The organism is Natronomonas sp., from assembly GCF_046483325.1.
Taxonomy (GTDB): Archaea; Halobacteriota; Halobacteria; order Halobacteriales; family Haloarculaceae; genus Natronomonas.
Genome location: NZ_JAWODL010000038.1, coordinates 57,672 through 112,202 on the forward strand (window position 1 = coordinate 57,672; position 54,531 = coordinate 112,202).

Sequence of the window (54,531 nt, forward strand, 5' to 3'; positions counted from 1 at the left end):
TCCCGAACCGTGCCGGAGTCGTCCGGCGTGAAATTGTGAAAGTCGCGTTCGCCGGATAGCCGCCGGCAGGCGTCCCGCGCCAGTTCGTCGTCGGCCGTCGACGCGTGGAGGAAGTACCGATAGCGTCGCTCCGTGGCGTCGTGCGTTGCGTGAAACGCCCCGATCACGTCGGCGGCGGCCCACGCGCGGATCGACGCCGGGAGCTCGCTGTTGAACGCGCGCGCCGAGAGCCACGCCGGCGCGTCGAAGGCGACCGTCTGGGCGCGCGCCGACACGCCGGCGTCGGTCCGACCGGCGGCCGCGTAGTCGACCGGGGCGCCGCCGTCGAACTCGATGCCGAGCGCGCGGAGCCCCGCGAAGATCGCGTTCTCGACCGTCTCGCCGTGCGGCTGGCGCTGGAAGCCGCTATAGTCGGAGCCGTCGTAGGCCACTCGGAAAGCGCGCATACTCTCGCGGTGTCGGTCGGGGCGGTTATATATGCTGTTCGCGCGCGTTCGCACCAACCAGCCGCCGCAATCCGGCTTCGAGATCGACGTCCGGTTCGTAGTTCAGTACCCGCCGTGCCCGGGAGATGTCGGCCCGGCTGTGATCGATATCGCCCTCGCGCGGATCCGTGTTGACGATCTCGGAGTCGCTGTCGAGCGCCGAGCGGATCAGTTCGGCCAGCTCGCGGATCGTCACCGACTCGCCCGTGCCGACGTTAAACGCGCGACCGAACGCCTCCGAGTCAGCCGTTGCGGCCGCGAGGTTCGCGGCGACGACGTCGTCGACGTGGACGAAATCCCGCGTCTGGGTGCCGTCGCCGTGGACCGTGATCGGCTCGCGTTCGCGTGCCTGCCGGCGGAACACGTCGATGACGCCCGCGTAATCGCCGGTCGTTCCGCCCGGCCCGTAGACGTTGAAGTATCGCAGAGCGACCGTCTCCAGCCCGTAGAGGTCGGCGTACAGTCGGGTGTAGTGGTCGGCGGTCAGTTTGTCGACGCCGTACGGCGAGGTCGGTTCGAGCGGATGCCCCTCGTCGATCGGCGTCCGTTCGGGCCGGCCGTAGATCGCCGCACTGGAGGCCACAACGACTCGAACGTCGTGCGTTCGGGCGGCGTCGAGGACGTTCACCGTTCCCGTCGCGGTCGTCTCGTGGCTCACGGTCGGCCGTTCGACCGACTCGGCGACGCTGACGAGCGCGGCCTCGTGAAAGACGACGTCGCGTCCTTCGACGGCTGCCGCGACGGCGTCCGAGTCGCGGACATCGCCTTCGATCACCTCGCAGTCGGGGTGTGGCGCCTCCGGAACGATATCGAAGATCGCCACGTCGTTGTCGTCGACGAGCGTTCGTGCGATGTGGCCGCCGATAAATCCCGCCCCGCCAGTGACGAGCACCGAAGCGTTCTGCATTGTGTGTTCTCCGGGGGGGGAGATCGTGATAAGTATTCGGAGCCTACCGCTCGAAATACGCGGTTAACCGATCAGCGGCCTCCTCCGCTCGTGGCGTCACGATCACGAACCGGAACCACTGAGCGCGCGAGTCGCCGAAGACGTCCCCGGGCATGCCGGCGACCCCGGCCTCGTCGATCAACCGCTCCGTATTTTCGAGTGTTCCTGGATACCCGTCGAAGCGCGCCATCACGTAGAAGCCGCCTTTCGGGCGCGCTGTACTCGGCGCCCGCGCGATCAAGGGCCGCACAGAACGTCCCGATCCGCTCGTCAAGCAACCGTCGATTTCGCTCGTAGTACGACTCGGGTGTCTCCCGAAGCGCGTCGAGGGCCGCCCGCTGGGCAGGCCGCGAACCGGCGACGTTGACGAGCATGTGTCTCGTCCGGACGACGTCAGTCAGTGTCGCGGGATATATGCCGTAGCCGACCCGAAACCCGGTGATCGCCATCGATTTCGAGAACGCGTTGGTGACGACGAGGTTCTCGGAGTCCAACGAGAGGGCCGTCTCGAACGCTCCCTCGTCGTAAACGAACCGATTGTACACCTCGTCGGAGACGAGCAACGCATCGGACGCCTCCGCGATCGCGGCGAGTTCGCGTTTCCTTTCCCGACCGTAGACGCCGCCGGTCGGGTTGTTCGGCGAGTTGATCACGATCGCCGCGGTGTCCTCGTCCACCGCGTCCCGGATGGCAACGGGATCGAGCGTCCCGTCCGGGTCGCTCGACACGAACGTCGGCGTCGCGTCGAGCATCTCCGTGCGCTTGTGGTAGTAGGGATAGACTGGATCGGCCATGGCGATCTCGTCGGGCGATCTCCTCTCTGAGGGCCACCAGACCGTCGCTCGGCGGAGACTGGAACTCGTCGGGCGTCCCGTCCGCGTACGCTTTCAGTCCGGTCCGAAGCGCATCGGGCGGCTCCCAGTCGGGGTTACCCGACACCATATCGACCACGTCCCGCTCGGCCTCGGCCGCGTACTTCATCAGGTGGAAAAACAGCGGCCGTTCGTAGTCGTCCATGCCGGCGCCTGGCGCGGTCCGTACCTCGGTCTATCGCTTTTGCATCGGTGACAATGTTGGGTCTACAGTCGCGCGGTTTCAAGTCCGCGGCGACCGTCCACCGCACATGGCAATCGAAGAATCGGTCGGCGACGCCCTCCGCGAATGCGGGGAGTTCGTCGCGACCGCCGAATCCTGTACGGGCGGGCTCATCGGATCGCTGCTCACGGACGTGGCGGGGTCGAGCGACTACTTCGACCGATCGGTCGTCACCTACAGCTACGACGCCAAACTCCAGTCGCTCGCCGTCCCCCGGGAGTTGCTCGACGGGGAGGGCGCGGTCAGCGAACCGGTCGCAGAGGCGATGGCTCGCGGTGTCCGAGATACGGCCGACGTGACCTGGGGCGTCGCGACGACGGGGATCGCTGGACCGACCGGCGGAACCGCCGAGAAACCGGTCGGGACGGCCTACATCGGCGTCGCGTACGCCGACGGGTGGGGAACCGGCGGATCGTGGTGTCGGGTCGAGCGGTACGGCTTCGACGGGAGTCGAAGGGAGATCAAACGCAAGATCGCCGAGCAGGCGCTCTCAGATCTACTCGCCGCGGTCGAGTCGGTCTGACGCCACCGCGTAGCGAATACCCTTTTATCACGGCGGGTATTCGGCCGGTATGAACAAGGAGGGACACGTTCTCAACGCCGCGCTCTTGGGGATCGGCCTCGGTTTCGTTCTCGAACCGTCCGGGACGGTCGAGACGCTTCGGACCGTCGTCGCCGTGACGATTCCGGTCACGCTCGGCGCGCTGTTTCCGGACGTCGATACCGCCTTCGGCAAGCACCGCAAGACGCTGCACAACCTCCCGGTACTCGCGATATTCGCGGCGTTTCCGCTCGTGTTCGAAAACCTCAGCTACGTCTGGATCGGCGTGCTCACCCACTACGTCCTCGATTATCTCGGCAGTCGGCGCGGAATCGCGCTGTTTTATCCGCTGTCGAGCCAGGAGTACGGGTTCCCTTCGGGCGTGACGACGTCGAGTCGGTTCGCGAACGTGGTCACGTTGGTCGTCACGGGCGTCGAGTTGGCTGCCGCGTTCGCGATCGTTCACGTCCTCCCCGAGTACGTCGACCTAAGTGGCGTCGCGGCTCCGCTCCCGATCTAGTCCGTATCCATATACACGCTCACGGCGTCGAAACGCCCCCCGTAGGCGATGTGCTCCGGATGCGTCGGCTCCGTTCCGGACAGAAAGAGCCGGTCGACCTTTCCCCAGCTGTTTTCATAAAAGAGGTGGGCGAACTCCGCGACGCACCGCACCCGGTGTCGCGGACCCGACCGATGGTACACCGAACGCGACACGCCGTCACGAAGCGCCGCAACGACCTCGGAGACGGTCTCGAATGACCCATCGAAGGCCGTCCACACCTCGCCGACGGTGTTCGGGAGATGGGCGTACGACGAACCGAACGCCGGGAGATCGAACGTTGCGGCGAGTTCGCGGGCGCGTTCGGCGTGCCCTGCAAGGTATTTCGGATTGTACACCTCGATGCCGTGAATTCGGTCGCGATGGGCGCGGATGTCATGTGCTTCGAGGCTAACAGTGGCGAACTCCGGATGCGGCACGAGGACGGTCGCACCCTGCCGTTTGAACTCGGCCATCGCCCCTTCGAGCGTGATGAAATCCGGAACCGGCTCGGAGAGGCCAAGTGCCAGCACGTGTTTTCGGTTCCGCCAATCGCCGGTGAACACCTCACGACCGGGCACGATCAAAAGCTCGTCGTCGGTGAATCGCTCGGCGCGAGCGCGGATCTCCGGCAGGCGGACGAAGTGCGGCGCGTAGACGATGGCGTCCAACCCACGCGCTTTCGCCCGCTCGACCACCTCCTCGCCGAGTACCTTCACGTGTGCGTCGAGACGAAACCGATACATATCCGCAACGGCGGGCGCAGGGGCGTTATCGGTTGCGATTCTGTACGAAAGGTTTTATGTCAAGACCACGACGGGCCGCGTATGTGGGAGTGTGCCATCGGCGACTGCGATTACGCGACTGATAACGCCGAGGATCTGCTCGTTCATCAGGCAAACGAACACGAACGACACCGGTGTGCCGTCTGCGGAACGACCGTCCCGGACGGCTACTTCGCGATCCGACACGCCTTTTCGGAGCACTCGCGGGCCGAGTATCTCCGCAGTTACGAGGCCGATACAGACGACATTCGGCTTCGCGAGACGGCGATCACGGAGGTCGAAGCCGAAGCCGACATCGAAGCGGTAGTGCGACGACTCGGCGGCGACAAACGGGAAACAGCCACCGAAGCCTGAGAAACAGCGAACCGATCCTACCGTTCGTCGGAGTCGAGAACGCGTATCTGGTCGCCGCGAACGGTGACCGGAATCGGGACCGTCGCCTCGTACAGTTCGACGGTGACCTGGTCCTTTCCTTCGTCGATCCGCTGGACGCGCGCCTTCTCGCCTTTGAACGGACCGGCGATCAGTTCGACGATGTCACCCTCCGCGATGCCCTCGACGTCCGGTTTCGGACTGAGGAAGTGTTCGATCTCGCTGAACGGCGAAGGGCGATCGGAAACCAGCGTTCTGGCGTGCGGTATGTCCTCGAGCGCCCGTTCGATGACCCCCGTGTCGTCGGCTTCGACCATCACGTAACTCGTGAGCGCGTCCGGCGCGAGCGCGGCGTGGATCGACGACTCCTCGCGGTTGATGAGCATGTCCGCGACGGTGCGCTCTTGGCTCGCCGTCGTCTTGATCGCGTAGATCGACATCACGGACCACCCGGGACGAAGGTCATGATCGCGAAGATGACGAAGCCGATGAAGCCGACGAGCAGGATGCCGAGCCCCGAGATCGTCGAGATCTTCGAGAACTCGTCCCACGAGGGCGTGCTCGCGAGTTTCAACACGCGAACGTACGATGTGAGGTCAGTGGGCGTATTCATACTGACCCGTTCCGTCTCCGGGGTTTTCTACCTGTTGATCCGTACAGGAGTCGTTTCCGAACGGGAGTTCGCACCGAGCGGCGATCACTCGACGAAGTCGATGTCGTCGCCGCCCGCGGTGACCGCGCGCTCCTGTTCGGCCTCGCTCTTGCCGTATATTTGGGGGCTCTCGACGCCCGTGACGACGATCATCGTCTCCATCTTGCCGTCGAACTCGGGGTTGACCGAGGCGCCCCAGATGATGCGCGCGTCGGGGTCGATGCGGTCGTAGATCTCCTCGACGACGCCCTCGGCTTCCTCGATCGACATGTCGGGGCCGCCGACGACGTTGACGAGCGCGCTCTGTGCGCCGTCGAACTCGACGTCGAGAAGCGGTGAGCGAAGCGCAGAGCGGATCGAATCCTGCGCTTTGTTCTCCGAATCGGATTCGCCCAGCCCGATCATGGCGACGCCGCCGTTCTCCATGATCGTCTTCACGTCGGCGAAATCGACGTTGACGAGGCCGGGCTTCGTGATGAGTTCGGTCATCCCCTTCACCGAGCGCATGAGAACGCGATCGCAGATCTTGAACGCGTCCTGCAGCGGCATGTTGGGCGCGTAATCGAGCAGTCTGTCGTTGGGGATCACGATGACCGTGTCGGCGACGGCTCGGAGTCGCTCCAGACCGGCGTCGGCGTTCGCTCGCCGACGTTCGCCCTCCGCGGTGAACGGAATCGTCACGATGGCGATGGTGAGCGCGCCCTGATCCTGGGCGGCCTGTGCGACGACGGGGGCCGAACCGGTGCCGGTTCCGCCGCCGAGTCCGGCGGTGATAAAGACCATATCGGAACCGTCGATGGAGTTGTTGATGTCCTCTAAGTTCTCTTGGGCGGCCTCCTCGCCGATCTTCGGGACCGAACCCGCGCCGCGGCCGCCGGTTCGCTGTCGGCCGATGAGGATTTTCTCGTCGGCGTCGACCTCCGTGGCGAGGTGTTGGGCGTCGGTGTTCGCCGCGACCAGTTTCGCGCCGTGAATGCCGGCGTCGGCCATCCGAGTGACGGTGTTACCGCCGGCCCCGCCGCAGCCGACGACAGTGATCTTCGTTTCGAGGTCCTTGACGACCTCCGCGAGTTCCTCGTCGGTCATCGTTCCGGAGCCTTTCACGTCGGAAGTCGTTTCCGCCGTGGCGGACGTGGCCTCCCCGGCGGGGGCCTCCCCATCCTCCTCGGCCTCTTCGATAGCGTCCTCGATAATCGAGTCCATTGTCGCCGTTGTAGCGTACGCGCATAAAGTATCTTTCCCTGGCCGTCAGACGGCGGTCAGACGTTCGCCCGGCCACCGGGGTGCGCGCCACAATATAAACCAAATAATGAGATATCAATTCAGAGTCGGCGACGGTTCGTCGGTGACGAGGTGTCGATCGGACGTCGAGACGCTGGGCGGGAGTAGGCCTATCAGTCTACGAACTGAACACGACGCCTATGCCCGATCCGCCGCACAGACTGGAGTCAGAGCGCGTTCTCGAGGATCTCGGCTCACAGCCGGACGGGTTATCGAGTGCCGAAGCTCGGCGACGACTCGAGACGCACGGGGAGAACGATCTCGTCCACGACGGCGGGCGGTCACCGCTCGAGATCGTTCTCGAACAGTTCGACAGCGTTCTGATCTGGGTTCTCGTGGCCGCCGTCGGGCTCTCGATCTGGGTTGGCCACGCGATCGATGCGGTCCTGATCGCGATCATCGTGGCAGCGAACGGAGTATTCGGGTTCTTACAGGACTATCGGGCCGAGCGGAGTCTCCAGTCGCTCCGCGACATGGCCGCGCCGACCGCCGCGGTCAGACGGGACGGCGACCTCCGTGACATCGACGCGTCCGACCTCGTCCCCGGAGACGTGATCGTTTTGAGCAGCGGCGACGTCGTTCCGGCCGATAGCCGGTTGCTCGACGCGACCGATCTCGAGACCGACGAGGCGGCGCTGACCGGCGAGAGCGTTCCGGTCTCGAAATCGACGGCCCCGGTCGAACCGAAGACGCCGCTGGCGGAGCGGAGGAGCATGATTTATAAAGGAACGAACGTCAGCCGCGGCAAGGGCGTCGCCGTCGTCACCGAGACAGGGATGGAGACGGAAGTCGGCGAAATCGCCCAACGGCTCGCGACGACGCAGAAGAGGAAAACGCCGCTTCAAAGCGAACTGGACGAGTTGGGTCGCAAACTCGGAATCGGCGTGCTCATCCTCTCGGCGTTTGTCGCACCGCTTTTGTTCCTTCGTGGAACGTCGCCGGTGCAGGCCGCACTTACCGCGGTATCGCTCGCCGTCGCCGCGGTTCCGGAAGGTTTGCCGGCGGTCGTCACGCTCACGCTTGCACTCGGCGTCCGGATGATGTCCGACGAGCGAGCGCTCGTCCGTCGGCTTCCGGCCGTCGAAGCGCTCGGTTCCGTCGACGTCATCTGTACGGACAAAACGGGGACGCTCACGAAGGGGCAGATGACGGTCGACAAACTCTGGATGGACGAGGCGGTCGTCGACGTGACCGACGCCCCGGATCCTCCCTCGAAACGGGAGGAACTGCTCTTGAAGATCGGTGTGCTCTGTAACGATTCGACCCTCGAAGACGGCGATCCGACCGAGCAGGCACTCCTGGAGGTGGCCGACCGGCGAGGGATAGACATCGGAGACCTAAAAAAAGAACACCCGAGAACTGACGAAGTGCCCTTTTCCTCCGAGCGAAAGTGGATGGGGACGCTCCACGGCGACGTCGGATACGTCAAAGGCGCACCAGAGGTCGTCGTTGAGAACTGCGACCGAATACTGACCGCCGAGGGCCCTGTCGACCTGACTAACGACGTTCGCGACGGGATCGAAACGACCGTTCGGGAGTTCGGCGACGACGCGCTTCGCGTTCTGGCGATGGCGTACCGCGAGGAACCGACGAACGTCGAGGATCTCGCGGAGGGACTGACCTTCGTAGGGCTGTCCGGGATGATCGACCCACCGCGTGAGGAGGTCGCCGACGCCATCGCCGCGACGACGCACGCCGGTATCGCCGTGAAGATGGTGACCGGCGACAATGTGCGGACCGCCCGCGCGATCGCGGACGCGCTCGGGATCGGCACCGAAGTGTTGGAAGGCAGTGAGATCGAACGGATGGACGAAGGGACGCTCCGGGATCACGTCGAATCCGTCGACGTGTTCGCTCGGACGTCGCCGGAACACAAAGTTCGCATTCTCCGTGCGCTGCAGGACCTCGGCCACGAAGTCGCGATGACCGGCGACGGCGTCAACGACGCACCGGCGTTGAAAGGCGCCGACGTCGGCGTCGCGATGGGGATTCGTGGCACCGACGTCGCGAGACAGGCGGCGGACATCGTCCTCTTGGACGACAACTACGAGACGATCGAACGCGCCGTCGAACGCGGGAGAGCGATCTTCGACAACATCTGGAAGTTCGTCGCATACCTACTCAGCGCGAACGTCGCTGAGGTCGCGCTCGTGTTTATTGCTTCGCTGTACGGCTACCTCATTCTGCCGGCCGTCCAGTTGCTCTGGATCAACCTGTTGACCGACGGACTGCCGGCGCTGGCGCTCGGTGCCGATCCGAAAAGCGAAGGCGTGATGAACCGACCGCCGCGCGACCCCGAGCGGGGGATCATCGGCCGTCGAATGTTCGGGGTGATCGGCGCTACCGGGGGCGTCACGACCGTCTTGATGCTCGCGCTCATGGTTTTCACCCTCGACGGGGCAGACGTCGTCACGCCGTACGCGATGACGATGGTCTTCACCGGCTTCGTCTTCCTCGAGTTCGAGAAGCTCTACGTCATCCGCTGGCTGCGCGAGACGCCGACGCTGTCGAACCCGTGGCTCGTGGTCGCGGTCGCCGGATCGATCGGCCTCCAGTTCGCCGTACTGTATACGCCCCTCAACCGATATTTCGGAACGGTCCCGCTCGATCCGACGGACTGGGGTATCATCGCCGTCGTGCTCGTCGTTTGCCTCCCGGTCTATCTCGCGATCGCCGCGCTCATCAGGCGGAGCACTCGGAAAGACCCGTCCCGTCACCGCCCGCCCGCCCATCGATGACACGACGGACTCGAAACTAAGGACGCGGGGATCGATGTTCGCCTTACGAGCCCGGATACACGGCATCTCGTCTTCGAGTGAGAGACCGATCGAGCGAATCAAACCGCCCCAGAATCGCTGAACAGTGACTCGATTGGCCTGCTCGAAGCTGTGCTCGTCGGCGTCGGTATCGGGATCGCCGTGTTGTTGCTCTTCGGCGCGTACCTCGGCTCGGTCTCGAAACAAAACGTGATCGTGGCCGGCGTCCGGATGGGTCTTACGGGCATCGTCGTCGCGGTCCTCAACCTGTTGGTAGCTGGATAAACACCCCAGGACACCGGCCTCGGAGAACGATCGACGATCACGCCGAGTAGGTTCAGATCTCGAAGCACCGCTCGCGCGTCGTTCGGACGTCGTCGGGCGCGATTTGTGATCCATCGACCTCGACCGGTTCGCCGGCCGAAAGCCGCCCGAATGCGGGGCCATCCTCGACGCCGGCCGCCCGGGCGAGTTCCGGATCGAACGCCTCCCGTCGGACGAACACGTCGGAATCTCGCACATCGACGACGTCGTATTTGTCCTCGAGGATGGCTGCGAGTTCGTGGATCGCCGTGCGGTACTCGTCGGCGTCCGAAAGGGCGACCGGACCAGCGACGAGCGATCCGCCCTCGGAGGTCCCGTAGGCGATCACCGTCGACTCGACCGCTTCCCTCACGGCACCTCGATCGATCCCGTTGACCTCCTCGAGCAGTTTCGCGGGAAGGGCCCGAGTGAGGACGTCACCGTCGTACGTCTCCAAGCGCGCTCCGAAGCGGACCCCGTCGTCGATCGAACCGATCGCTCGCTCGATTCGCCCGACGAGATCGAGCGGAACGCCGGTGGTCTCCCGGAGGAACGTCTCCGAGAGGCATTCGAACCCAAGATCCTCGATGGTGGATTCGAGATCGGGGTGGGAACCGTCGAGGAGCGCGAACTCGGTCCCACTCATCTGAAACGCCTTGGCGACGACCGCGCGCGCTTCGTGAGGATCGCCCATCTCGTCGAGCGCCCAGTCGGCCGCGATGTGACCGACGCCCCAGTCCGTCTCTGTAAGCACGCGATCGAATCGTGGGGCGTAGTGGCCGCCACCGAAGCCGACGACCGTCCGTTCGCGGTGGGACGCGACGCCGCGCAAGTCCAAGATTGCGCGCGCAACGGCCCGAGCGGCCGCCGAGTCGCGCCACTGCGGTTCGTCGCTACCCACTTCGACGAACAGCGACGGACAACCCACGGTGCTCGGGCCGTGGTGGGTACACTCCACGCCGACGCCGTATCCCGACGGCACGTGTGTTTCGAGCGCGCTACGAACGGCCGAGAGCGCGTTCGGGGCAGCGCGAGCGAGCGATCCGTCGCGACCTCCGTATTCGGCCGGGCCGAAGTTTCCGGTGGCGTGGGCGGTGAGCAACGGCCCGGTGTTTCCGGCGTGTCGGGAGGCGAAGACCAACAGATCGGGATCGCCGAAGGTGGCGGCGACGCCGTCGAGGTGAATGTGGAGGTCATCGAACGTCCGGAGTTCGACGCCCTCGGACCGGTAGTACCGGCCACCGCCGTTGGTGTCCGATCTGCGTTCGTCCTCGAGTTCCTCCCACTCGGCGAGTTCGAGGAGGTGTTCGCCGATGTGTTCGGACGCTTCGTCCGCGCGCGAAACGACGACAGCGAGCATACCGTCACTCCGAGGGCGATGGACAAAGGGCGTGTGATCCGACGCCAACCGGATTCTATATCCCAACATGGGGTGTATCAAAGTGTGCTTTTAAAAACGGACGCCGCCGACCGTCGGAATCGCTACTGAGCGAGTAGGATGGACGAGCGCACGAATCGTGCCGTTCCGTTGCTCGAGCGCGGATCGGCGGCGACATCTGGGTCGGCGAACCGCTCATTCATCCTGGCAGAATTCTCAGCGGACCACCTAGACGGACGAAGACGATCGCGACGAGAGCCGAATCGCGGAATCCTTTTGCTCGCTCGCTGGGTCACTCGCGTATGCAAGTCTTCGGCCTCATCGGCAATCCGGTCGGACACTCGGTGTCGCCACCCATGCACGAGGCGGCCTACGAGGAGTACGGGATGGACGCTCGCTACGTGACGTTCGAGCCCGACCAGGGGTCGATCGCTCGCGCCATCGACGGCGCTGACGCGCTCGGGATCACCGGGTTGAACGTGACCATCCCGTTCAAACGGGACGTCGCGGAGGTCGTCGACCCCGATCCGCTCGCCGAACGCATCGGCGCGGTCAACACCGTCGCGTTCGGCGGCGAGCCGACGGGATATAACACCGACGCCGCCGGCGTCGTCCGATCGTTCGAACATCACGATGTGACGCTTTCCGGACGAGCGGTCGTCGTCGGGGCGGGGGGTGCCGGGCGTGCGGCGGCGTTCGCGCTCGCCGATGCGGGGATGGACGTCCACATCGCGAACCGAACCGTCGAACGCGCCGAGGCGCTCGGTGCGGCGGTCCCGAACGCGAGTTCGGGCGACCTTGACGATCTCGACGCGGTGCTGGCCGACGCCGACGTGCTCGTTAACGCAACGAGCGTCGGCATGGAATCGGACGAGACGCCGGTACCGAAGGCGGCGCTTCACTCGGATCTCGCGGTGCTCGACGCCGTCTACGCGCCGATCGACACCCGGCTCCTCACAGACGCGCGCGCGATCGGAGCGACGACCATCGACGGCGCGTGGATGCTACTGTTTCAGGGCGTCGAGGCGTTCGAGATATGGACGGGGCGGGACGCGCCCGTCGACGCGATGGATGAGGCGTTGCGGAACGCACTCTGACATTCTCCCACGCCGAAAGCCGTGGATTTCCCCCACGAGGGTAACGCCAGCGGGTCCGACCGGGCCGCTTAACTTCCACGGACGGACACCTTCGGACGTGTATCTGTTGGAGTTGGCGGGTGATTCGGACCCCTTCGCGGTTCGGGAGGCCGAGAGCCGCTGTTCGGCCGTCGAACCGATAGCGCCCGGGCTCGCCACCGCCCGGGGCGTCGATCGGCCCGACGCCCTCGCGTACACCCGTCGCATCTGCCGACTGGTCGGGACCTGCGATCCCGAAATCGAAACCGCAGTCGCCGTACTTCGGGCCGCGGCGATCGATCCGACCGGAAGCGTGGCGGTCCGAGCCCGCGACGTGCGCGGCCTGACGGGGATCGACACCCAAGCCGTCGAGCGTCGACTCGGGAGCGTGCTCGTCGATCGCGGATTCAGCGTTGACCTCGACGATCCCGACCGGACGCTCCTCGCCTTCTTCTCCGAGGACGTGGCCGCGTTGGGGTGGCTCGAAACCGAGACGGTCCGCGACTTCTCGACGCGCAAACCGACCGATAAACCATTCTTCCAACCCGGAAGCATGGACTCGATGGACGCCCGCGCGCTCTCGAACATCTGCGGTGCCGGCCCCGGAAAACGGATACTCGATCCGATGTGTGGAACCGGCGGAATCCTCGTCGAGGCGGGACTAGTCGGCGCGACGGTCGTCGGCGTCGACGCACAGGAGAAGATGGTTCGAGGTGCCCGCCGGAACTTCGACGAGTATCTCGATCGCGGCACGGTCGTCCGAGGCGACGCGACGCGGCTCCCGTTCGCCGGCGGGAGTTTCGACGGCGCGGTCTTCGACGCCCCCTACGGTCGTCAATCGAGGATCGAGGGCGAATCGCTGGAGAGGCTCGTCGGCGACGCGCTCGGGGAGGTTCGACGCGTCGCCTCGCGGACAGTTCTCGTGGGCGATCGACCGTGGAACGACGCCGCGGAAGCGGCTGGGTGGACGGTCACGGACCGGTTCGATCGGCGGGTGCACGCCTCGTTGATTCGGTACGTACATGTCCTCGGATAGCCGTCATCCGTCGAGCAGCTCGATCAGATCGTCCTCCGTGGCGTTTCCGCACCGAACCGCCTCCCGCGGGGACCGCCCTGCGGTTTCGACCGTTTGGATCGCCGAGACCGGTTCGTAGCCGCGATCTCTCGTCAGCCACGCGGCCCCGACGACGCCGGTGCGGCCGAGTCCGGCGTTGCAGTGAAGGACACAGCGGGTGCCGTTCGACTCGGCCGTTCGGATCGCATCGAGAGCCGTTTCGAGCGTTTCCACGTCGGGGAGATGTCTGTCGCGAATCGGCGCGTGAACTGTCTCGAAGCGGTCGGCGTAGGCGTCGGGCAGCCGGTACCGTCGCGCCTCCGACTCCGAGAGCAGACAGACGACCCGACCGACGTCCCCCGTCGAGAGCGTCGCGGTCCACTCGCCGAGGCTCTCACCGAGGTGACCCGGGCGACAGACGCCGAAGACCGGCTCCGAGGGCGCGATACGGCCGAAGTTCGTCATCGATTCAGCTCCGCGAGCAGCCGACCGAGATGAACGCGATCGGACGTGCCCCGAGTCAATTCGAACTCGATTTCGCCCGCCAGCGCGTGGACGCGAGCGAGCGCGTCGCCGCTGTATCGACCGCGTGCGGCGGCGAGCAGTTCGCTCAGGATCTCTTCGCCGTCGTACCCCTCGTCGTAAATCAACTCGTCGAGTCCGCTCCGGGCCTCCTTGAACTCGCCGTCGTCGGCCGCCGCGAGGATCGCCTCCAGCCGATCGCGCATACCGATACCCCCCAGGGCGTCGTAGGCGGCGTCCATCGTCACCGCGCCCACTTGCTCGGCAGCAGTTTGCGCGCCCAGGATCGCTTTCCGGAGGTTGCCGTCGCCGTAGCCGGCGACGTACTCGAGGCCGTCGTCGTCAGACTCGACCTGCTCGCGGGAGACGATCCGATCGAGCACCTCGACAGTCTCCGCGTGCGTCGGGGCCCGCATCGCGATAGGGAAACAGCGCGACTCGATCGGCGGGATGAGCTTCGACGGCTGGCGGGTGGCGATGACGAACTGCGTCGCCTCGTAGTGTTGCTCCATCACCCGGCGCAACGCCTGCTGGAAGTCTTCACGGATCGCCTCGGCATTGTCGAGTAGGATGGTCCGAAAGTCGCCGGAGACCGGGCGGTAAGCGGCTTGTTCTTTCAGTACGTGACTGATCATGTCGCGCTTCGAGAGGGCCGATCGCCCCTGCAGAAATCCGGCGAACCGCTCGTCGTTTTTGATCTCCGTTTTGGTTCGGTCGAAGAAATCCGCGACGTTGATCACGACGAAGTCGTTGTCGGGATCGGCGTGTGTTTCCCGTGCGAGCGCGCGGATCGCGGCCGTCTTGCCGACTCCGGGGGGACCGAACACGACGAGGTTCATCGGCTCAGAGACCGCCCGCGAGAGGTGGTCTCGAACCTCCGGTTGTGGAAGTTCAGAGCGGTCGGGAGCGTGTACGTCCGTCCAAAGCGGCCCGTCCATGCGTGGGAATCGCTCCGGGTCGGCAAAAGCCCTCCTTTCGCGTTCGATCGAATGACCTACAGTCGGTCGACGACGGCCTCGGCGAGCGCGTCGAACTGGGCTGTCTGCGGGACGACATCGACGTCGATTCCGAGCGTCTCGGCGGTCTCTCTGGTCGGCTCGCCGATCGCGCCGACGACGGCGCCGTTCAGTCCGTCGATCGCCGCCCCTCGAACGCCGCGTTCATCGGCTGCCGCGAGGAAGTGTTCGACCGTCAGCGAGGAGGTGAAACAGGCAGCCGCTAGATCACCGTTCGCGGCGGCGACGGTCGATTCGCCCGCTTCGCCGGGGCGAACCAAGCGGTACAAGACGGTTTCGTGGACGTACGCGCCCGCGTCGTTCAGGCCGTCGGTGAGGACGTCGGAGCCGTGGTCAGAACGCGCGACTTCGATGGGTGTGCCGGGCGCGTCGGTGGCGAGTTCGGCGACGAGACCGGACGACGAGAACTCCGAGGGGAGCCGATTGACAGTGTATCCCAGGGCTTCCAGCGCCTCGGCGGTTGGCGCCCCGATGGCTACCAGTTCACCGCCGGGCCTCCAGTCGGCCTCGGCGACGAGTTCCGCACCGGTCTTGCTCGTCAAAACCGTGATAGCGGCGTCCGCCCGCGGCGCCTCCCCGGTCGGTTCGACGGCCAACATCGGGTCGGGAAGCGGCTCCGCCCCCAGATCGCGGAGGAGTGCGGACGCTGACTCGGCGCGACCGTCGTCGGGTCGGAAGAGGGCGACTCGGTTCATGCGCCTCCCCCAATTCGCTTGATTTGATATATCGGTATGTGGTTCATTTCTGATCGGCCTCCGGACCGACACCGTTTCGCAGAAACTCGACGACACGTGCTCTCGTGGCCGCGACATCGCCGATAACAGTGATAGCAGGGGGTTCGATCCCGGCCTCGTCGCGGACCTCGACGATCGTTTCGAGCGTTCCGAGGGCGACCCGCTGGTCGGGCCACGTCGCCCGCTCGATCAGGGCGACCGGCGTCTCGGGAGCCATACCGGCGGCGGATAGCTCATCGGTGTACAGCGGTAGTTTTCCGACGCCCATCAACACGACGAGGGTACCACCCGTCGCTGCGAGCGCCCCCCAGTCGATCGCCGACTCGTCCTTCGTCGGGTCCTCGTGGCCCGTGACGAACGAGACGGACGAAGCGTGCTCCCGATGGGTGACGGGGATACCGGCGACGCCCGGACCCGCGATGGCGCTCGTCACGCCGGGTACGTACTCGAAGGGGATCCCGTGTTCGGCCAAGTGTTCGGCCTCCTCGCCGCCGCGACCGAAGACGAACGGATCGCCACCCTTGAGCCGGACCACGGTTTTACCGTCGTTCGCGAGTTCGACGAGCCGCCGATTCGTGTACTCCTGAGGCGTCCACTCCCCGCCTGCCCGCTTGCCGACGTCCTCCCGTTTCGCCCCGGGAATCGATTCGAGAATCCCCGGTCCCGGGAGTTTGTCGTGGAGAACCACGTCGGCCGCCTCGATGAGTCGCTTGGCCTTGACCGTCAACAGTTCCGGATCCCCGGGGCCGCTCCCGACGAGATACACCGTTGCGGTCATCCGTCCCTCCGCGCGCGCTCGATGAGATCCGCCGCACCCTCGCTCGCGAGCTCGTCCGCGAATTCGACGGCGGCTTCGGGGTGGTTCTCGATCGGGAGATCCCGAGCCATGTCGATCTCCTCGGTGCCGTCCTGCGAGAGGACGCGAACGCGAGTCTGGACGAACGCACCCTGCACTATCGCGTAGATCCCGATCGGCGCGACGCACCCGCCACCAAGCGTCCCGAGAATCGTCCGCTCGACGGTGGTTTCGACCCGCGTCCGCGGATGATCGAGGACGTCTCGAATCGTCGATGCGAGGTCCCCATCGCGTGCGGTCACGGCCAGCGCACCCTGTCCCGGCGCGGAGACGAAGGGGTTCGGAAGACGACTGTATTCGACGGCATCGAGCAGCCCGATTCGATCCAAACCAGCCTCGGCGAGAACGATTCCGTCGAATTCAGTTTCGACATCGCGACCGAGCGCCCGACGTTCGAACTCCGCGAGGCCGTCGAACCACTCGTCGGGAGATCGGTCGTAAGCATCCTCGTTCCCACCGTCCCCATCGTCCTCACCGTTCTCCTCGGCCACTTCGAGTCGCCGCTCGTGTTCAGCCTGTAGACTCGGCGTGAGGAGCTTTTGAACGCGCGTATCCACGTTTCCCCGGAGCGGTTCGACCTGGAGGTCCGGCCGCGCCGCGAGCAGTTGCGCCTTACGGCGCAGGCTCGACGTGCCGATCGTCGACCCCCGTGGGAGGGCGAAAACGTCCGTCCCGTCCGGCGTGAGGAGAACGTCGCCCGGTGCAGCGCGCTCCGGAATCCCTGCGACGACGAGGTCCGAAGGAAACTCGGTTGGCATGTCCTTCATCGAGTGAACGGCGGCATCGACGTCGCCGCTCAACACCTTTTCGTCGAGGCTCCGGACGAACGCACCCGTCGTCCCGAGCCGGTGGATCAACTCGTCACGGACGGCATCACCGGTCGTTTGGACCTCGATGAGTTCTATCTCCCGGCGGCGGGTACCGAGGGCGTCGGAGACCCGCTGTGCCTGCCGTATGGCGAGGTCAGAACCCCGGGTGGCAAGCCTGATCGTCTCTGTCATACCAACGTTTCGGTCGCGGCGGTTGAAACGCCCTTCGGCTTTCGCGGGAGGGAACCGGACGTAGGTTTATAAACCATATATTGGGATAGTAAATTCGGGGAAGTCAATACATATATTCATTCCGAGTGCCACCCGTAGAGTGGAACGAAACCGCTGGAAGCTCCGCAGTACGCACACCGGGGTCCCCACACATGCTCTATAGAGTTTCATCGGCCCGTCGACGAAGCGTTCGCGGACCCACACTCGAACAGCGGAGGCGACAGTCGTGACGACAAGCGATGACGATAACGAACGTGAGAGAGCGCACAACGAACGGGTAAGTGAATCCGACGCTCACGAAGTGACCACCAAGGACGGATTTCACGAGAAACTTCAGGCGCTCGTCACCGAAGCCAGTTCGAACGGCGTCGACATACGCGGTAGTTGGCCTGTCGCGGGAAGCGAGCGTCGGGGCAGTTGGAATATCGAGATAAGGCGGATCGGCCAGCGATCGATGTTTCGGGTCGACGAGTCCGATGATTTCGTGGGGACGATCGTGGGGGCCGTCGCGGTGTGCGAGGGCGTCGAGGTAACCGATCTGCCGTCGCTGTACGGCACTATCGATCCGGAGATACTCGATGAGTTGCTCCAATCAGCGGACGACGACGCGCGCAGATACGTCCGGTTCCAATACTGCGGATACGAGATCACGGCCCGCGCCGACGGCTCGGTTCTCGTCGACAAGTGATCGATCCCACGTGAGTCAAAAACCGATCGAAAAGACCGAGAGGCTCGGCTACGCTTCGACTTCGCCGCGGTCGCGGATCAGGTTCTCGAGTTCCTCCGGATCGTCGATTCGCTCGAACTCCTCGCGTTCGATGAGTGCGGTCCCGCCGACGGACTCTTCGCCGCCGATGCGGTCGACGACGTACACGGAGCGCGTTCGCGTCACGTGACCGACCGAGGACATGATCCGCGCGCGCTTTTCGGCGGTTCGGTTGAAATCCGAGTGGCCGGTGAGCATCGTTCGCTCCCGGGATTCGTCCTCGCTGACCGTCTTGAACGGTGCCCGAGAGGTCGGGTGAACCTCGAAGCCCACGCGGGTGAGCACTGTGACGATGTCGGCGTCGTCGGGGTTGGCCTCCGGTTCATCCGGCTCGTCGGCCGTATCACGGACATCCTGAGCACCGTCGAGGACTTCGACGGGGCTGGCCAACGGTCTGTCGAACAGCTCCTCGAGTTGGGCCGCGACTTCGACGCTCGCGTTCATCCCGTCCTCGTACTTCGAGACGGTTCGACGGGAGACGCCGAGTTCGTTCGCCAACTTCCCGAGAGACATGTCGTGTTCGGTCCGGATGTTCGAGAGGAGGTCACCGTCGATGTTGACGTAGAGCCCGCCAGGCGCCGCGTAAATCAACGGCGGAACCTCTTCGATAAAGAGATCCATCGCGGTATCGGGCGAGAACACCGGAACGCCGTGTCTGAAGTAGACGACGCCCGGATTCAGTTCCTCATCGCGCGTCCGAAGGCCGATGACGATCGGTGTCGCATCGAGATACTCACCCAGCCTGCGCATCTCGGCACCGGTGTATCCGTCAAACGCATCGATATTCGCGAGCACTTTGAGCAAGAGCACATCGTTGCCCCGTCTCGCGGCGATATCGAAGCTTTTCGGGCGGATCGCACACCGGTCACTCACCGTAAAGCCTGCATCCTCGAACATCGCGGTGATGTTACCGACCAGTGCGGATCGGGACATAGAGGTATGTAAGTGTTTTCCACGTTAAATGTGTTTCCCCGAAATCCGGGTATTCGTGTCCCTTCGGTGCCGGAAGGTCGGACCGAAACGCCGTTACTGGGCGACGACGTACTGGAGAACAGTGACTATCATCGGGATTGACGACACGGACTCCCGAGAACGCGGGATGTGCACGACGTACGTCGCCGATACGATCGCCCGACGGCTCGCCGATCAGTCCGCGACGATCGAGCGTCTCCTGTTGGTTCGGTGCAATCCGGCCGTCGAACATAAAACGCGAGGGAACGCGGCACTCGCGATTCACGCGCAAACGCCAGCTGACGAGGCGTTCGATATCGCTTGGCGGGTGATCGATGAGCTCGCCGAAGCCGCCGACGATCGGACGAATCCCGGTCTCATCGTCTCGCCGGGCGACCCCGATTACGTCCCCGAGGAGGTCGTCTCCTTTTCGCGCGAAGCGATCACCGATCACCACACGCGCGACGGCGCACGATCCATTCTCGACCGAGCCGGATACGAATCCCACGGGTGGAAAAATGGACGGGGACTCATCGGTGCGCTCGCCGCGATCGGCGCGTGGCGTGCTCTGGACGATTGGACGTACGAACACATCACGTATCGGGAACCCGGACGCTGGGGAACCGAACGAACCGTGGATCCGGAGAGCGTCTTCGACGCGGCGGATACGTGTTATCCAGTCGTGTGGGACACGGTCGATCGGGGAACCGGGGAGGCGGTCTGCGTGCCGCGGACACCGGGGCCGGTTCTGTACGGTATCCGAGGCGACAGCCCGGAAGGCTGCCGGTTAGTCTCGAAACGGATCGAGAGTGAGCCGATCGATTACGAGCGAACGTTCGTCACGAACCAAGGGACCGACGGCCATCTTCGAGAAGGAACTGTCTCTTCAGTGCGAACGGGATACGCCTACCGGCTCGATGGAACAGTTACGTCCGGGCCCGAGACGCGCCGCGGCGGTCACGTGTTCTTCGAACTCTCCGACGATCGGGCAACGATCGATTGTGTCGCCTTCGAGCCGACCAAGCGATTTCGGGACCACGTTCGCGACCTTCGCGTCGGTGACGTGCTCACCGTCTGTGGTGAGGTGAGCGACGGAACGCTTAAGCTCGAAAAGATCGCCGTTCGGGATCGAGTCGAAACCGAACCCGTCACTCCGACGTGTTCGGCGTGTAATCGACGGATGAAATCCGCCGGTCGTGGACAGGGCTATCGGTGTCGGAGGTGTGGAACGTCTGCCAGCGGGAAAACCGACGAACCCCTCCATCGTGCTCTCGAGCGAGGGTGGTACGAAGTCCCACCGGGGGCGCGACGACACATCGCCAAACCCCTCGTCCGAGGGGGATTCGACGCCCAGACGCATCCGGAACGGTAGTGAGACTACGTTTTCAGACCGCTTCCGGAGAGTGGAACGATGACCTCGGTGTCCGGTTCGAGGACGCCGAGGCGGCGGTACTCTCGAAGGGCGGCCGGCGCGACCGCGCAGGTCGGTTCGACGTAGAATCCGGACTCGTGTAGCCGATCGAGTTCCGTCCGGACCGCGGTTTCGGAGATCGCGATCGCGTCACCATCGGAATCGTCGATCGCGCCCACGAGCGCATCCATCTGGGCCGGGTCGCGGATTCGAATGCCGTCGGCTGCGTCGTTGTCGCCGGCCGCCGCCTTCGTCCCCCGGATGGCCTCGACGACCGGCGCGTATCCGGCCGCCTGCGCGCCGAGGAGTTTCGGCAGCCGGTCGATCCAGCCCGTATCGAGCAGGGTGCGAAAGCCTCGATACGCACCGAGGAACATCGTCCCGTGTCCGAGCGGCATCACGACTGCATCCGGCGCGTCCCAATCGCGCTGGTGGGCGATCTCATACGCCATCGTGGCAGTACCGATGGCGAACGCGGGATTCCACGCGTGGCTCGCGTACCACCCGTCACCGGCTTCGACGGCGTCGGTACAGGCGGCCGTCACGTCCTCGCGACTCCCCTCGACTCGGACGATATCGGCTCCCGCCCGGCTGATCGCTCGTAGCTTGGGGGCCTTCGTGTCTGCTGGGACGTAGATCGTGGCTGAGATGCCGGCACGGGCCGCGTACGTCGCGATCGCTGCGCCCGCGTTCCCGGACGAGTCCTCCAGCACTCGATCGACACCGAGGTCGACCGCGCGGGAGAGTGTCGTCGTCGCACCGCGATCTTTGAACGATCCGGTCGGAAAGACGTACTCGAGTTTGAACGTCGCGTTCCACGCTTCGGCATCGACGAGCGGCGTGTACCCCTCTCCGAAGGAGACGTGTCGATCGATCGGAAGAAACCCCGAAAAGGCCCACAGGCCGTCACGAGAATCGATTCGGGCGTTCGTCGGATCGTCCGTCGACGGGCACGGTCGATCGACGAACCGAAGCGGTGAGCCGCAACGACACCGCCAGCGATCCTCGTACGTCGTGCCACACGCCGAACAGCGGAGCGTCATACCGTACGGTGTGGCTCCGATCGTCTATCGGTTTCGGTCGGGCGAACAGATGAGCCAGCGTTACCGGCGGCGATTTCCCACGCTACAGCCTCGATCGGCCGCCGGCCAATCACTACGTCACACGGAGCGGTGGCCGCGTGGTCGGTTATAAACGCTCGTCCGAGGAGAGTTCGCCTAGACTTGGTCGATACTCGTTCCGATCGAGCAGACGTATTCCCCGGTGGCGACCTGCGGAAGCCGGCGATGTCGCCAGAAGATCCCGTTCGAGTCTGCGGTGACTTTGGCTTTGACCGTCCCGAACGGATCGGTGATCTCGAAGAGCGTGTCCCCTCGTTGGACCTCGTCACCGAGATCCATTTCGAAACTGACGAGACCGCCCGACGGCGATCCGTACTGCTCGAAGCTGGAAGCGCGGGTCTGCGGTGCGGTGGTGATCTCGCCGTCGAGGAAGCTGTAGTGATACAGGACGTTGAAGATCCCCTTGACGCCCTTCCGGATGGAGGTTTCGTCCCAGCCGACCGCCCCGCCTAACTCGGGGTCGACCGTCGGGATACCTTTATCCGGGGCCGCGCGCGCGAGTTGTCCGTCGGGTCCTTTGAGATCGAGGATGTATCCACAGCCAAACACCTTCGCCAGTTCGAGACAATCGCCGTGAAGGCGGTGTCTAGAACCACACCTGACGCGGGTCTCGTTTATCATACACGACGTCGATCCCTGATGAAGATCGAGCGCGAGGTCGGCACGTTTTACCGAATCGAAGATCGCCGCAGAGATACGTTCCGAGGCGGTCCCGGAGGGGTTTCCGGGGAACGTTCGGTTGAGCTTCGTGTCGTCGATCGGGTTTCGGTGCTCGGCGACCAGAAAGCCGTAGTAGTTCGCGATGCCGACGATGAGGATCTCCCCCGCGAGCTCCTCGGGATCCAGTTGCGGGACGAATCGTCGGATGACGCCGAGTCCATTGAGTTCGTCCCCGTCCGACACCGCCTGAATGTAGAGCGTTTTGCCCTCGCGGCGGCCGTTTATCACCGCTACTGGGAGTCCGATTTCGGAGCCGTCGCGTGCTTCGCCGACCGAGAGCCGACCAATGTCTATCTCGCCGGGGGCTGCACTCGCGGTGCCGAGGGTCGTCATTGTGTATACTGGATCGGTGGCCGTTATTAGACCTACTGATCGGCTGTGAGGGGAACGATCGTCGACCGGTACGGCGGTCTGAGAGGATCTGTCCAAATGCGGCGCATCCGGCGAAACGAGAGTGAACGATCGTTCACCGAAACGGTAACTCTTTTCTCCCGGGCACGGAAACCGATAGCACATGACCGAGGAGCTCAAAAAAGGGCTAGAGGGCGTTTTAGTCGCCGAATCGTCGTTGAGTTTTATCGACGGCGATGCCGGGGAGTTGGTCTATCGTGGCTACACTATCGACGATCTCGCAAAGAATGCGACCTTCGAGGAAGTCGTCTACCTCCTGTGGCACGGTGAACTGCCGACGGCCGACGAACTATCCGATTTCAAGTCGTCGATGGCCAAAGAACGCCACCTCGACGACGGCGTCCAGCGACTCGTCCGCGATCTCGCCGAAGCCGACGAGGAGCCGATGGCGGCGCTTCGGACGATCATTTCCGATCTCTCGGCATACGATCCCGACACGGACGCGGACCCGACCGACGAGGCGGCGAACCTCCGAAAGGGTCGCCGCATCACGGCGAAGATCCCGACCGCGCTGGCCGCGTTTTCGCGGATCCGGAACGGGAACGATCCCGTCGAACCGCATGAGAACCTCGACCACGCGAGCAACTTCCTGTACATGCTCAACGACGAGGAACCGGACGACGTCCTCGCGGAGACGTTCGATATGGCGCTCGTGTTGCACGCCGACCACGGCCTGAACGCCTCGACGTTCTCCGCGATGGTGACATCCTCGACGCTCGCCGACCTGCACGCCGCGGTCACGTCCGCAGTCGGCGCACTATCGGGGAGCCTCCACGGCGGAGCGAACCAAGATGTGATGCAAGCGCTTCTCGAACTCGACGAGTCGGGGAAGGAGCCGATCGGGTGGGTCGAAGATCGCCTCGAATCGGGCGACCGCGTCCCCGGCTTCGGCCACCGCGTCTACAACGTCAAGGACCCGCGCGCGAAGATCCTGTCGGCGGAATCGGAGGCGCTCGGTGAAGCCGCGGGAACGCCTCACTGGCACGAGTACTCCGTCTCGATCGAGGAGTACCTCGGCGAGGAGAAGGGACTCGCCCCGAACGTCGACTTCTACTCGGCGTCGACGTACTACCAGATGGGGATACCGGTCGACGTCTACACCCCGATCTTCGCGATGAGCCGCGTCGGCGGCTGGATCGCTCACGTTCTCGAACAGTACGACGACAACCGGCTCATCCGACCGCGGGCCCGCTACGTCGGCCCGAAGGACGGGACCGTGACGCCCATCGAAAACCGGTAGCCGTCTCCATCGGTGAGGCTTTCAGTCACCGGCGCGTAGTCGGATCGAATGACGGAGGAGTACGGCCTGCTGGAGCTCGACGCGGACGAGCCGGTCGGCGACGAGTGGGAGGACATCGACGTCACCGATACTGAGGCCGACCGCATCGCCCGCAAACAGGACCGGGAGTTCCTCGAGTTTCGCAAGCGGATCAAGGACACCGAGCAGTTCAAAGTCGAGGCGTCGGTCTTCGACGACGCGACACTCGGCGCGCTGTACAAACTCGTTCAGGACGGCTACATCGACGCGTTCGGCGGTCCGATCTCGACCGGCAAGGAAGCGAACGTCTACACTGCGTTGGGGCCTGAAGGCGAAGTCGCCGTGAAAGTCTACCGTATCAATGCCTCCGATTTCCGGCAGATGCGTGACTACCTCGACGGGGATCCGCGGTTCGAGGGGATCGGGTCCGACAAAAAGAAAGTCGTCGTTGCGTGGACGAAAAAAGAGTTCGCGAACCTGAAGCGCGCGCGGCGGGCGGGCGTCCGCGTTCCGGAGCCGATCGCGATCGAGCGGAACGTGCTCGTGATGGAGTATCTCGGTGGAGAGAATCGCCGCGCGAAACGGCTCAGCGAAGTCGACGTCGAAAACCCAGAGACGGCGTTCGAAGTCGTCCGCGAGTACATGCGGCGGCTCTACCGCGCTGGCCTCGTCCACGGCGACCTCTCGGAGTACAACATCGTCGTCCACGACGGCGAGCTCTGCATACTCGATTTGGGACAGGCGGTCACCGTCCATCACCCGAACAGCCGGGAGTTTCTCGAACGTGACTGTCACAACGTCGCCGCCTTCTTCGGGAGGCAGGGATTCGACGCCGACGCGACGACGTTGCTCGAAGCCGTTACCGAACCGGAACCGGATCCGGATCCGGATCCCTCGAGCGGGACGGATACGGAAGCGTAGCTTTTTCGAACTGCCGCGAGATGGACTGGTATGTTCGATATCGTTCCGGAATCCGCCATCAGATCGGGGCGGGCGACGGACGCGTACTTCCTTCGCACGGAGGAAGCGTTAGAACACGCCGGGAAAAACCCGCGCGTAGTAGTCGAGGTGACCGCCGACCAGTTCCCGACGGGGGAGTTCGAGCTGTTCGCGGGGACGGCGGATGTCGCCGAACTCCTCGAAGGACGGAACGTCGACGCCGACGCGCTCCCCGAGGGAACGCTGTTCGACGGCGGCCCAGTCATGCGAATCGAGGGACCGTATCTGGAGTTCGCGCGCCTCGAAACGTCGGTTCTCGGCTTTCTCTCTCATCCGTCCGGGATGGCGACCGCCGCGCTCAAAGCGCGACGAGCGGTCCCGGAGACCTCGCTGTTGAGCTTCGGTGCGCGACACGTCCACCCATCTATCGCAGGGATGGTCGATCGGAGCGCTCTCATCGCCGGGTTCGACGGCTTCTCGCACGTGGCGGCCGGCGATCTCATGGATCGGACGGCCTCGGGAACGATGCCACACGCGTTGATGATCTGTTTCGGACCGGGAAATCAAGAGGACGCGTGGCGGGCCTTCGACGAGGCGGTCGATCCCGACGTGCCGCGTATCGCGCTCTGTGACACCTACGATGACGAGGTCAACGAGGCGATTCGGGCCGCCGAGATGGGTTTCGACAGCGTGCGACTCGATACGACCGGCTCCCGCCGCGGCGACTTCCGACACATCATCCGGGAAACGCGGTGGAAACTCGATATGGCCGGCCACGAGGACGTCAATATCTTCGTGAGCGGCGGAATAACACCGGAGGCGATCCGAGAACTCGGAGACGTGGCGGACGGGTTCGGCGTCGGCAGTTACATCACGAACGGCGACCCGATCGATTTCGCGCTGGACATCGTCGAAATCGAGGGGGAACCGACGGCAAAGCGAGGCAAGCTATCGGGGACGAAGGAGGTGTATCGGACGCCCGGCGGCGGCCACCACGTCACGTTGGCCGATGCGGACCCGCCATCGGATGGCACGCCCCTACTCGAACCCCTGGTGCGCGGCGGCGATGTCGTCGCGGCGTTCGACATCGACGCGGCGGCCGAGCGGGCGATGGAGGACGCCGAACGGGTCGGGTTCGGCGGATCGATGCCGAACTAATCGGGGACGCCGATAGAGCCGGTCGAACGGTCGCGGCTCAAACGACGAGGAAGTACACCTGCTTTCTGGCGTCGCGAAAGGAGTACCGAGATTCGACGAGTGACGCCTCTTCGAGTCGGTTGAGCGCGTATCTGACGGTTCGATCCGGGAGCAACGACTCCTCGGCGAGTTGCCCTTGCGAGAGCGGCGGCGTGTCGTTGAGGACCTTCGCGACGAGCTTCGCGCTCGGCGGGAGTCCCCGGAGCGTCTCGCGAAACTCCGGATCGGTGAACGGCGATTCGGCCTGGCGTGAGCGGTCCTCCGTGATGGTGCTCATATCACCTAGTGGTGGAAACGGATTCGTAAACGTTCGCTATATGTATAACAAAATAATAAATACAATCAAGTGTGTATAATGCACCCTTATACACTGTGTGGTGACAGGTCGCTCGACGCCCGATCGGGAACGCGGACGCCGACGAATACCCCGGTACCCGAATCCTGGATCCCGGCGTATCCAGCATCCTTTTATGCCCTGGGAAGGTCGATTTGCATAGCGTGAAGGGACAGGAGTGGTATCAAGAGCATGACGTCGCGGAGGCATACGACGACAAACGGTTCTCCGGCGGTGGACGCTTCATCGATCGCCGCGAGAAAGAGGCCGTCCTCGACGCCCTCGCACCGATCGAGGACAAGCGTATCCTCGAGGTCGCCTGTGGAACCGGCCGATTTACCGTCATGTTGGCCGACCGCGGGGCGAACATCGTCGGGATGGATATCTCCGAGGCAATGCTCGACCAGGGCCGCGAAAAAGCGCGTGCTGCCGGCGTCAGCGAGACGTTATCGTTTATGCAAGGCGATGCCGGCAGACTACCGTTTCCCGATAACCACTTCGATGCCGTCTTCGCGATGCGGTTTTTCCACCTCGCGCCAGATCCCGAGGGGTTCATGCGGGAGATGCGTCGCGTCTCGAAATCACAGGTGTTCTTCGATACGTTCAACCGATACTCCGCGCGCTCGATATACAACTGGGCGCTTCCGATGGGTTCGCGGCTCTACTCGGGGCGGGAAGCGCGGGAGTTGATCGTCGGTGCGGGCCTCGAATTGGCCGACGCGGCCCACGATTTCGTGCTCCCGTACGGGTTCTACCGGGCGCTTCCGGGCTGGATCGCCCGTCCGTTCCGCACGGCGGACACGACGCTCGGACGGACGCCGATCGGCGATCGGCTGGCCTCAGTCTCCTACTGGGACACCCGAGTTCGGGACTAGCGGACTGCAGGCACGGTACTTTTGTTGATCGGCCACGCTATCTCGGGTATGAACGTCTCGGTGGTGGTCCCGACGTTGAACGACCGCGAGGATTTACAGGGGTGTCTCGACTCGCTCGCGGTCGAGGATCCCCACGAGGTCGTCGTGGTCAACGGACCCTCTACCGACGGAACGAGCGGAATGGTTCGGGAGCGTGAGGACGTCGACGTGCTCGTCGAGATCGACGAGCGGAACGTCAACGTCTCTCGAAACGCCGGAGTGGATCGAATCCGCGGCGACGCCGTCGCGTTCGTCTCGCCGACTATGACCGTCGAACCGGGCTGGTTAGAAGCGGTCACGACGTCGTTGGCCGAGGCTGAGGCCGTCACCGGGCCGACACACGAGCGACTCGATACCGGCGTGGCGACCGACACCGTCGAGTCCAGGCGGATACGCGGGCGGACGGTGACCTACTTCAGCGGCGGAAACGTCGCGTTTTCGGCCGAACTCGCGACGGAACTCGATGGGTTCGACGAGTACCTCGACGTCGGCGGGGCGCGCGACGCGGCACACCGGATCGCCGGACTCGGATACGAAGTCGCGTGGTCGACGGAGATGTGCGTCTCGAGGGAGGCGGCAACCGACGGCGGGACAGCGGAGCGCGACTGGCGGGCACGCTATCGATCCCTCTCATACCGATTGGCGAAAAACTACGGGATCCATCCGACCGTCTTCCTCCGGACGCTCAGACACGCCATCGCGGACGCGGGTGGCGGATTCAGGGACGTTGCGCGCGGTGATGCGAAACCGACGGCGTGGTTTGGAAACGGCCGGGACGTGGTCCTCGGCAGCGGCCGCGGCTACGCCGATGGGCTGTGGGCTCGATACGCCGACAGGAGCGCTGGACGAAATTCGAGAGGCGTCTCCTCGCGAGCGGATCGGGCCGTCGCGGTCCACGACCGGCGATGAAAACCCGCGGAGGGGACGCCCATCGAGCGTACCGCTGCGCTCGGCAGTTACGAAATATTTATATAGAACCGCTGACGACATAGTAGATGAACATGTCGCAACAGATGCGCCAGCGGCGCGGACAGCCGCTTTTCATTCTCAGCGAGGACACACAGCGTACCCGCGGTAAGGACGCCCAATCGTCGAACATCACCGCCGGTAAAGCGGTCGCCGAATCCGTACGGACGACACTCGGCCCCCGAGGGATGGACAAAATGCTCGTCTCCGACTCGGGCGACGTCGTCATCACGAACGACGGTGCGACCATCCTCCAGAAGATGGACATCGAGCACCCGGCGGCGCAGATGATCGTCGAGGTCGCCGAGACCCAAGAGGAGGAGGTCGGCGACGGGACGACGACCGCCTCCGTGCTCGCCGGCCAGCTGCTCGCTCAGGCCGAGGATCTCATCGAGGACGACATCCACCCGACGACGATCGTCGAGGGGTATCGAGAGGCCGCCCGCCTCGCCCTCGAAGCGATCGAGGAGGTCACCCTGACGGACGAACTCGACGACGAGGTGCTCGCCTCCGTCGCCGAGTCGTCGATGACCGGCAAAGGGACCGGTGACATCGACGCCGCCGCGCTGGCGGAGACGATCGTCGCCGCGGTCCAGCAGGTCAGAAGCGACGAGGGCGTCGACCGCGACGCCATCACGATTCGAACTCAGACGGGCGCGGGGGCGTCGGCGACGGAGCTCGTCCAGGGCGTCATCAGCGAGGAGGAGCCGCTTCACGACGACATGCCGACGCGCGTCGAGGACGCCTCGGTCGCCGTCCTCGACGTCGATCTCGAAGTCCGTGAGGCCGAGATCGACGCCGAGTACGACATCACCAACGTCGATCAGCTCAACGCCGCGATCGAGGCCGAGGAGACCGAACTCCGCGGCTACGCGGAGGCCCTCACCGAGACCGGTGTGGACGTCGCGTTCGTCACGGGGGACGTCGACGATCTCGTCGCCTCGTATCTCGCGAAGGACGGCGTGCTCGCGTTCGACTCCGTCGACGACGACGAGGCGAGCGCGATCGCCCGCGCCACCGGTGCGCAGACGGTCGGCACGCTGAACGACTTCGGCGAGGACGATCTCGGACGCGCCGAAGTCGTCCGCGTCGAGTCCTTCGGTGACGACGATCTGGCGTTCATCGAGGGCGGCGCGGCCGCCGAAACCGTCACCGTCTTCGCCCGCGGCGGCACCGAGCACGTCGCCGACGAGCTCGAGCGCGCGCTCGAAGACGCACTGGACGTCGTCACGGCATCGCTCGACGCCGGCGGCGTCGTTCCCGGCGCCGGCGCGACCGAGATCGCTATCTCGGATCACATCCGCACGAGCGTCGCGAGCGTTCAGGGCCGCAAACAGCTCGCCATCGAGGCGTACGCCGACGCTATCGACGTGCTGCCGCGAACGCTGGCGGAGAACACCGGCATGGACCCCATCGACGCGCTGGTCGAACTCCGCTCGGTCCACGACGCCGAGGGACGCGCCGGCCTCATCAGTCAGGGCCAATCCGGCAGCGTCGGCGATCCCGTCGAGTACGGTATCCTCGACCCCGCCGCGGTCAAGCGCGAAGCGATCGAGTCCGCCACCGAGGCGGCGACGATGATCGCCCGCATCGACGACGTCATCTCCGCGGAATAGACGGCGTTTCAGCCACATCATCGATTTTTCGACACGGTGACTCGACCGGTGAGCCAGTAGCGTTCACATCGGTCGATATGTTTAAATACGGAATTGTTCGAGAGTGCTGTAAACTAATCCCACGGCCGGCCTGCTTCGGCCAGAAAGAATATATTATCAGATCAATTTCATTCAGTATGGATCGTCGAACGTACATCGAAGGCGTCGGTGCGGTCGTGGCGACGGGTGCGATCGCCGGCTGTACCGGCGGAAACGGGGACACCGAAAGCGGCGATAATGGCGGTGACACCGACGACGACGGCGGAGGGAACGGCGGTGCGGGAACCGAGTACGGTGTCCTCTCGACCAGCGTCACGGATCAACCGAACGACATCGCCGATTTCGAGTCGCTCGTCGTGACGATCGAGGGTATCTGGGTCAAACCGAAGGGATCGGATGGCGAGGGCGACGAGGACGGTGACGAGAGCGGGGCCGACGACGGCCCAACGCCCACGGAAACCGAAAGCGGTGGTGGGGAAGGGACGACGCCGACGCCGACAGTGCGTGGGGAAAACGGCGATGATAGCGGCGGTGAAAACGGAGGCGATGGAGAAGAAGGCGGCGAGGAGGGCGGTGACGGGAGCGAAGACGAAGACGGCGGAAACACCGGGCGCTACTACATCGAGTTCGACGAACCGCAGGAGGCAGATCTCGTTCAGTTACAGGGCGATGACACCCAACTCGTCGACGAGACGGAACTCGAAGTCGGCGAGTACCAGTTCCTCCAGTTGAACGTCGCCGAGACGGGCGGCGTCCTCGTGGAAGGCGGCGAGGCGAGCGTCGAAACGCCCGGTAACGCTCCCCTGCAGTTCAAACAGGCCTTCGGTATCCGCACCGAGGAGACGACCCGATTCATAGCCGACTTCGCCCCGTTCAAGCGCGGGAACGGAACGTACCTGATCCGACCAGTCGCGAGCGGAACGCAGGTGTTGTACGGCGACGAGGAAGCCGACGACAGCGGGACGGAGACCGACCCCGAGGAAACGGACGAGGAGGAGACGAACGAGACCGACGACGCGGACGGTGGTCCGCCGGAGGACGCCGGGGCGGACGAAGCCGGCGGCGACGGGTCGTAGCGCCGTCGCCGACCACAAATAGAGGGGGCCGGCGGACGCGATTCCCACTTAAAAAGACTCGACGTGCGGCCGGAGGTCGAGTTCCAGCGTCCACGACGACCGATCCTGGGTGACGAGGTGCCAGTACGAATCGGCGATCGCGTCCGGATCGAGCAGTTTCTCGTCGTCGCTTTCTGACGACCGAATCCCTCCGTCGATGACGACGTGGGCGACGTGGATCCCTTCGGGACCGAGCTCGCGAGCCATCGACTCGGCCATGCCGCGGGCGGCGAACTTCGCGGCGCTGAAGCCGATCGCACCGTCACGGCCACGGATCGCGGAGGTCGCGCCGGTGAAGACGATCGTTCCGCCGTCGCCGTCGAGCATGTCGGGAAGCGCGGTCTGCGAACACAGCAGGCCGCCGTACGCGGACACGTCTAACGCCTCCTCGAAGGCCTCGGGCGAGATATCGCGGACGCCTCGCCACGCGCCGCCGCTGGCGTTGTTGACCAACACGTCAACCGGCCCGAATTCGGCCCGAACCGTCTCGAAACCGGCCTCGACCGCGGCCGGGTCCGTGACGTCCGTCGACACCGCGAGGGCGTCGTCACCGAGTTCGGTCGAGAGCGCGTCGATGTACTCGGCCGAGCGGGCGAAGAGCCCGACGGTACAGCCTTCCTCGCAAAACCGCCGCGCGATCGATTCGCCGAGGCCCGGTCCGACGCCGGCGATGACTGCGGTTCGTGTCATGGCCGCGCCGACGGCCGCCGCGGTCAAAACCGTGTCGTCCCTCGGATTTTTCAACGGTCCACGCGACCGGGTACGCATGGGACGACTCGACGACGAGACGGTGATCGTGACCGGCGCGAGCCGCGGGCTGGGCGCGGCGATGGCGAAACGGTTCGCGCGGGAGGGTGCGAACACCGTTTTGACTGCTCGCAGCCGCGATGAACTGGAGGCCGTCGCGAACGCTGCGGACGGCGAAACGCTCGTCGTCCCCGCCGACGTGACCGACGAAGCGGCCGTTGAAGCGCTCGTCGAGCGAACGGTCGAGGGGTACGACGAACTGACGGGGCTCGTCAACAACGCGGCGATCGGGATGTTGAGCCTCTACGACGAGCTCCGAAGCGTCACGGAGATCGGCGCCGACGACTGGCGGAAGATCTTGGACGTGAACGTCACCGGAGCCTTCCTCTGTGTGAAACACGCCGCCCGCACCATGGACGCGGGCAACGTCGTCAACATATCCTCGGGGCTCGGTCGTCGCGGGTCGGCCGGCTGGGGACCATACGTCGCCTCGAAGTGGGCGCTCGAAGGGTTCTCGAAGACGCTCGCGTACGAGCTCGAACCGGAGATCAACGTTAACTGCCTCGATCCCGGCGGGCGCGCCAAGACGGGGTTTTGGGACCATCTAGACGTCGCGGAGTACGAGACGATCCTCGACGCCGACGTGATGGACGAGGCCGCTGTGTTGCTGTTAGAACAGGATTCCAACGGTGTGACGGCCGAATCGATGCCCGCCGACGAGTGGGAATCGCGGCTGGGTTAGACCGGTTCGCTCTCGTTTTCCCGATCGCGATCGCCGTTTTCGTGCTCCCGGTTGACTCGATCCGAGGCGAGTTCCCGGTCGATGTCGTCTTCGAACGCCGAGAGCGATTCGACTGTCAACACGTTCCCGCCACCGGGATCGACCACCATCACTTCCTCCCCCTCGGGGATGTCGCCGTCGAGCGCCCGGGCCTGATAGTACGGATTGAAACCGCCGCTCTCGAGTTTCACTTCACCGTCGCCTTTCGTGACGCGCTGGGTGACGCGGCCGGTCTTGCCCCGGAGCGATTTCGAGTCGCTCGTCTGCCCCGTTCCTTTGCCGCCGTAGAAGTCGAACTGCCGATAGCCGTACAGCGCCGCCCCACCGGCGACGAGAACGATCGCCGCCAACACGAGCGGCAGCGCCGCCGCCGGAAGGATGCCGCCCAACAGTAAGCCGACGAGCCCGGCCGCGAGCAGTGCGATCCCGACGACGATGAAGTGTGCGCCGGGGGCGAACGCCTCCATGACCATCAGGGCCGCCCCGACGAGAATCAAAAAGAACGGCAGGGACATCCCGAACAGTTCAGCCATACCGTAGATAGGGTTTCGCGGTGGTTAACGCTTCGGACGCGAATGGCCCGCTAGCCGACGAACAGCCGGGAGATGATAAAGAGGGCGAGTACGACGCCGAGCAGCACGAAGGCGGTGTTCTCGATGGAGGGTGTACCGGGTTCGACCGGTGCCGTGCGTCGACGTTCGGCTTCGGCCGCCGCCTCGGCCTCCGTCTCGCGCGCCTCGAGATCCTCGAGGGAGAATTGCCACTCGTCGTCCGGCTCTCCGTCGCTATCGGTCGTGACACCGGCCGCATCGTCCGATCCGCCGCCCGTCTCGTCGTGATCCCGGCTCATGATCGGGCTACCGGCGGCGATCGGAAAGGCGTATCGGCGCAGGTCAACGCACTTTCGTCCCGGGGACCGCGTCGCCGTGTGTGGTCAACAGATCGGCTTCCTCGCCCGCGGCGAGCAGCATGCCGTCGGACTCGACGCCGAACAGTTCGCCCTTTTCGAGGTTCGCGACGACGACGATCCGGGTTCCCGGCAGTTCGTCGAGGTCGTGTAGTTGCTTGATTCCGGCGACGATCTGCCGCGTTTCGAGCCCGATGTCGACTTCGAGCCTCGCGAGTTTGTCAGCCCCTTCGATCGGTTCGGCGCTCACGATCTCGCCGACGCGGAGATCGAGTTCCGAGAACGCCTCGAAGCTCACTCGGTCGTCGTCGATCGGCTCGAGATCGGCGGTCGCCGTGTCGTCGCGGTCGTCGCTGGCTTCTGCGTCTGCCTCTTTTGCGTCTGCCTCTTCGGCATCGTCGGCCGTCGCCGCCTCGACGCGCGCCTCGAGTTGCTCGTTGAGTTCCTCGACGCGGTCGTCCTCGATCTTCTCGAAGAGTTCCTCGGGGGCGTCGAACACGGCGGGGGGGGCCGAGAGCGCTTCGTCGAGGTCGACGGCGGCCACGTCACCCGCTTCGCCGAGTTGTGCCCACAGTTCGGTCGCCTTGCCGGGCAACACCGGCTCCATCAAGACGGCGATCGCCTTCGAGAGCTGGACGCAATCGCGGATGACCCGTGCGGCCGTTTCGGGCTCGTCGTCAGTGAGCTTCCAGGGTTCGTGGCGCTGGATGTACTCGTTGCCGAACTTCGCGAGCTCGACCGGCGCGCGTCCGAGACCGCGAACGCGGTAGGCATTGGCTGCCTCGCGGAACTCCTCGATCGCCTCTTCGATCCGGGCTTCGACCTCCTCGCTCACGTCGGCGTCGGGCGTGCCGTCGTAGTTTCGCTCCGCGAAGAGCAGTGACCGGTACAGGAAGTTTCCGAGCGTGCCGACCAACTCGTTGTTGACCCGCTGTTGAAGTCCGTCCCACGAGAAGTCGACATCGGCCGTGAACTCGCTGCCGGTGATGATATGGTATCGATACAGGTCGGGGTGAAAGCCCGACTCCACGTAGTCGTCGGCCCAGACCGCCCGGTTTCGGGACGTCGAGAACGCTTTGCCGGCGAGGTTGACGAACCCGCAGGCCATCACCGCACGCGGTTCGTTGAAGTCCGCACCGCGTAACATCGCGGGCCAAAACACGGTGTGGTGCTGGATGATATCGTGCCCGATGATGTGGACGATCTCGCCACCATCCGGCTCCGAGTCGGTGCCGTGGTTCCTCCAGACGGCTTCCCAGTCGAACTCGTCAGCACCGACACGTTCGGTGTACTGTTTCGTCGAGGAGACGTACTCGATAGGCGCGTCGACCCACACGTAGAGGACGAGTTCGTCCTCGCCATCACCCGGATAATCGATCCCCCAGTCCATGTCGCGAGTGATACACAGATCGTTCAGTTCGCCTTCGATCCACTCCCGCGGCTGATTCTTCGCGTTGTCCGTGCCTTCGAGCCGGTCGATGAAACCCTGTAAGTACTCCTGGAAATCGGCCAGACGGAGGAACTTGTGCGGTCGGGTCCGGTACTCCGCGGGGTTGCCGGTGATCGTCGAGACCGGATCCTCGATCTCGCCGGGTTCGAGGTGACGTTGACACCCCTCGTCGCACTCGTCGCCGCGGGCGAGTTCACCACAGTACGGACACGTCCCTTCGACGAATCGATCCGGGAGCGGCTGATCGGTCTCGGCGTCCCACGCGACCTCGATCTCCTTTTCGAAGACGTGGTCGCCGTCGATCCACGAGCGGACGAACGACTGAGTCGTCTCCGTGTTCGTCTCGTCGTGGGTGTGACCGTAGTTGTCGAACTCGACGTTGAACTTCGGGAACGTCGCCTCGTACTGTTCGTGGTATTCGAGCGCGAACGTCTCGGGATCGACGCCCGCCTCGGAGGCGTTGACGGCGATCGGCGTCCCGTGCATGTCCGATCCGCAGACGAACGCGACCGATTGGCCGAGCCGGTCGAGCGCCCGCGAGTAGGCGTCGCCGCTGACATACGTCCGCAGGTGGCCGACGTGGAGGTCGCCGTTGGCGTAGGGCAACCCGCAGGTGACCACCGCTGGGGAATCCGTCGGGAACTCCTCGTGCATACACGGTATCCGGAGCCAGGGCGGTAAAACACTCCCGTTCTCGCGTCGGCTGGTCAGTCCGCGAACCGATCGGCCGCCCCGCGAGCCATCGGATGCGAGACGGTACACATCGGCGACAGCGTGCGGGAGAACTACCTGTGGCCCGGCCCGCTGCATGCCCGTTTGTGGACGATCGTGTCTGTCGTCGTGTCTCCGGTCGTTCAGCGGACCGAATCGAGCAGCAGCTTCTGCTCTTTGCGCTTGACTTCGTGTTGGACGTCACGGACCGCATCGATGTTCGCGGAGATGGAGGAGACGCCCTTCGTGACGAGGAATCGAACCATGTCGGGCTTGGACCCAGCCTGCCCACAGATGCTCGTCGCGACGTCGTGCTCGCGGCAGATCTCGATCGTGTCCCCGATGAGCCGAAGGACGGCCGGGTGCAGTTCGTCGAATCGGTCCGCCACGTGCTCGTTGTTCCGATCGACCGCGAGGGTGTACTGTGTGAGGTCGTTGGTACCGAAGGAGGCGAAGTCGATGCCGGCATCAGCCATCTCCTCGACGGTCAACGCCGCCGCGGGCGTCTCGATCATGACACCCCACGTTCGCCGTTCGGGGTCGATGCCGCTGGCTTCCATCAGGTTTCGCGCTCGGATCACGTCCTCGGCGTCGTTGACCAGTGGGAACATGATCTCGACGTTATCGTAACCCATCTCGAAGAGCCGGCGGAACGCCTCGAGTTCGTGTTCGAACAGCGCGGGGCGATCGAGGCTGCGGCGGATGCCGCGGTAGCCGAGCATCGGGTTGTGTTCGTGCGGTTCGTTCTCGCCGCCCTCCATCTGTCGGAACTCGTCGGTCGGTGCGTCGAGCGTCCGAACGCGAACGGGGCGGGGGTAGAACTCGTCGGCGACGCCGCGAACGCCCTCGACGATCTCCTCGACGTACGCGTCCTCGCCGTGGTCCTCGATGTACCGTTCGGGGGTCTTGTTCGTCGAGAGGATCATGTGCTCCATCCGGAGCAAGCCGACGCCGTCCGCTCCGGTCGCGGCGGCGCGTTCGGCGGCCTCCGGGATGGAGACGTTCACCTTCACTTCGGTCGCGGTCATCGGTTTGACCGGGTTTTGCGGGCGTACGTCCTCGACCGAATCCGTCTGTTCGTCGGGCTCGACCGCGCCCTCGGTGACGCTTCCCTTATCGCCGTCGATGGTAACCATCTGTCCGTCCTCGAGCAGTTCAGTCGCGGTGCCGGCACCGACGACCGCGGGTGCGCCGAGTTCGCGGGCAACGATCGCGGCGTGGCTCGTCATCCCACCTTCGTCGGTGATGATGCCGCTCGCGCGCTTCATCGCCGGAACCATGTCGGGCGTCGTCATCTCGGTGACGATGATGTCGCCCTCGCCGACCTTGTCGAGTTGATCGAGCTTTCTGACGATCCGGACGGGGCCGGAGGCGACTCCCGGGGAAGCACCGAGTCCCTTCAGGATCACGTTTCCGCCGCCTTGCCCGTCGGCAGCCGCCTCGGTCGCCGAATCCTCGGAGATCGTCGTGATCGGGCGGGATTGGAGCATGAACACCTCGTCGCCGACGATGGCCCACTCGACGTCCTGCGGTTCGTCGTAGTGGTTCTCCGCGTGTTCGCCCAACTCGACGAGTTTTGCGAGTTCGTCGTCGGTGAGAACACGGGCGTTCCGTTTGTCGTCGGGAACCGCACGTTCGACGGTTTTACCCGTCTCCTCGTCTTTGAGCATCATGAGCTTCTTGTCGGCGACGGTCGCTTCGACCGTTTCACCGGTTTCGCGGTCGATGACGTAGTTGTCCGGCGACACCGCACCGGAGACGACCGCCTCACCGAGACCCCACGCGGCCTCGATGATGATCTTCGGCTCGCCGGTCGAGGGGTGTGAGGTGAACATGACGCCCGACTTGTCGGCTTCGACCATCCGCTGGACGACGACGGCGATATCGACCACGTCGTGAGCGAAGCCCTGCTCGTTCCGGTAGTAGATCGCGCGTTGGGTGAAAAGCGACGCCCAGCACTGTTTGATTCGCTCTATGAGGTCCTCGCGGGTGATGTTGAGGAACGTCTCCTGTTGGCCCGCAAAGGAGGCAGTGGGTAGATCCTCGGCCGTCGCCGAGGATCGAACCGCGACGAACGCCTTGCCGTCGTCGAGGTCGTCGTAGGCCGCGAGGATGTCCTCGCGAACGTCCTCGGGGATCTCCGTTTCGAGGACGAGTTCCTTCGCTTTCGCCTCGGCTGCCGAGAGCGCCTCGGAGTCGTCCGAGTCGATCCCGACGGCGTCGAACAGTTCCTCGTCGATCCCGGTCTCCTCGATGAACGCGCGATATGTCCCCGCGGTCACGACGAAACCCGGCGGGACGGGCAGTCCCGCGGCGGTCATCTCCCCGAGGGAGGCCCCCTTTCCGCCGACCGATCCGATGTCACCGGACCTGATTTCGTCCAACCAGAGTACGGGTGTATCGAGACTGTCTGTCCCGTCTGCTGTCATTGTGTGACGATTCAAAGGCCCCCAACTTAGACCATTCGTTCGTCGCTCGGGGCGCTGTGGGCCGCGAAGCACTCCCAACGGCCGCACGAGAAGACGAAGAAAGAAACCGAAATCGCCCCGATCGCTCACACTTCGATGATCTCGTCGTCTTCGAACGCCGGGACCGCGATCCTTCCATGGAGCGCCGTCACCGCTTGACCCCCGACGGCGATCGGGTCGGTCCGGCCTCGAACGCGTATCCGCCCCGGCCTGTCGACGAAGTGGCCCTGTTCGAACGCCATCTCGTCGGGGAACTCGCCGTCGAACGCGCCGAACTCGCGGAGATAGGCCGCGACAGCCCCGGACGCGGTCCCGGTGACGGGGTCCTCTTCGATACCGACGCGCGGAGCGAACATCCGCGCGTGCAGCGTCGAATCACCGTCGAGCGTGTCGAACGTGAACGCGTAGACGCCAGTCACGTCTAGTTCAGCGCTCAGATCGTCGATCGCCTTCAGGTCCGGTTCCAAGCCGGAAAGTGCCTGCAGGAAGTTCATCGGGACGACGAGATATTTGAGCCCCGTAGAGGCGACCGCCAACGGCAGATCCGCGCCGATATCCGTGAGAGTTGCCGGATCCGCCCCGAGCGCCGACGCGATTCGATCGTAGCCGAGATCGGTGCGGGTCACCTCTGCGACCTCACCGTCCAGCCAGACCGTCTCGTCGTCGAGTTCGGTTTCGAGCGGACCGACGTTGGTCTCGAAGGTGTGTGTACCCTCTCCGATCCGTCCCTCCTCGGCCAGCCACGCGACCGCGGCGACGGTGGCGTGTCCGCAGAGGTCGATTTCGCCGGCCGGCGTGAAGTACCGGATCCGACGTCCACCCGAATCGCTCGGGGTGAGAAACGCCGTCTCCGAGGCGTGCAACTCGCGGGCGATCGCGGCCATCACCTCCGTCGAGAGCCCCTCTGCATCGGGGACGAGGCCGGCCGGATTGCCCGAGAGCGGATCGGTCGCGAACGCGTCGACGAGAAAGGCGCGTCGGGTGTCCATGGTAGGGAGTCAAATCGAACGAGTAAAAAGCCACCCACCGAACTCCGTCGAGACGCCGGTCGGAGAGGTCGGCAACTATTAGGTCCGACCGCGATCACAGGGGGTATGAGCGACCTCCCGGACGAGTTCAACTGCACCGTCACCAACTGGGAGTACATCTACGGGCTCTGTCGCGAGGTGGCCGACGACATCAAAACGGTCGAGTTCGACCCCGACGTCGTCGTCGCCTTGGCGCGCGGCGGCTGGTTCGCCGGGCGGTGTATCTGCGACTTTCTCGGGCTCGACGACCTGACGAGTCTGAAGATGGAACACTACGTCGGGACGGGCGTCAAAGCCAGCGAGCCACAGGTTCGATACCCGATGCCGGAGGGTAGCGTCGAGGACAAGGACGTGCTCGTCATCGACGACATCGCCGACACCGGCGGTTCGATCCGGCGCGCCCACGAGTACGTCACCGAACGGAACGCCGCCTCGGTCCGAACCGCGACGCTACAGCTGTTGCAGACCAGCGAGTTCGAACCGGAATTCGTCGGCGAGCGCCTCGACACGTGGACATGGGTCGTCTATCCGTGGAACTTCATCGAGGACATGATCGACCTGACGAGCGGCGTGATGACGAAAGCCGACGCCGAGACGTTCACCCAAGAGGACGTCCGTCACTATCTGTCCGCGTACCACGACCTCGAACGCATCGAGATGGAGGTCGCGCAGCCCGGCCGACTCGACGAGGTGCTCGCGGAGATGGAGCGTCGCGGGGTCGCAGTGCGGGGAGACGGTGGGTGGCGGCTCGCCGACTAACGTCGCTGTTCGCGCGTTCGTGCGTCTTCGCGGCCGTATGACAACGCGTTGATCACGTCGTCGGGATCGCCGCGTCCCTGGATTTCCGCCGGCCGTTCTTGGAACTTTCGTGGTGTCATGATACATCGTATCATATGTATTAATCAGTATATACTATTGATGGAATATATCCGGACACCGGGCGAAAAATCGACGGATCGGCGCGCGGAAAATTTACGCCGGGGAGAATCAGTCGTCGGCCGACGCCGGCTCCTCGATCGCCATCGCAGCCGGATCTCGAACCCAGAGGTCACCGAAGAGTTCGTCCTGCTGGAGTCGAATCTGCCCGCGATTCGCCAAAAACAGTAGCCCGAGGAACGTGTTGACGACGCTGCCGCCCGCGGCCCGAATTTCGGCGAACAGCACCTCTTCTCGTCCCCGGTCGTAGTGTGTCCGAAGCGCCCTATAGACATCGTTGATGATGTCTTCCATGTGCTCGTCGTGGGTTTGGCCGGTCACCTCCTCGGCGGTCGGCTCGTCGTCCAACCGGAAGTCGTCGCCAGTGTGGTAATCGAGCGTCCGCGTCCCACGGCTGTACCCCGACGGCGACTCGGAGGTGTCGTAGCTCCGCGAGGACTTCCACCACGTGTCGCGCTCGTGCTCGCGGAGGTCCCGAACCAGTTCGTCGAGCGTCTCGGGCATCCCGCGAGCGCGCTTTCGCTCGATCCGTCGATCCATCTCCAACTCGAGACGATCGAAGGGATCCGGCTCGAACCCCTCGGGCGGCTCCTCACCGGGGGCGAGATCCCACGGTTCGGGCTCGAACTCGGGCTCCTCCGGTTCGTCGTCGATCCACATCGCATCGCTTTTCATCCGCAACAACACCGACGCGTAGAACAGCGCCCGGCCGCCGGTCCGCAGATCCGACTCGTCGAGCCGATCGAGGAACTTGTCCGTCACCGTCACCACGTCGATGTCCCACGGATCGATCTCGCCGTCGTCGGCCAATTGAACGAGCAACTCGACGGGTTCGACCTCGTCGTTGTCGCCCTCGCGCGCGACCGAAACGTCGAACTCCGAGAGGATACTGTCGTCGTCGGAATCCGTGTCCGCCTCGCGACGCTTCTCCTCGGCGTCGTGGCCCGCGATGTTCAACGAGATCTCGTCCGCCGTCCCACCATCGGCGAGGGTTTTCGGGGGATCTTCCTTCGGTCGATCCCCGCTAGTCATCAGCAGCCACCTCCATACTCGACAGGTCGATCCCCGTCACGGCCGACACGTTGTTGTCCTGCATCGTCACCCCGATCGCGCGCTCGGAGCGCTCCAACAGCGCCGCTCGATGGGAGACGACGACGAACTGCGCGTCGTCCGCCAACTCCTCGACCATCTCGCCGACCATCTCCGCGTTCGCCGCGTCGAGGAACGCGTCGACCTCGTCGAGCGCGTAGAACGGAGCAGGATTGTACCGCTGGATGGCGAAGATGAACGCCAGCGCAGTCAGCGACTTCTCGCCGCCGGACATCGCGTCGAGGCGCTGAACGGGTTTGTCGCCCGGCTGTGCTCGCATCGTCAATCCACCCTCGAAGGGATCCTCGAGGTCTTCGAGGACGAGTTCGCCGCTCCCGCTCGACAGCCGCGCGAAGATGTCCTCGAACTCCTCGTTGATCCCCTCGTAGGCGTTCATGAACGTCTCGCGCTTTCGTGACTCGAACTGGTCGATCCGATCCCGGATTTCGTCGGCCTCCTCGATCAGCGTCTCGCGTTTCGATTCGAGGTCGTCGAGTTCACCTTCGACCTCGTCGTACTCATCGATAGCGAGCATGTTGACTGGCTCGAGCGCGGACATCTCGGCTTCGAGTCGTGTGATCTCGGAGGCAACCGTCTCGTGGTCGGGGATCTCCTCGGGGTCGTACTCGTCGACCTGTGAATCGAGTTCGTCGACCTCCCACTCGAGCCGCGATTCGGTCTCCCGAAGCTCTTCGAGTTTCGACGTGGCTCGGGAGACGGCCTCCTTCTGTTCGTCTCGCGCGGCTTTCGCGTCGGCGAGTTCGTTTTTCAGCTCCTCGCGGTCGCCTTTGAGTTCGGTCAGTTCTTCTTCGAGATCGGCGACGGCGGCCTCCTTTTCCGTCAGCGTTTCTCGCTCGGCCTCGATCTCGTCTTCCAGTTCGATGATCCGCTCTTGGGCGGCCGCTTTCTTGTTTTGAGCCGTCTCGATGTCGTCGTGGAGTTCCTCGATGGCCTCCTCGGCGTAGCGCTTCTCGAGTTCCAACTCGTTGAGGTCGCCGTCGAGTTCGGCGATCCGATCCTCGAGATCGACGATCTCACCGCGGATCTCCTCGGCGCGACCCGTCAGTTCCGGGATGTCTGAGTCAGCTATTTCGGCCTCCAGCTCCTCAATTTCGCCCCCGAGTGACCCGATCTGTTCGTCGAGATCACCGATATCGGCCTCGATCGAGTCCATCCGATCGGCGACCGACTCACGCTCGTCTTCGATCTCCGCGAGTTCCGTTTCGAGCGATTCGATTCGGTTCTCGGCTGACTCGCGCTTTTCGTCGATGGCTTCGAGATCCGTCTCGATGTCGCGGACCTGCTCGGCCGCGTCCGTCTGGCGGTCCCTGGCGTCGTCGAGCCGCGACTCCACGTCGCGCAGTTCGCTTCGGAGCGACTGTTTTTTATCGTCGAGTTGGGTGATCCGCTCTGCGACGCGCTGGAGTTGCCCCTTGCCGCTCTTCGTGAACGAGTAGCGCGACCCAGAACTCGAGCCGCCGGTCATCGCGCCGGATTTCTCCACGAGGTCGCCCTCAAGCGTGACGAGACGGAACTCGCCCATCAGATCACGGGCCGTCTCCATGTCCTCGACGACGAGCGTGTCACCGACGACGTAGGAGAACACGTCGGCGTAGCTGTCGTCGAAGTCGATGAGATTGTACGCGAAGTCGACCACGCCCGGCACGTCAGGTGCGGAGGGTAGCGATCGACCGCGCATCTCCGTCATCGGAAGGAACGTCGCCCGACCCGCGTTTCTCGATTTGAGGTACTCGATGCAGCGCTGACCGACGCCGTCGTCGTCGACGACGACGTTCGCCAGCCGTCCGCCGGCCGCCGTCTCACACGCCGTCGCGTACTGGGAGGCGACGCCACCCAACTGACCAACCGTCCCGTGGACGCCGTCCATCTCGGCGTTCAGAACGGTCGTCACCGCGCGGCCGTAGGATGTGTCGCCGCTCTCGCCGGCCCTCGCTTCGAGTTCGGCGTACTCCTGTTGTTTCGCCGAGATCTCGTCCTCGACGGATTCGAGTTCGTCCTGTAGTTCGCGCTTTTCGATCTTGAGGTCCTCGACGACCTCGGTGATCGTCCCGCGGTTGGCTTCGGCTTTTTCGAGTTCGTTCTCGAGATCGGAGCGTTCGGCCTCGAGTTCCGGGAGTTTCGCCTCGACCGCCTCGATCTGCTCTTTCGTTTCGCGCTCCTCATTCGTTCGCCGTCTGGATTCGTCGAGTAACCGGTCCTGCTTGCGCTGCAGTTCGTTCCGCTCGTCTTTCAGTTCCTGTAGCGCTTCCCGGCGCTCATCGAGGGCATCGCGAACGGATTCGTACTCCGAATCGACCGCCTCGATCTCGGATTCGACCTCTTCGAGTTCGACCTCCTTTTCCTGAAGGTCGGCCTTCAGCGAGGATTTCTCCACCTTCCGGTTTCGAATGTCGGCCTCGAGTTCCTCGACGGTCTCGCCCTTGCGGTCGATCTGGACGAACGCCTGCCGGCGCTTGGCTTCGGCCTCCTGGATGCGTTCGTTTTCGGCGTCGATCCGGTCTTCGAGTCTGGCGATCTCGCCTTTGATCTCCTCGATCTCGCGCTTGATCTCGAGCTGTTCGTCCTCGCCTTTCCGCTCGATCTCGGCGTTGAGGTCCGCGAGGTCTTCCTCGAGTCTTGTGACCCTCCCCTGTCGTTCGTCGAGTTCGCGTTGCAGTTCGTCGAGTTCCCCCTCCCGGTCGTCGATCCCCTCGCGGACCTCCTCGAGTTCCGCGCGCTTCTCCTCGAGTTCCGCGGCCTTGAGATACCCCTCGTACTCTTTTTTCTCCGATTTGAGCCCCTTGTACTCGAGGGCAGTCTCGCGTTCGTCCTCCAGTCGCTCCAGCCGCTCGCGCTTCTCGTCGATGCGAAGTTCGGCCTCGTCGACGCGCTCTTGGACCGTTTCGAGTTCACCGAAGGCGTCCTCCTTTTTCGCGTCGAACTGTGCGACGCCAGCTATCTCGTCGATGATCGCCCGACGAGAGCCGGAGGTCATCGTAATGATCTCGGTTACGTCACCTTGCATCACGACGTTGTACCCCTCCGGCGTCACGCCGGCTTGAGCGAGTAGATCGCGGATGTCCGAGAGGTTCACCGATCGGCCGTTGAGATAATAATAGGAGTAGTAGGTGTCCTCGTCGGTCTGTTTGACGCGCCGTCGGATCGAAATCTCGTCGATGCCACCGACCTTCTCGGAGCCGGCCGCGGAGACGACCTGCTCGCGCGCCAACGTCCCGTCGTCGTTGGCGAGAATCACCTCGACGCTCGCCTCGCGCTCGCCGCCGAACTCCCCGCTCTCGTCGTCGTGACCGGGGTTGTAGATGAGATCGGTCAGTTTGTCCGCCCGAATACCCGACGTGCGAGCGAGTCCGAGCGCGAAGAGCACCGAATCGATGATGTTCGATTTTCCGGAGCCGTTCGGCCCGCTAATCGTGGTGAAATCCTCGTACAGCGGGATTCGGGTCTTGCGGCCGAAGCTCTTGAAGTTGTCGAGGACGAGCGCTTTGATGTGCATGGGGTGTGGTGGTCGCCCCGATCAGGCGACGATGATGTCGTCGCCCAGGGTGTCCGCCGTCTCCTCTGTGTCCCCCTCATCGCCCTCGCTATTTTTGTGTGCCGATGTCTCGCCATCGTCCGACTTTCCCGCGTCCGCCCCACTGGATTGACGCGATCGCGTGAGCCGTCCTTCGAGCACTTCGGGTTCGATGCCGGCCTCGTCTTCGATGGCTCCCAGCCGCTCTTTCGTTTCGACGAGTTCGTCAGTCAACCCGTCGATCGTCGCCTCGAGTTTGCGCACTTTGGCCTCGAGTTCCTCCACTCGGTTCCCGGACATACATCCGTTTCGTCCCCCCGCACGTATAAATGTGCGTCAGACATTACCACCGATTCGACCGAGTGCGATCGATCGATAAGCAGTGCTTACTCGGCAAAATCGTCGTACGTCGGCCGCCCCTCTTCGGGCGGGAACTCCGCCAGCGGAACCTGCGTCTGCTCGCCCGAGCGCATGTCCTTGATCGTCACGCAGTCGCCTTCGAGGTCCTGTTCGCCGACTATCACGACAGTCTCCGCGCCGATACCGTCGGCGTACGAGAGCTGATCGCCGAACCCCCGACCGTGCAGATCCGACTCGACCACGTGGCCGAGTTCGCGGAGGTTACGAGCGATCTCAGCGGCCACGGCACGGGTGTCGCCGACGGTCAGCACGTAGTAGTCGGTGTCGACAGTTTCGTCGGGCCAGACGCCTGCGCGCTGGCACAGAAGCGAAAGCGTCTCGTGGCCGATGCCGACGCCGACGGCGGGCGTCGGCTGTCCGCCGAACCCCTCGATGAGATCGTCGTACCGACCGCCGCCGAACACCGATCTGGAGACCTCGCCGGCGGTGTCGAAACACTCGAAGACGACGCCGGTGTAGTAATCGAGGCCGCGCGCGGTCTCGAGCGAGACGGTACAGTGCTCGCGAACGCCGAAGTCCGCAGCGGCGTCGAGGACCGCACGCAGGTTCTCGACGGCCGCAAAAACGCGCTCAGTGTCGGCGAAGTCGACGAGATCGACGAGATCGTCCGTCCCGAGCACGTCGTCGAAGCGTTCGGCCTCGTCGCGCTCCAGCCCGGCGTCGACGAGGAGGCCGTAGTACGCCTCGCGGTCGATCTTCTCACGTTTGTCGACGGCGCGGATGGCGTCGGCCATCTCGACGTCGCTATCGAGCGATTCGAGCAGACCGCCGAGGATGTCGCGATGAGAGACGCGGAACTCGAACTCGTCGGCCGCGAGTCCGAGATCGGTCATGAGCTCGGCCGCGACGGCGAGGATTTCGGCGTCCGACTCCGGCCGATCGGAGCCGAAGATGTCGACGTTCGTCTGGTAGAACTCCCGAAACCGACCCTGTTGGACCTGCTCGTAGCGCCAAAAGGGCCGGGTCGAAAACCACTTTATCGGGCGGGCGAGCGCGCCCTGCCGTGCGACGACCATCCGAGCGACCGTCGGCGTCAACTCCGGCGTCAACGCGACCGACCGGCCCCCTTTGTCCTCGAAGGCGTACAGTTCGTCGACGATTTCCTCGCCGGATTTGTCGACGTACATCTGCGTTCGCTCGAGCGCGGGCGTTCCGATCTCCCGAAAGCCGTACCGTCGAACGCGCTCCTCGATGGTGTCCGTGACCGCCCGGCGGGCGGACATCTCGCCGGGGTAAAAATCCCTGAATCCCTTGAGACCGTCGTACATGGGCTGAGGTTCGGTGGCGAGACCCTAAAAGGTGCGATCCTCTTCGAACGGCGAACATCAGGGAATCCCGTGGCGGGGGCTATCGGATGACGGCGCTGGCGAAACAAAGTAGAAACGAGCCGAGAGGATCAGTCGTCGACGATGACTTCGACCGGTTCCTCGCCGACCTCGTCGTCGACGGAATCGGCCGAGCCCTGCTGTTGGTAGAACAGCCCCGCCGCGATGCCCAGGACGATCCACGAGCGCCAGTTCGCCAGATTCAACGTGTAGCCGATCCCGAACGGTTTCTCGACGAGCATCCCCTTGCCCGGCTGCCAGTACGCCGACAGCATCCGCCCGAGGGAGGGTCGAGCGAAGTTATACGGGATTCCGAACAGTTCGCCGGATTGTGGCTTGTCGGTCATGATTGCCACTACGACAGGGCGGAACTTATAAGCACGCCCTCGCGCCCGATCACTGGTAGCGACCGCGGGTCTCGATGTCGCGCAAGCGATCGAGAACCCGGTCGTCGCCGACGGCCTGATAGGCGTCTTCAAAGGCGTCGATACACGCCGCGGGATCGCCAGCCGTCCCAGCCACGGCGCCCTCGAAGACGTGGAGATCCATCGCGTAATCCTCGACGTGATCGCTGTGGTAGCCGAGGCCGAAGTCGATGAGATAGACGAGGGCGTCGCCCCCCTCGTTCCGTCGGACGCGGACGTTTCGCGGCGTCGGATCGCCGTGAACGAATCCCGCATCGTGACACCGCGCGAGGTGTTCGCCGACCCGCCGAACGCTCGACTCGGCGATCGCGTCCCTGAGGTCGGCGTCGCCGACGAACTCGACCTCGAGCAGCCCCTCACGCGGATCGACGTCGAAGACGACCGGCGTCGGAACCCCGACGCGGCGGGCCTCACTGGTCAACCGGGCCTCCGATCGCGTTCGACGTCGACGAAGCCGAGCGTCGAGTTCGGGGTGCCGGTACGCCTTCGAGACCCGGCGTTTGAACGCAGACCCACGGTTGCGGTCGAGGTCGACGATCGCCTCCGCACCCTGCGTTTGGGTCGTCTCGGCGTCGGTGTCGGATCGCTCGCCGTCGCGACTGCCGGATCGCCACGTCACCGGTACCTCGTCGGGCCGGAAGTCCGGCCGAACCCGCGAACCCCCGATCGCGATCGTGTCGCCGGCCTCGAACATCTTCGCGCCGAGGACCGCGATCATGCCGGCGTTGTCCCGCAGGAATCGCGGTTCGGGCGCGTAGAAAGACGCCCCCCGCGCACCGCACATCGTGTCGAGCATCTCCCGGAGCCGCGCGTTTTGCCCGACGCCGCCGCCCAATACGAGTTCGTCGGCGCCGGTCAACGAGAGCGCTCGCTCGCTCACCTCAGTGAGCATCGCGAACGTCGTCTCTTGGAGGCCACGACAGACGTCTTCGACCGGCGTCCCGCCGTCGACGGCGTCATTGGCCGCCGAGGAGATCCCCGAAAACGAGAAGTCCATCCCCTTGACGACGTAGGGCAACTCGATGTACTCGCCCTCTTTGGCCCGCTTTTCGACTTTCGGCCCGCCGGGGTGCGTCCAGCCGACGTGGCGGGTGAACTTGTCGATCGCGTTGCCGATCCCCGTGTCCATAGTCTCGCCGAGCACCCGATAGCGGCCGTCGTGATAGCCGAGGACGTGGGCGTTCGCGCCCGAGGCGTTCAGACAGACCGGCGCGTCGAATCCCGAGTTGTGACGGCCGATCTCCAGGTGAGCGACCATGTGGTTGACGCCGACGAGCGGGACGTCGAGCGACCCGGCGAGCGCGCGGGCGGCGGTCCCGGCGATCCGCAGACAAGGGCCGAGTCCCGGACCGCGGGAGAACGCGACCGCGTCGATCGCTTCGCTCGGATCGCCGTCCCTCGATTCGACCAGTTTGATCGCCCGGGCGACGACTTCCGGGATCGCACCCCGCATGTGTTCAGCCGCCTCGCGCGGGTGAATACCGCCGCTATCGGGCTGGTAGGCGTCGGAGAAAATTCGAACGTCCTCGTCCGCGGCGTCGAAGACGGCCGCGCTGGCGCACCAGGCGGTCCCCTCGATACCGAGCACGCGGGTCACGGCCTAGTTGAACTCGGTGTAGCTGCACTTGCCACAGTGTTTGCGATCGCCGTACTCGCCGAGGAACGTGTCGCCACAGCGCGGGCAGCGCTCGTGATCCGTGGTACCGTCCTCGTTGTAGAGTTCGTAGCGCGCCATCTCAGGCTTCCTCCGCTTCGACCTCGGTGTCGGCGTCGATGTCCTCGTCGGCGTCGTCCGCACCGGCGATCTTGTTGCGTTCGAGGGCGTGGCCCTGCTCGACGGCCTGGGCGTGTTCGGCGTCGTCGTAGACCTTCGCGTAGCCGACGGTCTTTCGCATGCCGTATTTCGTGTCGAGCTTCCGGACGACGACTTCGCTCGCGTCCTTGTTGAGTTTCGCCGCGAGCGAATCTCGAACGGAGAGTCTCGACGGCGTCGCTTCCTCGTGGGTCAGCTGAAAACGGACGTCGGTCCGGTGCAACATCGGATTTTCGTCTTCGTCGATGATTTCGACTTCCATGGTTACGTTGCCCGAACGTTTCCCCGAAACGCGTAAAAGGATTTCGAAGCCGCAGACGGACGCTACGTACCGATTCGGCGGTTACGCGAATCGGCGATAGGCCGCTCTTCCCGCCTCGATCAGCAACACGACGACGATCGCGACGACGAACGGCAGCCCGCCCGGCCGCCAGTCAGTGCCTTGCAGGACGTAGAGGTAGATGTTTCCGACGACGATTATCGCGACACCGATGAGAAACGGCCAGAACTCGTACACCCACTCTCGATCCATGCCCGTCCGACGGGTCGATACGTGAAAAACGCTACGGGGCGAGGATGTCGTCGATCCGTTCGTAGTCGCTCTCCATCCGCTCTAAGAGGTTCCGACAGCGCGTTCGGGTCTCGTCGGTGATCGGCACGAGCACCATTCCCTCGTCGGGTTGGCCGTAGACGATCGAGCCGCCCTCGGGAACCGCGAGCACCGCCGGAATCGCCGCGAGATCCTCCTCGCCATCGACGACGATGACGGTCGACGTCGATCGGTCGAGCGCGCTCGCGAGCGCCTCGAGGAGATCGTCGGTGATCGTCGACTGCGGGTTCACGACGTCGATGCGATCGTCGAAGCCGTCGATGGCGTTCAGCACCTCGCGCTCGACGCGCTCGCGTTTCGTCTTCCCGTCGACGATGGCGACGTCCGGCCGCCGATCGGCCTCGAGAAGGTGGTACGTGACGATGTCACCGACCGCGACGATCGGATCGCCCGCGTCGGCGAGGAGTTCGTCGGTCTCGGTGTAGATCGTGCCGAGCGGCGCTTTGAGATCATCACGCATCTCGACCGGGAGCTTGGCCAGGATAGTCGGCATCTCAGCGAACCTTCAGCGCGTACTGACCGGGTTCAGTGATCCCCATCGCCTCGGCGATCTCGCTCTCTTCGGGGTGGGCGATAACGACGTAGCCGGCCCAGTCCTCGCTGAGCGAGTTCGAACCGCACGCCGGACATTGCTCGCCGCTTTCGACGTCGAGTACGCGATGGCAGTCGCGACACACCAGACGAGTCGCCATCTAGTCACCCGCCTGCGCCTCGCGGCGCTGTCGCTCCTCCTCGAGCCAGCCGTGCTTGCCGAGCCCCGGCTGCTTCGCGGTCAGTCCGATCTTCGAGTCGCGGGGGTTCCGCTCGTCGATGCTCTTCGTGACGATTCGCGTTCGTACGGAGTCGCCGACGCTCAACACGCGGTTCGAATCCCGCGAGGCCAGCTGTTGGTTCTCGCCGTCGTACGCCAGATACTCATCGGAGATCTGGGAGACGTGGAGCAACCCGTCGACCGGCCCGATCCCGACGAACGCGCCGAAGTTGACGACTTCGACGACCTCGCCGTCGACGACTTCCTGCATCTGCGGATCGAAAGTGACCGCGTCGAACTCGGCCTCGTAGTAGACGCCGGGACGATTGGGAAGTACGGCACCGTCGCCGATGTCGTGGACTTTCGTCACGGAGACGACGCTGCCGACGTCCCCATCCATCTGTCCTTCGAGCTTGTCCTGCAACAGCCGCTTGACGAGCTCGGGCGATACGTCAGCGAGGTGTCTTGGAGGGACCTCCACCGTATCTTTGAGTCGGACCCGTTTGTACATACTATGGTTCAGTGATCTCGAATTTGGTTCGCCCCCGTAAACAGATTACGGGAACGTTCGCTTCCAACAGTCGCCCTCTGAGCGGCATATCGCTCGTGACCGCATAGTCGACTCGCTCGCCGAGTTCGAGCACGGCGTCGTCGGCGTAACTTGCGTCGTGGCTGACGATCCGACACTCCCTACGCGCCAGATCCGCGCCGACGCTCGCGGCCGTCGCCGCCTTGCCGCCGCCCTCCGCGAGCCGATCGAGTTCGGCGAGCACCGCGTCGGGGACGAGCGCCTCGTACTCTCCGAGGAGTCGGTCGAGTTCCTCGAAGGTTCGGACGCCGACCTCGACGGGAGCCATCAACGCGTTCGCGTCGAGTACCACGCGCATCACCGTAGCGTCCCGACGCCGATGAGCCGCCAGCGCGCGCCGACGCGGCGATTGATCGCGATCTTCGCACCCTCTGGCGCACAGACCGGACGTTTGAGGTTGACTTCGCACTCATCGTCGCGGGCGCTCGTGACCGCACCGACCGTGGTCGCCGTCCCGACGGTGAGCATCAGCGGTTCACCGGTGCTGATCGGCTCGATTTCCTCGGCGTTCTCGCCGACGACGCGGTCGAGCAACTCGACGTCCATGGTGAACGACTCGCGCGTGGGGGGCAGCGTTCCCGGCGGTCCGGCGACCTGTCCGGCGAGCGCGTCGCCTTTCGTCAGCGAGGGGTCCAATCCGGTACCGACGCCGAGCAGTCCGCCCGGCGTCACCTCGTCGACGAACTCGCCGCCGGCCTGAAGCGATCGGATGGAGGTTTCGACCGGCTGGTACTCCGATTGACCGCCCGCCTCGACCTCGCGGCCGGGTTTGATCTCGATCTCGTCGTCGACCGCGAGGCGACCCTGCGTGAGCGACCCGCCGATGACGCCCCCGACGAGGTCCTCCCACGTCGTCCCCGGTCGGTTGATGTCGAACGAGCGGGCGACCTGCATCCGAGCGTCCGTATCCGGATCGCGCTCCGGCGTCGGGATCTCCTCTTCGATCGTCCCGATCAACAGATCGACGTTGACGTCGCGCTGGGCGGAGATCGGAACGATCGGTGCGTCCTCGGCGACCGTCCCCTCGACGAACTCCTCGATCTGTTCGTAGTTTCGCACCGCCTGTTCGCGATCGACGAGGTCGATCTTGTTTTGGGCGATGACGATGTTCTCGATGCCGATGCTGTCGAGCGCCATGAGGTGCTCTTCGGTCTGGGCGCGGGGAACCGGCTCGTTCGCCGCGATGACCAACACCGCGCCGTCCATGATCGCCGCCCCGGACAGCATCGTCGCCATCAGCGTCTCGTGACCGGGGGCATCGACGAACGAAACGGTCCGGAGATGCTCGCTCTCGGAGCCGTCCGGACAGCTTTCGTCGACGGTATAGCGCTCGGGTTCGTTGAGGTCCGGACACTCCCGGAACGTCGCGTCGGCGTAGCCGAGGCGAATGGAGATGCCGCGTTTCATCTCCTCGGAGTGTTGGTCCGTCCACTCACCGGAGAGCGATTCGACGAGCGTCGTCTTCCCGTGGTCGACGTGGCCGACCAGTCCGATGTTCACCTCCGGTTGTCGGTGTTTCTGCGTCATTTAGTAATGACGTGAATATCCACCCCTGCGACTGATAAACCTACTGTTCCGACGACGCAGGGTGGTGACCGAACTCGCGACGTTAAAATTCGCTCTCGACGGTGCCGTCCGAATCGAGGTAGATGGTGCCGTCAAACAGTTCCTTGAACGTGTCGACGGTGGCCGCGTCGTGGACCTCCTCGGAGAGATGAAAGAGCCCGACAGCGTCGTACTCCTCCAGCAGTCCGAGCAGTTTTTCGACGGTTTCGAGAGCGCGCTCGTCGTCGGCGTAGTACGCCATCTCCGTTACCGAGTCGAGGCTGATCCGCCGCTTGCCATCGTGTTCGTCGAGGAACCGACGGGTCGTCTCGACGATCCCGTCGAGATCGTCGGGCGCGGAAACGTAGTGAACGTGTTCGGAGGAGCGCCGCGAGTAGCCCCGCTCGACCGAGAGCGTATCCAGGATGTCGGCTTTCGTCTCGTCGACGTCGTAGTACTCGAGTTTCTGTTGGACCTCGCGGGCGGTCGTCCGCGTCGAGATGACGAGGATTCGGTCCGTGTCCGTCTTCAGAAAGTCCGTGTCGATTCGGTCGGTCTCGCCGGTGCTCGGGTGGATCAGAAGGATTCCGGTGCCGCCCGGGATCGTCTCGGGCGTGTTCTCGATGGCGAGGTCGTAGTCCATGCGAGGGGTGGCGGGCGGCGGCGTCTTAAATCATTGTTCGTCGCCGTGTCTCACGGCGAAAAAACCGTGATAGATGACACGGCGGAGTTCGACGGGCAGACCTCGCGCCCGCTCGTCGCAGAACGGGCCGAGAGGGATTCGAACCCCCGACCGTCTGGTTAAAAGCCAGACGCTCTGCCGAACTGAGCTATCGGCCCTCACCACCACCTTACCGCGGTCGTCGATAAACTCTTTCGATTACAGATATTCAGCCAGCGCGCGGGCGATGATCTGCCCGGGATCGGCCCCCTCCAACGCGGCGTGACGACGGAGCTCCCGATAGGTTTCGGGCGGTACCGACACCGTCAGTCGTCCGAGATCGATACCCTCGGCCGCGAGCGCGTCCTCGACGCTGTGGCCCTCGTTGACCCGCGAAGCGATCGATCGGACCTCTCGCACGGTCAGATCGTGATCGAGGGTCGCCCACGCGAGCAGGAAGCGCGATTCTCCGGAAACGCGCGCGATGTGTTTCGCCGCCGTCGGCGCGATCTCGCCGAGGGCGACGTGGCGTCGGATCGACCGCGGGAGGTCGTGAACCCGGGCCCACTTTCGGATGAACGAGACCGTCGCATCGCCGCCCGCCCGCTCGGCCGCGGTTTTGTACGAGCCTGTGCCGCGAACCAGCGCCGCACAGGCGGCCGCCCCCCGAAGCATGTAGACGTTGTCCTCGCTGCCGGCGGTGTTCGAGGCGAACCGACGGACCGTGTCAACGGCTTCGGCGACGCTCTCGGGATCGTTCGGGTCGAACCGAACCGCCTTGTCGCCGGCGACCTTCGGATCGCGACGAATGACCGGCTCACCGACCGGAGATTCACGGTCGGTGGGGGGATCGCCGCCCGAATGGTAGTTCATCGCCCGGCGATACGGTAACCGGGATAAAAAACGTCCCGCCGCGACGCGCGGTGTCCGCACAGGGTCGCTCTCACTCGTCGCGCTCGTCGGAGAGGTGTTCCCAGATCTCCGTACAGCCGGCGCCCTCCTCGATGTCGTCGAGGTGGCTCGTGTCGAGCGGCTCCTCGTCCGCGTCGTCGATACGCCCGGTCATCGTGAGTCCTCCTCGTACAGCTCGGGAGCGACGTCGGCGGACGTGTGCTGTCGCTTCGCCTCCCGCTGTCTATCTCTCATCGGGCCATCGTAGGTCATCTCGAGTATTAAACGCCGCTGCACCCCTAAACGCTGCCCAAGCTCCCGGATCGAGGAGGGAATGTCCGCTTTCTGCGACGGTTCCTCTCGATACATTCGATTGCTGTCGTGTGGTTTCGGTGAATCCGAGCGTCACCGCGATTCGTGACGCCCGGCAATCACCGCGGGGTGCCGACGGGCTTACTCCGGCGGCGAGTCTACCGGACGTATGCCCACCTCGGTACACCAACTCGACGACGGTGCGTGGCTGAGCGTCAACGACGCGCGCGTGGTGAACGTCAGCGACCTGTGGTGGCTCGCGCGACAGGACTTCTGTTCGTGCGACATGACCGACTTTCTGGCAGAAGGGTTC

59 protein-coding genes, 1 tRNA gene and 1 pseudogene (2 of these 61 running past the window's edge) are annotated in these 54,531 nt (G+C 64.4%); 19 read left to right on the forward strand and 42 right to left on the reverse strand.

Features of this window, described 5'->3' with window-relative positions:
- The 3 genes and pseudogenes from truA to R6U53_RS10640 form a co-directional block, all read right to left on the reverse strand.
- On the reverse strand, positions 1-446 hold the 5' portion of the coding sequence (gene truA, locus R6U53_RS10630) for a tRNA pseudouridine(38-40) synthase TruA (RefSeq protein WP_410322339.1). The gene continues 355 nt to the left of window position 1, outside the view; only the first 446 of its 801 coding nucleotides appear in the window; its start codon is at positions 444-446; its stop codon lies beyond the left edge, outside the window.
- Between the two features lie 25 nt (positions 447-471).
- The gene (locus R6U53_RS10635) at positions 472-1,392 is read right to left on the reverse strand and encodes an NAD-dependent epimerase/dehydratase family protein (RefSeq protein WP_410322340.1); all 921 of its coding nucleotides are present in this window, start codon (positions 1,390-1,392) and stop codon (positions 472-474) included.
- A gap of 43 nt (positions 1,393-1,435) precedes the next feature.
- Positions 1,436-2,448, reverse strand: a pseudogene (locus R6U53_RS10640) (pyridoxal phosphate-dependent aminotransferase).
- Between the two features lie 106 nt (positions 2,449-2,554).
- Here R6U53_RS10640 and R6U53_RS10645 point away from each other — a divergent pair.
- Both R6U53_RS10645 and R6U53_RS10650 read left to right on the forward strand, forming a co-directional pair.
- Complete coding sequence (locus tag R6U53_RS10645; RefSeq protein ID WP_410322341.1) at positions 2,555-3,049, forward strand: CinA family protein; 495 nt, start codon at positions 2,555-2,557, stop codon at positions 3,047-3,049.
- A 49-nt stretch (positions 3,050-3,098) separates the two neighbouring features.
- Positions 3,099-3,587 (forward strand): metal-dependent hydrolase, encoded by a 489-nt coding sequence (locus R6U53_RS10650; RefSeq protein WP_410322342.1) that lies wholly within the window; start codon positions 3,099-3,101, stop codon positions 3,585-3,587.
- On the opposite strand, the gene R6U53_RS10655 is transcribed toward R6U53_RS10650, so the two are convergent.
- Positions 3,584-4,351, reverse strand: a complete 768-nt coding sequence (locus R6U53_RS10655) for a PHP-associated domain-containing protein (protein WP_410322343.1) — start codon at positions 4,349-4,351, stop codon at positions 3,584-3,586. The two genes, R6U53_RS10650 and R6U53_RS10655, sit on opposite strands and share 4 nt — an antisense overlap.
- Before the next feature lie 81 nt (positions 4,352-4,432).
- Here R6U53_RS10655 and R6U53_RS10660 point away from each other — a divergent pair, with 81 nt between their 5' ends.
- The gene (locus R6U53_RS10660) at positions 4,433-4,744 is read left to right on the forward strand and encodes a hypothetical protein (RefSeq protein ID WP_410322344.1); all 312 of its coding nucleotides are present in this window, start codon (positions 4,433-4,435) and stop codon (positions 4,742-4,744) included.
- Between the two features lie 17 nt (positions 4,745-4,761).
- On the opposite strand, the gene R6U53_RS10665 is transcribed toward R6U53_RS10660, so the two are convergent.
- The 3 genes from R6U53_RS10665 to ftsZ all read right to left on the reverse strand — a co-directional run bounded on the left by R6U53_RS10665 (position 4,762) and on the right by ftsZ (position 6,617).
- Positions 4,762-5,202 carry a transcription elongation factor Spt5 gene (locus R6U53_RS10665; RefSeq protein ID WP_410322345.1) on the reverse strand — a complete coding sequence of 147 codons (441 nt, stop codon included), beginning with the start codon at positions 5,200-5,202 and terminating at the stop codon, positions 4,762-4,764.
- Positions 5,202-5,375: a protein translocase SEC61 complex subunit gamma gene (locus tag R6U53_RS10670; protein WP_410322346.1), complete on the reverse strand. Its 174-nt coding sequence runs from the start codon at positions 5,373-5,375 to the stop codon at positions 5,202-5,204. Before R6U53_RS10670 ends, R6U53_RS10665 begins: the two co-directional genes overlap by 1 nt.
- An 84-nt stretch (positions 5,376-5,459) precedes the next feature.
- A complete protein-coding gene (gene ftsZ, locus R6U53_RS10675) occupies positions 5,460-6,617 on the reverse strand; it encodes a cell division protein FtsZ (RefSeq protein ID WP_410322347.1) in 1,158 nt (385 codons plus the stop codon).
- A gap of 218 nt (positions 6,618-6,835) precedes the next feature.
- On the opposite strand from ftsZ, the gene R6U53_RS10680 reads away from it, so the two are divergent.
- Together R6U53_RS10680 and R6U53_RS10685 are read left to right on the forward strand one after the other, a co-directional pair.
- A complete protein-coding gene (locus R6U53_RS10680; RefSeq protein ID WP_410322348.1) occupies positions 6,836-9,433 on the forward strand; it encodes a calcium-translocating P-type ATPase, PMCA-type in 2,598 nt (865 codons plus the stop codon).
- Between the two features lie 150 nt (positions 9,434-9,583).
- The gene (locus R6U53_RS10685) at positions 9,584-9,736 is read left to right on the forward strand and encodes a hypothetical protein (protein WP_410322349.1); all 153 of its coding nucleotides are present in this window, start codon (positions 9,584-9,586) and stop codon (positions 9,734-9,736) included.
- Positions 9,737-9,788: 52 nt separating this feature from the next.
- Here R6U53_RS10685 and R6U53_RS10690 read toward each other — a convergent pair whose 3' ends face one another.
- Positions 9,789-11,114: a D-aminoacyl-tRNA deacylase gene (locus R6U53_RS10690; RefSeq protein ID WP_410322350.1), complete on the reverse strand. Its 1,326-nt coding sequence runs from the start codon at positions 11,112-11,114 to the stop codon at positions 9,789-9,791.
- A gap of 320 nt (positions 11,115-11,434) precedes the next feature.
- Between R6U53_RS10690 and R6U53_RS10695 the strand changes: the two genes are divergently transcribed.
- Together R6U53_RS10695 and R6U53_RS10700 are read left to right on the forward strand one after the other, a co-directional pair.
- On the forward strand, positions 11,435-12,229 hold the full coding sequence (locus R6U53_RS10695; protein WP_410322351.1) for a shikimate dehydrogenase: 795 nt from the start codon (positions 11,435-11,437) through the stop codon (positions 12,227-12,229).
- A 106-nt stretch (positions 12,230-12,335) separates the two neighbouring features.
- Positions 12,336-13,283 (forward strand): methyltransferase domain-containing protein, encoded by a 948-nt coding sequence (locus tag R6U53_RS10700; RefSeq protein ID WP_410322441.1) that lies wholly within the window; start codon positions 12,336-12,338, stop codon positions 13,281-13,283.
- A 3-nt stretch (positions 13,284-13,286) separates the two neighbouring features.
- On the opposite strand, the gene R6U53_RS10705 is transcribed toward R6U53_RS10700, so the two are convergent.
- The 5 genes from R6U53_RS10705 to hemC are packed head-to-tail and all read right to left on the reverse strand — an operon-like array spanning position 13,287 to position 17,430.
- Positions 13,287-13,766, reverse strand: coding sequence for a dual specificity protein phosphatase family protein (locus R6U53_RS10705; protein ID WP_410322352.1), 480 nt, complete (start codon positions 13,764-13,766; stop codon positions 13,287-13,289).
- Positions 13,763-14,761 (reverse strand): AAA family ATPase, encoded by a 999-nt coding sequence (locus R6U53_RS10710; RefSeq protein WP_410322353.1) that lies wholly within the window; start codon positions 14,759-14,761, stop codon positions 13,763-13,765. Before R6U53_RS10710 ends, R6U53_RS10705 begins: the two co-directional genes overlap by 4 nt.
- Before the next feature lie 56 nt (positions 14,762-14,817).
- Positions 14,818-15,534: a uroporphyrinogen-III synthase gene (locus tag R6U53_RS10715; RefSeq protein WP_410322354.1), complete on the reverse strand. Its 717-nt coding sequence runs from the start codon at positions 15,532-15,534 to the stop codon at positions 14,818-14,820.
- A gap of 43 nt (positions 15,535-15,577) precedes the next feature.
- Positions 15,578-16,351: a uroporphyrinogen-III C-methyltransferase gene (gene cobA, locus R6U53_RS10720; protein ID WP_410322355.1), complete on the reverse strand. Its 774-nt coding sequence runs from the start codon at positions 16,349-16,351 to the stop codon at positions 15,578-15,580.
- Positions 16,348-17,430: a hydroxymethylbilane synthase gene (hemC, locus tag R6U53_RS10725; RefSeq protein WP_410322356.1), complete on the reverse strand. Its 1,083-nt coding sequence runs from the start codon at positions 17,428-17,430 to the stop codon at positions 16,348-16,350. The genes cobA and hemC overlap by 4 nt, the downstream gene beginning before the upstream one ends.
- A gap of 265 nt (positions 17,431-17,695) precedes the next feature.
- Between hemC and R6U53_RS10730 the strand changes: the two genes are divergently transcribed.
- Positions 17,696-18,157, forward strand: a complete 462-nt coding sequence (locus R6U53_RS10730) for a HalOD1 output domain-containing protein (protein ID WP_410322357.1) — start codon at positions 17,696-17,698, stop codon at positions 18,155-18,157.
- A 48-nt stretch (positions 18,158-18,205) separates the two neighbouring features.
- Here the strand turns inward: R6U53_RS10730 and R6U53_RS10735 are convergent, their stop codons facing one another.
- Positions 18,206-19,168: a transcriptional regulator gene (locus tag R6U53_RS10735; protein ID WP_410322358.1), complete on the reverse strand. Its 963-nt coding sequence runs from the start codon at positions 19,166-19,168 to the stop codon at positions 18,206-18,208.
- Positions 19,169-19,289: 121 nt separating this feature from the next.
- Here R6U53_RS10735 and R6U53_RS10740 point away from each other — a divergent pair, with 121 nt between their 5' ends.
- The gene (locus R6U53_RS10740) at positions 19,290-20,558 is read left to right on the forward strand and encodes a DUF1743 domain-containing protein (RefSeq protein ID WP_410322359.1); all 1,269 of its coding nucleotides are present in this window, start codon (positions 19,290-19,292) and stop codon (positions 20,556-20,558) included.
- A 5-nt stretch (positions 20,559-20,563) separates the two neighbouring features.
- On the opposite strand, the gene R6U53_RS10745 is transcribed toward R6U53_RS10740, so the two are convergent.
- On the reverse strand, positions 20,564-21,640 hold the full coding sequence (locus R6U53_RS10745) for a pyridoxal-phosphate dependent enzyme (RefSeq protein ID WP_410322360.1): 1,077 nt from the start codon (positions 21,638-21,640) through the stop codon (positions 20,564-20,566).
- 174 nt (positions 21,641-21,814) lie between these two features.
- The gene (locus R6U53_RS10750; RefSeq protein WP_410322361.1) at positions 21,815-22,771 is read right to left on the reverse strand and encodes a succinylglutamate desuccinylase/aspartoacylase family protein; all 957 of its coding nucleotides are present in this window, start codon (positions 22,769-22,771) and stop codon (positions 21,815-21,817) included.
- A gap of 181 nt (positions 22,772-22,952) precedes the next feature.
- Between R6U53_RS10750 and citZ the strand changes: the two genes are divergently transcribed.
- Genes citZ through R6U53_RS10765 form a run of 3 tightly spaced genes read left to right on the forward strand, consistent with a single transcriptional unit; the run spans position 22,953 to position 26,204 of the window.
- Positions 22,953-24,089: a citrate synthase gene (gene citZ / locus R6U53_RS10755; protein WP_410322362.1), complete on the forward strand. Its 1,137-nt coding sequence runs from the start codon at positions 22,953-22,955 to the stop codon at positions 24,087-24,089.
- Positions 24,090-24,137: 48 nt separating this feature from the next.
- The gene (gene rio1 / locus R6U53_RS10760) at positions 24,138-25,028 is read left to right on the forward strand and encodes a serine/threonine-protein kinase Rio1 (protein ID WP_410322363.1); all 891 of its coding nucleotides are present in this window, start codon (positions 24,138-24,140) and stop codon (positions 25,026-25,028) included.
- Positions 25,029-25,058: 30 nt separating this feature from the next.
- Positions 25,059-26,204 carry a nicotinate phosphoribosyltransferase gene (locus tag R6U53_RS10765; protein WP_410322364.1) on the forward strand — a complete coding sequence of 382 codons (1,146 nt, stop codon included), beginning with the start codon at positions 25,059-25,061 and terminating at the stop codon, positions 26,202-26,204.
- Positions 26,205-26,241: 37 nt separating this feature from the next.
- On the opposite strand, the gene R6U53_RS10770 is transcribed toward R6U53_RS10765, so the two are convergent.
- Entirely contained in the window at positions 26,242-26,520 is a 279-nt protein-coding gene (locus R6U53_RS10770; protein WP_410322365.1) for a MarR family transcriptional regulator, read from the reverse strand.
- A 221-nt stretch (positions 26,521-26,741) separates the two neighbouring features.
- On the opposite strand from R6U53_RS10770, the gene R6U53_RS10775 reads away from it, so the two are divergent.
- The 4 genes from R6U53_RS10775 to R6U53_RS10790 all read left to right on the forward strand — a co-directional run bounded on the left by R6U53_RS10775 (position 26,742) and on the right by R6U53_RS10790 (position 31,188).
- Entirely contained in the window at positions 26,742-27,452 is a 711-nt protein-coding gene (locus R6U53_RS10775; protein ID WP_410322366.1) for a class I SAM-dependent methyltransferase, read from the forward strand.
- A gap of 48 nt (positions 27,453-27,500) precedes the next feature.
- Positions 27,501-28,400, forward strand: coding sequence for a glycosyltransferase family 2 protein (locus R6U53_RS10780; protein WP_410322367.1), 900 nt, complete (start codon positions 27,501-27,503; stop codon positions 28,398-28,400).
- 92 nt (positions 28,401-28,492) lie between these two features.
- Entirely contained in the window at positions 28,493-30,073 is a 1,581-nt protein-coding gene (thsA, locus tag R6U53_RS10785; protein ID WP_410322442.1) for a thermosome subunit alpha, read from the forward strand.
- A 176-nt stretch (positions 30,074-30,249) separates the two neighbouring features.
- Positions 30,250-31,188 carry a DUF4382 domain-containing protein gene (locus tag R6U53_RS10790; RefSeq protein ID WP_410322368.1) on the forward strand — a complete coding sequence of 313 codons (939 nt, stop codon included), beginning with the start codon at positions 30,250-30,252 and terminating at the stop codon, positions 31,186-31,188.
- 48 nt (positions 31,189-31,236) lie between these two features.
- On the opposite strand, the gene R6U53_RS10795 is transcribed toward R6U53_RS10790, so the two are convergent.
- The gene (locus R6U53_RS10795) at positions 31,237-31,917 is read right to left on the reverse strand and encodes an SDR family NAD(P)-dependent oxidoreductase (RefSeq protein ID WP_410322369.1); all 681 of its coding nucleotides are present in this window, start codon (positions 31,915-31,917) and stop codon (positions 31,237-31,239) included.
- A gap of 76 nt (positions 31,918-31,993) precedes the next feature.
- Between R6U53_RS10795 and R6U53_RS10800 the strand changes: the two genes are divergently transcribed.
- The gene (locus R6U53_RS10800; protein WP_410322370.1) at positions 31,994-32,716 is read left to right on the forward strand and encodes an SDR family NAD(P)-dependent oxidoreductase; all 723 of its coding nucleotides are present in this window, start codon (positions 31,994-31,996) and stop codon (positions 32,714-32,716) included.
- Here the strand turns inward: R6U53_RS10800 and R6U53_RS10805 are convergent.
- From R6U53_RS10805 to R6U53_RS10825, 5 genes are all read right to left on the reverse strand, one after another.
- Positions 32,713-33,288: an NfeD family protein gene (locus tag R6U53_RS10805; RefSeq protein WP_410322371.1), complete on the reverse strand. Its 576-nt coding sequence runs from the start codon at positions 33,286-33,288 to the stop codon at positions 32,713-32,715. The genes R6U53_RS10800 and R6U53_RS10805 overlap by 4 nt on opposite strands.
- A 50-nt stretch (positions 33,289-33,338) precedes the next feature.
- A complete protein-coding gene (locus tag R6U53_RS10810; protein WP_410322372.1) occupies positions 33,339-33,605 on the reverse strand; it encodes a hypothetical protein in 267 nt (88 codons plus the stop codon).
- A gap of 43 nt (positions 33,606-33,648) precedes the next feature.
- Complete coding sequence (gene metG / locus R6U53_RS10815; protein WP_410322373.1) at positions 33,649-35,766, reverse strand: methionine--tRNA ligase; 2,118 nt, start codon at positions 35,764-35,766, stop codon at positions 33,649-33,651.
- Positions 35,767-35,966: 200 nt separating this feature from the next.
- Positions 35,967-38,252: a phosphoenolpyruvate synthase gene (gene ppsA / locus R6U53_RS10820; RefSeq protein WP_410322374.1), complete on the reverse strand. Its 2,286-nt coding sequence runs from the start codon at positions 38,250-38,252 to the stop codon at positions 35,967-35,969.
- A gap of 125 nt (positions 38,253-38,377) precedes the next feature.
- Positions 38,378-39,280 carry a PhzF family phenazine biosynthesis protein gene (locus tag R6U53_RS10825; protein WP_410322375.1) on the reverse strand — a complete coding sequence of 301 codons (903 nt, stop codon included), beginning with the start codon at positions 39,278-39,280 and terminating at the stop codon, positions 38,378-38,380.
- A gap of 105 nt (positions 39,281-39,385) precedes the next feature.
- Here R6U53_RS10825 and R6U53_RS10830 point away from each other — a divergent pair, with 105 nt between their 5' ends.
- Complete coding sequence (locus R6U53_RS10830; RefSeq protein ID WP_410322376.1) at positions 39,386-40,078, forward strand: phosphoribosyltransferase; 693 nt, start codon at positions 39,386-39,388, stop codon at positions 40,076-40,078.
- Here R6U53_RS10830 and R6U53_RS10835 read toward each other — a convergent pair.
- The 19 genes from R6U53_RS10835 to R6U53_RS10925 all read right to left on the reverse strand — a co-directional run bounded on the left by R6U53_RS10835 (position 40,075) and on the right by R6U53_RS10925 (position 54,081).
- Positions 40,075-40,197, reverse strand: a complete 123-nt coding sequence (locus tag R6U53_RS10835) for a hypothetical protein (protein ID WP_410322377.1) — start codon at positions 40,195-40,197, stop codon at positions 40,075-40,077. The genes R6U53_RS10830 and R6U53_RS10835 overlap by 4 nt on opposite strands.
- 109 nt (positions 40,198-40,306) lie before the next feature.
- On the reverse strand, positions 40,307-41,287 hold the full coding sequence (locus R6U53_RS10840) for a segregation/condensation protein A (RefSeq protein ID WP_410322378.1): 981 nt from the start codon (positions 41,285-41,287) through the stop codon (positions 40,307-40,309).
- Entirely contained in the window at positions 41,280-44,858 is a 3,579-nt protein-coding gene (gene smc, locus R6U53_RS10845) for a chromosome segregation protein SMC (protein WP_410322379.1), read from the reverse strand. The genes R6U53_RS10840 and smc overlap by 8 nt, the downstream gene beginning before the upstream one ends.
- 21 nt (positions 44,859-44,879) lie before the next feature.
- The gene (locus tag R6U53_RS10850; RefSeq protein WP_410322380.1) at positions 44,880-45,176 is read right to left on the reverse strand and encodes a bZIP transcription factor; all 297 of its coding nucleotides are present in this window, start codon (positions 45,174-45,176) and stop codon (positions 44,880-44,882) included.
- An 86-nt stretch (positions 45,177-45,262) separates the two neighbouring features.
- The gene (hisS, locus tag R6U53_RS10855) at positions 45,263-46,564 is read right to left on the reverse strand and encodes a histidine--tRNA ligase (protein ID WP_410322381.1); all 1,302 of its coding nucleotides are present in this window, start codon (positions 46,562-46,564) and stop codon (positions 45,263-45,265) included.
- 128 nt (positions 46,565-46,692) lie between these two features.
- The gene (locus R6U53_RS10860; protein WP_410322382.1) at positions 46,693-46,968 is read right to left on the reverse strand and encodes a DUF5808 domain-containing protein; all 276 of its coding nucleotides are present in this window, start codon (positions 46,966-46,968) and stop codon (positions 46,693-46,695) included.
- 49 nt (positions 46,969-47,017) lie between these two features.
- A complete protein-coding gene (locus R6U53_RS10865; RefSeq protein WP_410322383.1) occupies positions 47,018-48,643 on the reverse strand; it encodes a bifunctional N(6)-L-threonylcarbamoyladenine synthase/serine/threonine protein kinase in 1,626 nt (541 codons plus the stop codon).
- 3 nt (positions 48,644-48,646) lie between these two features.
- Positions 48,647-48,781 (reverse strand): 30S ribosomal protein S27ae, encoded by a 135-nt coding sequence (locus tag R6U53_RS10870; RefSeq protein WP_410322384.1) that lies wholly within the window; start codon positions 48,779-48,781, stop codon positions 48,647-48,649.
- A gap of 1 nt (position 48,782) precedes the next feature.
- Positions 48,783-49,121, reverse strand: coding sequence for a 30S ribosomal protein S24e (locus tag R6U53_RS10875; RefSeq protein WP_410322385.1), 339 nt, complete (start codon positions 49,119-49,121; stop codon positions 48,783-48,785).
- 81 nt (positions 49,122-49,202) lie between these two features.
- Positions 49,203-49,391, reverse strand: a complete 189-nt coding sequence (locus R6U53_RS10880; RefSeq protein WP_410322386.1) for a hypothetical protein — start codon at positions 49,389-49,391, stop codon at positions 49,203-49,205.
- Between the two features lie 31 nt (positions 49,392-49,422).
- Positions 49,423-49,962, reverse strand: a complete 540-nt coding sequence (locus R6U53_RS10885) for a GTP-dependent dephospho-CoA kinase family protein (RefSeq protein WP_410322387.1) — start codon at positions 49,960-49,962, stop codon at positions 49,423-49,425.
- A gap of 1 nt (position 49,963) precedes the next feature.
- Positions 49,964-50,161, reverse strand: coding sequence for a transcription elongation factor subunit Spt4 (gene spt4, locus R6U53_RS10890; protein WP_410322388.1), 198 nt, complete (start codon positions 50,159-50,161; stop codon positions 49,964-49,966).
- Positions 50,162-50,731 carry a DNA-directed RNA polymerase gene (locus R6U53_RS10895; protein WP_410322389.1) on the reverse strand — a complete coding sequence of 190 codons (570 nt, stop codon included), beginning with the start codon at positions 50,729-50,731 and terminating at the stop codon, positions 50,162-50,164.
- Between the two features lies 1 nt (position 50,732).
- On the reverse strand, positions 50,733-51,107 hold the full coding sequence (locus R6U53_RS10900; protein WP_410322390.1) for a twitching motility protein PilT: 375 nt from the start codon (positions 51,105-51,107) through the stop codon (positions 50,733-50,735).
- Positions 51,107-52,336 carry a translation initiation factor IF-2 subunit gamma gene (locus R6U53_RS10905; RefSeq protein WP_410322391.1) on the reverse strand — a complete coding sequence of 410 codons (1,230 nt, stop codon included), beginning with the start codon at positions 52,334-52,336 and terminating at the stop codon, positions 51,107-51,109. The genes R6U53_RS10900 and R6U53_RS10905 overlap by 1 nt, the downstream gene beginning before the upstream one ends.
- Positions 52,337-52,418: 82 nt before the next feature.
- Positions 52,419-52,997: a hypothetical protein gene (locus R6U53_RS10910; protein ID WP_410322392.1), complete on the reverse strand. Its 579-nt coding sequence runs from the start codon at positions 52,995-52,997 to the stop codon at positions 52,419-52,421.
- 123 nt (positions 52,998-53,120) lie between these two features.
- Positions 53,121-53,194: transfer RNA gene (locus R6U53_RS10915), tRNA-Lys, on the reverse strand.
- Between the two features lie 40 nt (positions 53,195-53,234).
- Positions 53,235-53,888 (reverse strand): hypothetical protein, encoded by a 654-nt coding sequence (locus R6U53_RS10920; protein WP_410322393.1) that lies wholly within the window; start codon positions 53,886-53,888, stop codon positions 53,235-53,237.
- Positions 53,889-53,958: 70 nt separating this feature from the next.
- A complete protein-coding gene (locus R6U53_RS10925) occupies positions 53,959-54,081 on the reverse strand; it encodes a hypothetical protein (protein WP_410322394.1) in 123 nt (40 codons plus the stop codon).
- A gap of 306 nt (positions 54,082-54,387) precedes the next feature.
- Between R6U53_RS10925 and R6U53_RS10930 the strand changes: the two genes are divergently transcribed.
- On the forward strand, positions 54,388-54,531 hold the 5' end (the start) of the coding sequence (locus R6U53_RS10930) for a hypothetical protein (RefSeq protein WP_410322395.1). 198 nt of this gene lie beyond the right edge of the window; only the first 144 of its 342 coding nucleotides appear in the window; its start codon is at positions 54,388-54,390; its stop codon lies beyond the right edge, outside the window.

What these genes read in the sequence shown, in the direction of transcription:
- R6U53_RS10635 (WP_410322340.1), bottom strand. Translation starts at nt 1,392, where the DNA reads ATGCAGAACGCTTCGGTGCTCGTCACTGGCGGGGCGGGATTTATCGGC.
- R6U53_RS10645 (WP_410322341.1), top strand. Translation starts at nt 2,555, where the DNA reads ATGGCAATCGAAGAATCGGTCGGCGACGCCCTCCGCGAATGCGGGGAG.
- R6U53_RS10650 (WP_410322342.1), top strand. Translation starts at nt 3,099, where the DNA reads ATGAACAAGGAGGGACACGTTCTCAACGCCGCGCTCTTGGGGATCGGC.
- R6U53_RS10655 (WP_410322343.1), bottom strand. Translation starts at nt 4,351, where the DNA reads ATGTATCGGTTTCGTCTCGACGCACACGTGAAGGTACTCGGCGAGGAG.
- R6U53_RS10660 (WP_410322344.1), top strand. Translation starts at nt 4,433, where the DNA reads ATGTGGGAGTGTGCCATCGGCGACTGCGATTACGCGACTGATAACGCC.
- R6U53_RS10665 (WP_410322345.1), bottom strand. Translation starts at nt 5,202, where the DNA reads ATGTCGATCTACGCGATCAAGACGACGGCGAGCCAAGAGCGCACCGTC.
- R6U53_RS10670 (WP_410322346.1), bottom strand. Translation starts at nt 5,375, where the DNA reads ATGAATACGCCCACTGACCTCACATCGTACGTTCGCGTGTTGAAACTC.
- ftsZ (WP_410322347.1), bottom strand. Translation starts at nt 6,617, where the DNA reads ATGGACTCGATTATCGAGGACGCTATCGAAGAGGCCGAGGAGGATGGG.
- R6U53_RS10680 (WP_410322348.1), top strand. Translation starts at nt 6,836, where the DNA reads ATGCCCGATCCGCCGCACAGACTGGAGTCAGAGCGCGTTCTCGAGGAT.
- R6U53_RS10690 (WP_410322350.1), bottom strand. Translation starts at nt 11,114, where the DNA reads ATGCTCGCTGTCGTCGTTTCGCGCGCGGACGAAGCGTCCGAACACATC.
- R6U53_RS10695 (WP_410322351.1), top strand. Translation starts at nt 11,435, where the DNA reads ATGCAAGTCTTCGGCCTCATCGGCAATCCGGTCGGACACTCGGTGTCG.
- R6U53_RS10705 (WP_410322352.1), bottom strand. Translation starts at nt 13,766, where the DNA reads ATGACGAACTTCGGCCGTATCGCGCCCTCGGAGCCGGTCTTCGGCGTC.
- R6U53_RS10710 (WP_410322353.1), bottom strand. Translation starts at nt 14,761, where the DNA reads ATGGACGGGCCGCTTTGGACGGACGTACACGCTCCCGACCGCTCTGAA.
- R6U53_RS10715 (WP_410322354.1), bottom strand. Translation starts at nt 15,534, where the DNA reads ATGAACCGAGTCGCCCTCTTCCGACCCGACGACGGTCGCGCCGAGTCA.
- cobA (WP_410322355.1), bottom strand. Translation starts at nt 16,351, where the DNA reads ATGACCGCAACGGTGTATCTCGTCGGGAGCGGCCCCGGGGATCCGGAA.
- hemC (WP_410322356.1), bottom strand. Translation starts at nt 17,430, where the DNA reads ATGACAGAGACGATCAGGCTTGCCACCCGGGGTTCTGACCTCGCCATA.
- R6U53_RS10735 (WP_410322358.1), bottom strand. Translation starts at nt 19,168, where the DNA reads ATGTCCCGATCCGCACTGGTCGGTAACATCACCGCGATGTTCGAGGAT.
- R6U53_RS10745 (WP_410322360.1), bottom strand. Translation starts at nt 21,640, where the DNA reads ATGACGCTCCGCTGTTCGGCGTGTGGCACGACGTACGAGGATCGCTGG.
- R6U53_RS10750 (WP_410322361.1), bottom strand. Translation starts at nt 22,771, where the DNA reads ATGACGACCCTCGGCACCGCGAGTGCAGCCCCCGGCGAGATAGACATT.
- citZ (WP_410322362.1), top strand. Translation starts at nt 22,953, where the DNA reads ATGACCGAGGAGCTCAAAAAAGGGCTAGAGGGCGTTTTAGTCGCCGAA.
- rio1 (WP_410322363.1), top strand. Translation starts at nt 24,138, where the DNA reads ATGACGGAGGAGTACGGCCTGCTGGAGCTCGACGCGGACGAGCCGGTC.
- R6U53_RS10765 (WP_410322364.1), top strand. Translation starts at nt 25,059, where the DNA reads ATGTTCGATATCGTTCCGGAATCCGCCATCAGATCGGGGCGGGCGACG.
- R6U53_RS10770 (WP_410322365.1), bottom strand. Translation starts at nt 26,520, where the DNA reads ATGAGCACCATCACGGAGGACCGCTCACGCCAGGCCGAATCGCCGTTC.
- R6U53_RS10780 (WP_410322367.1), top strand. Translation starts at nt 27,501, where the DNA reads ATGAACGTCTCGGTGGTGGTCCCGACGTTGAACGACCGCGAGGATTTA.
- thsA (WP_410322442.1), top strand. Translation starts at nt 28,493, where the DNA reads ATGTCGCAACAGATGCGCCAGCGGCGCGGACAGCCGCTTTTCATTCTC.
- R6U53_RS10790 (WP_410322368.1), top strand. Translation starts at nt 30,250, where the DNA reads ATGGATCGTCGAACGTACATCGAAGGCGTCGGTGCGGTCGTGGCGACG.
- R6U53_RS10795 (WP_410322369.1), bottom strand. Translation starts at nt 31,917, where the DNA reads ATGACACGAACCGCAGTCATCGCCGGCGTCGGACCGGGCCTCGGCGAA.
- R6U53_RS10800 (WP_410322370.1), top strand. Translation starts at nt 31,994, where the DNA reads ATGGGACGACTCGACGACGAGACGGTGATCGTGACCGGCGCGAGCCGC.
- R6U53_RS10805 (WP_410322371.1), bottom strand. Translation starts at nt 33,288, where the DNA reads ATGGCTGAACTGTTCGGGATGTCCCTGCCGTTCTTTTTGATTCTCGTC.
- R6U53_RS10810 (WP_410322372.1), bottom strand. Translation starts at nt 33,605, where the DNA reads ATGAGCCGGGATCACGACGAGACGGGCGGCGGATCGGACGATGCGGCC.
- metG (WP_410322373.1), bottom strand. Translation starts at nt 35,766, where the DNA reads ATGCACGAGGAGTTCCCGACGGATTCCCCAGCGGTGGTCACCTGCGGG.
- ppsA (WP_410322374.1), bottom strand. Translation starts at nt 38,252, where the DNA reads ATGACAGCAGACGGGACAGACAGTCTCGATACACCCGTACTCTGGTTG.
- R6U53_RS10825 (WP_410322375.1), bottom strand. Translation starts at nt 39,280, where the DNA reads ATGGACACCCGACGCGCCTTTCTCGTCGACGCGTTCGCGACCGATCCG.
- R6U53_RS10830 (WP_410322376.1), top strand. Translation starts at nt 39,386, where the DNA reads ATGAGCGACCTCCCGGACGAGTTCAACTGCACCGTCACCAACTGGGAG.
- R6U53_RS10835 (WP_410322377.1), bottom strand. Translation starts at nt 40,197, where the DNA reads ATGACACCACGAAAGTTCCAAGAACGGCCGGCGGAAATCCAGGGACGC.
- R6U53_RS10840 (WP_410322378.1), bottom strand. Translation starts at nt 41,287, where the DNA reads ATGACTAGCGGGGATCGACCGAAGGAAGATCCCCCGAAAACCCTCGCC.
- smc (WP_410322379.1), bottom strand. Translation starts at nt 44,858, where the DNA reads ATGCACATCAAAGCGCTCGTCCTCGACAACTTCAAGAGCTTCGGCCGC.
- R6U53_RS10850 (WP_410322380.1), bottom strand. Translation starts at nt 45,176, where the DNA reads ATGTCCGGGAACCGAGTGGAGGAACTCGAGGCCAAAGTGCGCAAACTC.
- hisS (WP_410322381.1), bottom strand. Translation starts at nt 46,564, where the DNA reads ATGTACGACGGTCTCAAGGGATTCAGGGATTTTTACCCCGGCGAGATG.
- R6U53_RS10860 (WP_410322382.1), bottom strand. Translation starts at nt 46,968, where the DNA reads ATGACCGACAAGCCACAATCCGGCGAACTGTTCGGAATCCCGTATAAC.
- R6U53_RS10870 (WP_410322384.1), bottom strand. Translation starts at nt 48,781, where the DNA reads ATGGCGCGCTACGAACTCTACAACGAGGACGGTACCACGGATCACGAG.
- R6U53_RS10875 (WP_410322385.1), bottom strand. Translation starts at nt 49,121, where the DNA reads ATGGAAGTCGAAATCATCGACGAAGACGAAAATCCGATGTTGCACCGG.
- R6U53_RS10880 (WP_410322386.1), bottom strand. Translation starts at nt 49,391, where the DNA reads ATGGATCGAGAGTGGGTGTACGAGTTCTGGCCGTTTCTCATCGGTGTC.
- R6U53_RS10885 (WP_410322387.1), bottom strand. Translation starts at nt 49,962, where the DNA reads ATGCCGACTATCCTGGCCAAGCTCCCGGTCGAGATGCGTGATGATCTC.
- spt4 (WP_410322388.1), bottom strand. Translation starts at nt 50,161, where the DNA reads ATGGCGACTCGTCTGGTGTGTCGCGACTGCCATCGCGTACTCGACGTC.
- R6U53_RS10895 (WP_410322389.1), bottom strand. Translation starts at nt 50,731, where the DNA reads ATGTACAAACGGGTCCGACTCAAAGATACGGTGGAGGTCCCTCCAAGA.
- R6U53_RS10900 (WP_410322390.1), bottom strand. Translation starts at nt 51,107, where the DNA reads ATGCGCGTGGTACTCGACGCGAACGCGTTGATGGCTCCCGTCGAGGTC.
- R6U53_RS10905 (WP_410322391.1), bottom strand. Translation starts at nt 52,336, where the DNA reads ATGACGCAGAAACACCGACAACCGGAGGTGAACATCGGACTGGTCGGC.
- R6U53_RS10910 (WP_410322392.1), bottom strand. Translation starts at nt 52,997, where the DNA reads ATGGACTACGACCTCGCCATCGAGAACACGCCCGAGACGATCCCGGGC.
- R6U53_RS10920 (WP_410322393.1), bottom strand. Translation starts at nt 53,888, where the DNA reads ATGAACTACCATTCGGGCGGCGATCCCCCCACCGACCGTGAATCTCCG.
- R6U53_RS10925 (WP_410322394.1), bottom strand. Translation starts at nt 54,081, where the DNA reads ATGACCGGGCGTATCGACGACGCGGACGAGGAGCCGCTCGACACGAGC.